The organism is Streptomyces sp. TLI_55 (assembly GCF_900206255.1).
In the GTDB taxonomy this organism is placed as follows: domain Bacteria; phylum Actinomycetota; class Actinomycetes; order Streptomycetales; family Streptomycetaceae; genus Streptomyces; species Streptomyces aquilus.
In genome coordinates this window covers 7816658-7872869 of the sequence record NZ_OAOJ01000001.1, presented here as the reverse complement: position 1 = coordinate 7872869, position 56212 = coordinate 7816658, and the positions used below count along the sequence as shown (strand labels likewise).

Annotated in this window: 53 protein-coding genes and 1 tRNA gene (2 of these 54 cut by a window edge); 28 read left to right on the top strand and 26 right to left on the bottom strand. The window is 72.1% G+C overall.

The features are described 5' to 3' along the window. The 6 genes from CRP56_RS35985 to galE all read left to right on the top strand — a co-directional run. On the top strand, positions 1–165 hold the final stretch of the coding sequence (locus tag CRP56_RS35985; RefSeq protein ID WP_097271224.1) for a hypothetical protein. 165 nt of this gene lie to the left of the window's left edge; the window shows 165 of its 330 coding nt (coding positions 166–330); its start codon lies beyond the left edge, outside the window; its stop codon occupies positions 163–165. A gap of 141 nt (positions 166–306) precedes the next feature. Further along, positions 307–1113: an SAM-dependent methyltransferase gene (locus CRP56_RS35980; RefSeq protein ID WP_257041457.1), complete on the top strand. Its 807-nt coding sequence runs from the start codon at positions 307–309 to the stop codon at positions 1111–1113. A 38-nt stretch (positions 1114–1151) separates the two neighbouring features. After that, the gene (locus tag CRP56_RS35975; protein ID WP_097271221.1) at positions 1152–2555 is read left to right on the top strand and encodes a glutamine synthetase family protein; all 1404 of its coding nucleotides are present in this window, start codon (positions 1152–1154) and stop codon (positions 2553–2555) included. Position 2556: 1 nt separating this feature from the next. After that, positions 2557–3663, top strand: a complete 1107-nt coding sequence (locus CRP56_RS35970; protein ID WP_097271219.1) for an amidohydrolase family protein — start codon at positions 2557–2559, stop codon at positions 3661–3663. 24 nt (positions 3664–3687) lie between these two features. Further along, entirely contained in the window at positions 3688–4215 is a 528-nt protein-coding gene (locus CRP56_RS35965) for an NUDIX hydrolase family protein (protein ID WP_079307412.1), read from the top strand. A gap of 96 nt (positions 4216–4311) precedes the next feature. Beyond that, positions 4312–5367 (top strand): UDP-glucose 4-epimerase GalE, encoded by a 1056-nt coding sequence (gene galE / locus CRP56_RS35960; RefSeq protein WP_179851205.1) that lies wholly within the window; start codon positions 4312–4314, stop codon positions 5365–5367. Here the strand turns inward: galE and CRP56_RS35955 are convergent. Both CRP56_RS35955 and CRP56_RS35950 read right to left on the bottom strand, forming a co-directional pair. After that, a complete protein-coding gene (locus CRP56_RS35955) occupies positions 5315–7159 on the bottom strand; it encodes a glycoside hydrolase family 15 protein (protein ID WP_097271215.1) in 1845 nt (614 codons plus the stop codon). The two genes, galE and CRP56_RS35955, sit on opposite strands and share 53 nt — an antisense overlap. Before the next feature lie 196 nt (positions 7160–7355). Next, on the bottom strand, positions 7356–8210 hold the full coding sequence (locus tag CRP56_RS35950) for a hypothetical protein (protein ID WP_097271213.1): 855 nt from the start codon (positions 8208–8210) through the stop codon (positions 7356–7358). A gap of 88 nt (positions 8211–8298) precedes the next feature. Between CRP56_RS35950 and CRP56_RS35945 the strand changes: the two genes are divergently transcribed. Genes CRP56_RS35945 through CRP56_RS35900 form a run of 10 tightly spaced genes read left to right on the top strand, consistent with a single transcriptional unit; the run spans position 8299 to position 19445 of the window. Further along, complete coding sequence (locus CRP56_RS35945) at positions 8299–9654, top strand: hypothetical protein (protein WP_097271211.1); 1356 nt, start codon at positions 8299–8301, stop codon at positions 9652–9654. Then, the gene (locus CRP56_RS35940; RefSeq protein WP_097271209.1) at positions 9654–10679 is read left to right on the top strand and encodes a hypothetical protein; all 1026 of its coding nucleotides are present in this window, start codon (positions 9654–9656) and stop codon (positions 10677–10679) included. The genes CRP56_RS35945 and CRP56_RS35940 overlap by 1 nt, the downstream gene beginning before the upstream one ends. Before the next feature lie 11 nt (positions 10680–10690). After that, the gene (locus tag CRP56_RS35935; protein ID WP_218878004.1) at positions 10691–11797 is read left to right on the top strand and encodes a glycosyltransferase; all 1107 of its coding nucleotides are present in this window, start codon (positions 10691–10693) and stop codon (positions 11795–11797) included. A 17-nt stretch (positions 11798–11814) separates the two neighbouring features. Next, on the top strand, positions 11815–13254 hold the full coding sequence (locus CRP56_RS35930; RefSeq protein WP_179851204.1) for an RtcB family protein: 1440 nt from the start codon (positions 11815–11817) through the stop codon (positions 13252–13254). Next, positions 13251–14495, top strand: a complete 1245-nt coding sequence (locus CRP56_RS35925; RefSeq protein WP_097271204.1) for a phosphotransferase family protein — start codon at positions 13251–13253, stop codon at positions 14493–14495. Before CRP56_RS35930 ends, CRP56_RS35925 begins: the two co-directional genes overlap by 4 nt. Next, on the top strand, positions 14492–15796 hold the full coding sequence (locus tag CRP56_RS35920) for an O-antigen ligase family protein (protein ID WP_097271202.1): 1305 nt from the start codon (positions 14492–14494) through the stop codon (positions 15794–15796). The genes CRP56_RS35925 and CRP56_RS35920 overlap by 4 nt, the downstream gene beginning before the upstream one ends. Beyond that, a complete protein-coding gene (locus CRP56_RS35915; protein WP_097271200.1) occupies positions 15793–17229 on the top strand; it encodes a lipopolysaccharide biosynthesis protein in 1437 nt (478 codons plus the stop codon). The genes CRP56_RS35920 and CRP56_RS35915 overlap by 4 nt, the downstream gene beginning before the upstream one ends. Then, entirely contained in the window at positions 17213–18124 is a 912-nt protein-coding gene (locus CRP56_RS35910) for a methionyl-tRNA formyltransferase (protein ID WP_179851203.1), read from the top strand. The genes CRP56_RS35915 and CRP56_RS35910 overlap by 17 nt, the downstream gene beginning before the upstream one ends. Further along, positions 18121–18783 (top strand): PIG-L deacetylase family protein, encoded by a 663-nt coding sequence (locus CRP56_RS35905; protein WP_097271196.1) that lies wholly within the window; start codon positions 18121–18123, stop codon positions 18781–18783. Before CRP56_RS35910 ends, CRP56_RS35905 begins: the two co-directional genes overlap by 4 nt. A 2-nt stretch (positions 18784–18785) precedes the next feature. Continuing rightward, positions 18786–19445, top strand: a complete 660-nt coding sequence (locus CRP56_RS35900) for a sugar transferase (protein WP_097271194.1) — start codon at positions 18786–18788, stop codon at positions 19443–19445. On the opposite strand, the gene CRP56_RS35895 is transcribed toward CRP56_RS35900, so the two are convergent. Together CRP56_RS35895 and CRP56_RS35890 are read right to left on the bottom strand one after the other, a co-directional pair. Then, positions 19387–20424 carry an LCP family protein gene (locus tag CRP56_RS35895; protein ID WP_257041456.1) on the bottom strand — a complete coding sequence of 346 codons (1038 nt, stop codon included), beginning with the start codon at positions 20422–20424 and terminating at the stop codon, positions 19387–19389. The genes CRP56_RS35900 and CRP56_RS35895 overlap by 59 nt on opposite strands. Continuing rightward, complete coding sequence (locus CRP56_RS35890) at positions 20424–23162, bottom strand: DegT/DnrJ/EryC1/StrS family aminotransferase (RefSeq protein WP_097271192.1); 2739 nt, start codon at positions 23160–23162, stop codon at positions 20424–20426. Before CRP56_RS35890 ends, CRP56_RS35895 begins: the two co-directional genes overlap by 1 nt. Before the next feature lie 149 nt (positions 23163–23311). Between CRP56_RS35890 and CRP56_RS35885 the strand changes: the two genes are divergently transcribed. Then, the gene (locus CRP56_RS35885) at positions 23312–24043 is read left to right on the top strand and encodes a TetR/AcrR family transcriptional regulator (protein ID WP_097271190.1); all 732 of its coding nucleotides are present in this window, start codon (positions 23312–23314) and stop codon (positions 24041–24043) included. Between the two features lie 165 nt (positions 24044–24208). Then, complete coding sequence (locus CRP56_RS35880; RefSeq protein ID WP_097271188.1) at positions 24209–25501, top strand: hypothetical protein; 1293 nt, start codon at positions 24209–24211, stop codon at positions 25499–25501. Between the two features lie 30 nt (positions 25502–25531). Here CRP56_RS35880 and CRP56_RS35875 read toward each other — a convergent pair whose 3' ends face one another. Then, positions 25532–26422: an EamA family transporter gene (locus tag CRP56_RS35875; RefSeq protein ID WP_097271186.1), complete on the bottom strand. Its 891-nt coding sequence runs from the start codon at positions 26420–26422 to the stop codon at positions 25532–25534. 69 nt (positions 26423–26491) lie between these two features. Between CRP56_RS35875 and CRP56_RS35870 the strand changes: the two genes are divergently transcribed. Genes CRP56_RS35870 through CRP56_RS35860 form a run of 3 tightly spaced genes read left to right on the top strand, consistent with a single transcriptional unit; the run spans position 26492 to position 28873 of the window. After that, positions 26492–27355, top strand: coding sequence for a LysR family transcriptional regulator (locus CRP56_RS35870; RefSeq protein WP_097271184.1), 864 nt, complete (start codon positions 26492–26494; stop codon positions 27353–27355). A gap of 40 nt (positions 27356–27395) precedes the next feature. Continuing rightward, positions 27396–28397, top strand: a complete 1002-nt coding sequence (locus CRP56_RS35865; RefSeq protein ID WP_097274775.1) for a glycoside hydrolase family 43 protein — start codon at positions 27396–27398, stop codon at positions 28395–28397. A 17-nt stretch (positions 28398–28414) separates the two neighbouring features. Further along, the gene (locus CRP56_RS35860; RefSeq protein ID WP_097271182.1) at positions 28415–28873 is read left to right on the top strand and encodes a MarR family winged helix-turn-helix transcriptional regulator; all 459 of its coding nucleotides are present in this window, start codon (positions 28415–28417) and stop codon (positions 28871–28873) included. On the opposite strand, the gene CRP56_RS35855 is transcribed toward CRP56_RS35860, so the two are convergent. Further along, entirely contained in the window at positions 28870–29862 is a 993-nt protein-coding gene (locus tag CRP56_RS35855; RefSeq protein ID WP_097271180.1) for a LacI family DNA-binding transcriptional regulator, read from the bottom strand. The genes CRP56_RS35860 and CRP56_RS35855 overlap by 4 nt on opposite strands. Positions 29863–30002: 140 nt before the next feature. On the opposite strand from CRP56_RS35855, the gene CRP56_RS35850 reads away from it, so the two are divergent. Together CRP56_RS35850 and CRP56_RS35845 are read left to right on the top strand one after the other, a co-directional pair. Next, the gene (locus CRP56_RS35850) at positions 30003–31157 is read left to right on the top strand and encodes a Gfo/Idh/MocA family protein (protein ID WP_097274771.1); all 1155 of its coding nucleotides are present in this window, start codon (positions 30003–30005) and stop codon (positions 31155–31157) included. A 155-nt stretch (positions 31158–31312) separates the two neighbouring features. Beyond that, positions 31313–32224, top strand: a complete 912-nt coding sequence (locus CRP56_RS35845) for a TIGR01777 family oxidoreductase (RefSeq protein ID WP_097271178.1) — start codon at positions 31313–31315, stop codon at positions 32222–32224. 54 nt (positions 32225–32278) lie between these two features. Here CRP56_RS35845 and CRP56_RS35840 read toward each other — a convergent pair. The 8 genes from CRP56_RS35840 to tdh form a co-directional block, all read right to left on the bottom strand. Beyond that, positions 32279–32352 (bottom strand) — tRNA-Pro (locus CRP56_RS35840). Between the two features lie 81 nt (positions 32353–32433). Next, positions 32434–33738: an MFS transporter gene (locus tag CRP56_RS35835; RefSeq protein WP_097271176.1), complete on the bottom strand. Its 1305-nt coding sequence runs from the start codon at positions 33736–33738 to the stop codon at positions 32434–32436. Between the two features lie 101 nt (positions 33739–33839). Beyond that, positions 33840–34199: an MmcQ/YjbR family DNA-binding protein gene (locus CRP56_RS35830; protein WP_179851202.1), complete on the bottom strand. Its 360-nt coding sequence runs from the start codon at positions 34197–34199 to the stop codon at positions 33840–33842. A gap of 30 nt (positions 34200–34229) precedes the next feature. Next, on the bottom strand, positions 34230–34763 hold the full coding sequence (locus CRP56_RS35825; RefSeq protein ID WP_097271172.1) for a GNAT family N-acetyltransferase: 534 nt from the start codon (positions 34761–34763) through the stop codon (positions 34230–34232). After that, the gene (locus CRP56_RS35820; RefSeq protein WP_097271170.1) at positions 34760–35344 is read right to left on the bottom strand and encodes a helix-turn-helix domain-containing protein; all 585 of its coding nucleotides are present in this window, start codon (positions 35342–35344) and stop codon (positions 34760–34762) included. Before CRP56_RS35820 ends, CRP56_RS35825 begins: the two co-directional genes overlap by 4 nt. Positions 35345–35380: 36 nt before the next feature. Next, positions 35381–36289 carry a LysR family transcriptional regulator gene (locus CRP56_RS35815; protein WP_097271168.1) on the bottom strand — a complete coding sequence of 303 codons (909 nt, stop codon included), beginning with the start codon at positions 36287–36289 and terminating at the stop codon, positions 35381–35383. Positions 36290–36326: 37 nt separating this feature from the next. Next, positions 36327–37532, bottom strand: a complete 1206-nt coding sequence (locus CRP56_RS35810; RefSeq protein ID WP_097271166.1) for a glycine C-acetyltransferase — start codon at positions 37530–37532, stop codon at positions 36327–36329. 34 nt (positions 37533–37566) lie between these two features. After that, a complete protein-coding gene (tdh, locus tag CRP56_RS35805; RefSeq protein WP_097271164.1) occupies positions 37567–38595 on the bottom strand; it encodes an L-threonine 3-dehydrogenase in 1029 nt (342 codons plus the stop codon). A 232-nt stretch (positions 38596–38827) separates the two neighbouring features. Here tdh and CRP56_RS35800 point away from each other — a divergent pair, with 232 nt between their 5' ends. Then, positions 38828–39436, top strand: coding sequence for a GPP34 family phosphoprotein (locus CRP56_RS35800; protein ID WP_097271162.1), 609 nt, complete (start codon positions 38828–38830; stop codon positions 39434–39436). A gap of 40 nt (positions 39437–39476) precedes the next feature. Here CRP56_RS35800 and CRP56_RS35795 read toward each other — a convergent pair whose 3' ends face one another. The 5 genes from CRP56_RS35795 to CRP56_RS35775 form a co-directional block, all read right to left on the bottom strand. Next, on the bottom strand, positions 39477–40055 hold the full coding sequence (locus CRP56_RS35795) for a GAF domain-containing protein (RefSeq protein ID WP_097271160.1): 579 nt from the start codon (positions 40053–40055) through the stop codon (positions 39477–39479). 75 nt (positions 40056–40130) lie between these two features. Further along, a complete protein-coding gene (locus tag CRP56_RS35790) occupies positions 40131–40730 on the bottom strand; it encodes a GTP-binding protein (RefSeq protein WP_097271158.1) in 600 nt (199 codons plus the stop codon). After that, positions 40708–41079 (bottom strand): DUF742 domain-containing protein, encoded by a 372-nt coding sequence (locus CRP56_RS35785; RefSeq protein WP_059194968.1) that lies wholly within the window; start codon positions 41077–41079, stop codon positions 40708–40710. The genes CRP56_RS35790 and CRP56_RS35785 overlap by 23 nt, the downstream gene beginning before the upstream one ends. 2 nt (positions 41080–41081) lie before the next feature. After that, a complete protein-coding gene (locus tag CRP56_RS35780) occupies positions 41082–41525 on the bottom strand; it encodes a roadblock/LC7 domain-containing protein (protein WP_097271156.1) in 444 nt (147 codons plus the stop codon). A gap of 98 nt (positions 41526–41623) precedes the next feature. Then, positions 41624–43741: an ATP-binding protein gene (locus tag CRP56_RS35775; RefSeq protein ID WP_097271154.1), complete on the bottom strand. Its 2118-nt coding sequence runs from the start codon at positions 43739–43741 to the stop codon at positions 41624–41626. 776 nt (positions 43742–44517) lie between these two features. Between CRP56_RS35775 and CRP56_RS35770 the strand changes: the two genes are divergently transcribed. Continuing rightward, positions 44518–44820, top strand: coding sequence for a histidine phosphatase family protein (locus CRP56_RS35770; RefSeq protein ID WP_179851201.1), 303 nt, complete (start codon positions 44518–44520; stop codon positions 44818–44820). Between the two features lie 19 nt (positions 44821–44839). Here the strand turns inward: CRP56_RS35770 and CRP56_RS35765 are convergent, their stop codons facing one another. Beyond that, positions 44840–46093 (bottom strand): MBL fold metallo-hydrolase, encoded by a 1254-nt coding sequence (locus CRP56_RS35765; protein WP_097271150.1) that lies wholly within the window; start codon positions 46091–46093, stop codon positions 44840–44842. Between the two features lie 86 nt (positions 46094–46179). Then, positions 46180–47022, bottom strand: coding sequence for an MOSC domain-containing protein (locus CRP56_RS35760; protein WP_097271148.1), 843 nt, complete (start codon positions 47020–47022; stop codon positions 46180–46182). 172 nt (positions 47023–47194) lie between these two features. On the opposite strand from CRP56_RS35760, the gene CRP56_RS35755 reads away from it, so the two are divergent. The 3 genes from CRP56_RS35755 to CRP56_RS35735 all read left to right on the top strand — a co-directional run bounded on the left by CRP56_RS35755 (position 47195) and on the right by CRP56_RS35735 (position 50633). After that, a complete protein-coding gene (locus CRP56_RS35755) occupies positions 47195–48373 on the top strand; it encodes a Glu/Leu/Phe/Val dehydrogenase dimerization domain-containing protein (RefSeq protein WP_097271146.1) in 1179 nt (392 codons plus the stop codon). 279 nt (positions 48374–48652) lie between these two features. Further along, the gene (locus tag CRP56_RS35745; RefSeq protein ID WP_097271142.1) at positions 48653–49837 is read left to right on the top strand and encodes an IS701 family transposase; all 1185 of its coding nucleotides are present in this window, start codon (positions 48653–48655) and stop codon (positions 49835–49837) included. A gap of 175 nt (positions 49838–50012) precedes the next feature. Then, positions 50013–50633, top strand: a complete 621-nt coding sequence (locus CRP56_RS35735) for a TetR family transcriptional regulator C-terminal domain-containing protein (protein ID WP_179851200.1) — start codon at positions 50013–50015, stop codon at positions 50631–50633. Positions 50634–50662: 29 nt separating this feature from the next. Here CRP56_RS35735 and CRP56_RS35730 read toward each other — a convergent pair whose 3' ends face one another. The 5 genes from CRP56_RS35730 to CRP56_RS35710 all read right to left on the bottom strand — a co-directional run. Continuing rightward, positions 50663–51421 (bottom strand): SIMPL domain-containing protein, encoded by a 759-nt coding sequence (locus CRP56_RS35730; protein ID WP_097271136.1) that lies wholly within the window; start codon positions 51419–51421, stop codon positions 50663–50665. A gap of 114 nt (positions 51422–51535) precedes the next feature. After that, a complete protein-coding gene (locus tag CRP56_RS35725; RefSeq protein WP_097271134.1) occupies positions 51536–52321 on the bottom strand; it encodes an SGNH/GDSL hydrolase family protein in 786 nt (261 codons plus the stop codon). Between the two features lie 145 nt (positions 52322–52466). Continuing rightward, entirely contained in the window at positions 52467–53183 is a 717-nt protein-coding gene (locus tag CRP56_RS35720) for a DUF6250 domain-containing protein (protein ID WP_097271132.1), read from the bottom strand. Continuing rightward, positions 53167–54216 carry a GDSL-type esterase/lipase family protein gene (locus CRP56_RS35715; protein WP_097271130.1) on the bottom strand — a complete coding sequence of 350 codons (1050 nt, stop codon included), beginning with the start codon at positions 54214–54216 and terminating at the stop codon, positions 53167–53169. The genes CRP56_RS35720 and CRP56_RS35715 overlap by 17 nt, the downstream gene beginning before the upstream one ends. Continuing rightward, positions 54213–56212: the 3' portion of an exo-rhamnogalacturonan lyase family protein gene (locus CRP56_RS35710; protein WP_097271128.1), read on the bottom strand. The gene runs 724 nt beyond the window's last position; only the last 2000 of its 2724 coding nucleotides appear in the window; its start codon lies off the right edge, out of view; it ends in the stop codon at positions 54213–54215. The genes CRP56_RS35715 and CRP56_RS35710 overlap by 4 nt, the downstream gene beginning before the upstream one ends.

Genomic DNA, 56212 nt, shown 5'->3' with positions numbered 1-56212 from the left:
TCGCCGCTCGCCGAGGCGGTCTGCCCGCGGTGCGGCAGCCGGAAGGTGCACGTCCTGGAGGCGGGCCTCGCCGAGCGGGCCCGGAAGGCGGAACAGGAACGCGCCGCGCACCCGCCACGCCACCGCCCCCATTTCCCCCACCGCTCGCCCGAACGGCCGGACTGAGCCGCGGGCGGCCACGCTCACCCTCTCCTCTGCCGGATTCCCGGGACATCGTGATCATCGGGCGGCACAATGGCACCGGCGGTCGGCGGTGCCTCGATCGCGGGATCGCGGGATCACAGGGGCGAGGAGAGGACGGACGACGTGAGTGACACCCCCTCCAGCGGGACGTCGAGGCTCAACACCGCCGTCGCGCACAACGCGCGCGTGTGGAACTACTGGATCGGCGGCAAGGACAACTACGAGGTCGACCAGCAGGTCGGCGAGCACGTCGCCACGATGTTCCCGATCATCCGGGACATCGCCCGCGCCGACCGCGAGTTCCTCGGCCGCGCGGTGACCCATCTGGCCGGCGACCGCGGGGTGCGGCAGTTCCTGGACATCGGCACCGGTCTGCCCTCCGTCGACAACACCCACGAGATCGCCCAGCGCATCGCGCCGGACGCGCGGATCGTCTACGTCGACAACGACCCGATCGTCCTCGCCCACGCCCGCACCCTGCTGACCAGCACCCCCGAGGGCGTCACCGACTACATCGACGCCGACGTCCACGACCCGGCCGCGATCCTCGAACGGGCCGGAGGCACCCTGGACTTCAGCCGTCCCGTCGCCGTGATGATGCTGGGCATCCTCAACTTCGTCCTCGACTACGACAAGGCCCGGGACATCGTCCGCCAGGTCCTGGCGGCGGTCCCGTCCGGCAGCTGTCTCGTGCTGACCCACCCCACCTTCGACCACGAGCTCGGTGGCGCGGGCCAGATCCCGGCGATGAAGTTCTGGAACGAGAACGCCACCCCGCCGATCACGGCCCGCAGCGGCACGGACATCGCCGCGTTCTTCGAGGGCCTCGACTTCCTCGACCCGGGCCTGGTGTCGTGCTCGCAGTGGCGGGCCGACGTGAACTCGCCTGTCGTGGTGCCGCAGTTCGGCGCGGTGGCCGTGAAACCCTGACACGGGACCCGTACCGGCAGACCCGTCGTGGAGGACGTATGACCACCCTTGCCGACCCCGTACCCGGCGGACGTCCCGGTGACGTCGAGCGCGCCACCGCGCTGAGCGGCGAGCTGTCCGGGAGAGGCGTGCACGGGGTGGTGCTGGCGTACGTCGACACCGCGGGCGTCGGCCGGGTGAAGACGGTGCCCACGGCGAAGCTCGCCTCGGCGGCGGCCTGGGGCGTCGGCATGTCCCCGGTGTTCGACACCTTCCTCGCCAACGACTCCATCGTGACGACCGACGTCCTGGGCTCGCCCGACGGCGACCTGCGGCTCTACCCCGACCTCGACCAGCTGGTGGTCCTCGCCGGGCAGCCCGGCTGGGCGTGGGCGCCGGTCGACCGGATCACCCAGGAGGGCGAGCGGCACCCCGGCTGCACCCGCACGCTGCTGCGCCGGCTCGTCGCGGACGCCGAGCTGCGGCACGGTCTGGCCTTCAAGGCGGCCGTCGAGGTCGAGTGGGCGGTGGGCCAAGGCCCGGCGGCCCAGGGCGACTTCACGCCCGCGCTGTCGGGTCCGGCCTACGGAGCCGTCCGCCAGGTCGAGCTGAGTGAGTACACGGCCGACCTGCTGGCGGCGTTCGCGGCGCAGGGCGTCGAGGTCGACCAGCTCCATCCCGAGTACGCGGCAGGGCAGTTCGAGGTGTCGGTCGGCGCCCTGGACCCGGTGGCGGCGGCCGACCGGAGCGTGCTCGTACGCCAGACGATCCGGGCGGTCGCCCAACGACACGGTCTGGTCGTGTCGTTCGCCCCGGCCGTCTTCGCCGAGGGTGTCGGCAACGGCGGCCACCTCCATCTCTCCGCCTGGCGCGAGGGCGCCAACCTGCATACGGGCGGCGGGGGTCAGTACGGCATGACGGCCGACGCGGAGGCGTTCGCGGCCGGTGTCCTGTCCCACCTCCCCGCGCTCACGGCCGTCACCGCCCCGAGCCCGGCGAGCTACCTGCGCCTCAAACCCTCCCAGTGGGCGGGGGTGTTCACCGCGTGGGGCCGCGAGACCCGCGAGGCCGCGGTCCGTGTCGTCACCGGCACGCTGGGCCTGCGCGACCAGGCCGCCAACCTGGAGGTCAAGCCGGTCGACCTGGCGGCGAACCCGTATCTGGCCCTCGGCTCCGTCATCGCGGCGGGCCTCGACGGCATCGCCTCGGCCGCCGTGCTCCCCGAGGAGATCACCGGCGACCCGGCCCTGCTCGACGCCGACCGGGCGGCGGCCCAGGGGGTACGCCGGCTGCCGACCTCGCTCGCCGAGGCGGTCGCCGAGTTCCGCAAGGACGAGTGTCTGCGGGGCGCCCTCGGCCCGGTCCTCGCCGACGCGGTGATCGCCGTAAGGGAAGGCGAGGCCGCGTCCGTGGCCGGCCTTGACGACGCCGGGATCGCGGCGGCGTACCGCTGGAAGTACTGACATGACCGCGGTCCACGAGGCGCTCGCGCGCCTGAGCCTGGTCGACCACCACTGCCACGGCGTGGTCACCGAGGACCTCGACCGGGACGGCTTCGAGGCCCTCCTCACCGAGGGCGGCCGCTGGCCGGGCAGCGGCATCTCCCCCTTCGACACCCCGGTCGGCGTCTCGGTCCGCCGCCACTGCGCGCCCCTGCTGGACCTGGACCGGCACGCCCCGCCGGAGGAGTATCTGGCGCGCCGGGCGGAACTGGGCGCGCGGGAGGTGAACCGGCGCTTCCTGGCCTCCGCGGGCACCGGCAGCTACTTCCTGGACACCGGCTTCGGCCCGACCGAGCTGGCCGCGGACGACGTGTACGAGGTCGTACGGCTGGAGAGCGTGGAGGAAGCGCTGGTGGCGAAGGGCGTCGAGCCCGACGACTACGCCGACGCCTTCCGCACGGCCGCTCTCCGGGCCGTCCGGCGCCCGCGGGTGGTGGCGGTGAAGTCGGTGGCGGCCTACCGCACGGGCTTCGACCTGGACCCGGCCCGGCCGTCGGCCGCGGAGGTGGAGCGTGCGGCCCGGGAGCGCCTGGCGGCGGGCGGGCGGCTGACAGACCCGGTCCTGGTACGGCACCTCCTGTGGACGGCCGTCGACCTCGGCCTCCCCCTCCAGCTCCACACGGGCTTCGGCGACAACGACATCCGCCTGCACCAAGTCGACCCCGCCCACCTCACGGACTGGCTGCACCTGACCGCCGGTACCATCCCCGTCCTGCTGCTGCACTGCTGGCCGTACCAGCGGCAGGCCGGCTATCTGGCCGCGGTCTTCGAGCAGGTGTACCTGGACGTCGGCCTCACCCTGCACCATGTGGGCCCGGCGCGGGCCCGGGCCGTCCTGGAGGAGGCACTGGAGATCACACCGTTCCGCAAACTGCTGTACAGCTCCGACGCCTACGGTCTCGCCGAGTTCTACCGGCTCGGCGCGCTGGCGTTCCGCCGGGGACTGGGCGAACTGCTCCAGGACCGGGTGGACGCCGACGAGCTGAGCCGCCCCGACGCGCTGCGGCTCGCGGAGTGGGCGGGAGCACACAATGCGCGTCGGCTCTACCGCCTTTCCGGCCCCTCCTGAAAGTATGATCAAGCAATGTCTGACATGACCGAAACCACGCCCGGCTGGCTGACGACCGACGACCTCGAGCAGGCGCGTGCCCGGATGCCGATCCTGTACGTCGAGGCGGTGCCCGTGCGCGTCGACGACAGCGGCGAAGTCACCAGCGTCGGCCTGCTGCTGCGCATCGGCCCCGACGGAACGGTCAGCCGGACGCTGGTCTCCGGCCGCGTGCTGCACCACGAGCGCGTCCGCGACGCCCTCATGCGCAACCTGGAGAAGGACCTCGGCCCGGTGGCGCTGCCCCGCATCCCGACCGCCCCGCAGCCCTTCACGGTCGCCGAGTACTTCCCGACGCAGGGCATCACGCCGTACCACGACCCCCGTCAGCACGCGGTGTCGCTGGCCTACGTCGTCCCGGTGACGGGCGACTGCCGCCCCCGGCAGGACGCTCTCGACCTGGTCTGGTTCAGCCCCCAGGAAGCGCTGTCGGAGGCGGTGCAGAGCGAGATGCCGGGCGGGCACGGGGTGCTGCTGAAGCAGGCGCTGGCGCATGTGGGGTGCGTGATCTGACCGCGTCGGCAGACGCTTGACGCTCGCGGACAATGAGGGGACAGTTGGGCATATACGTCGTAAACATACGGCGTCTGGAGCGAAGGATCCGGGCCCATGAGCCCACCCTCGACCGTGCTCGTGACCGGCGGAGCCGGTTTCATCGGCAGTCACGCCTGCGTCGTCCTGCTCGACCACGGCTACGAGGTGATCGTGGTCGACGACTACTCCAACAGCACCCCGCAGGTCCTGACCCGCGTGGAGCGGATCGCCGGCCGGTTCGTGGGCGCCGTCTACCAACTGGACGTCCGTGACCGTCGCGCTCTGTCGGCCGTGTTCGACCGGCATGCGGTGGACGCCGTCATGCACTTCGCCGCGTACAAGGCCGTGGGCACCTCCACGCGCATGCCCGTCGAGTACTACGACGCCAACGTCGGCGGCACCACGGCCCTGCTCATGACCATGCACGAGCACGGGGTGTACCAGCTCGTGTTCTCGTCGTCCTGCGCGATCTACGGCGAGGCGGGGCCCGGCCCTCTGCCCGAGACCACCCCGGCCCGGCCCACCAACCCATACGCGGCCTCCAAGTGGCTCTGCGAGCAGATCCTCGCCGACGTCTGCCGACGGTGCCCCGAGTACACCGTGCTGAACCTGCGGCACTGCAACCCGGCCGGCGCCCACCCCAGCGGGCTGCTCGGCGAGGATCCCCGCGGCACTCCCGAGAACCTGATGCGGTGCGTGGCCCAAGTCGCCGACGGCCGACAGCACCGCCTTCGGGTGTACGGGAACGACTATCCGACGCCCGACGGAACCGCGATCCGTGACTATCTCCACGTCATGGACACCGTCGAGGCCCATCGCGTCGCCCTCGACCATCTCGCCGACGGGCCGGGCATGCATGTGTACAACCTGGGTGTCGGCCGGGGCAGTTCGGTCCTGGACGTCGTCGCCGCGTTCTCCGCCGTGTCCGGCAGGCCTGTCCCCTACGAGCTCGCACCCCGCCGCCCGGGCGACGTGGCCGCGCTGGTCGCCGACACGAGTGCCGTGGCACGCGACTGGGGCTGGCGACCCACCCGGGGCCTCACCGACAGCTGCCGGGACACCTGGCGCTTCCAGCAGCTCAACCCGAACGGGTACGCCGGGTCGGCGCGGCGGCCGGGCTCGAAGAGGTGACCCGGGCGGGCCGCCCCGCGAGGGCGAACGCCGTCTCCACGAGAGCGATGTGACTGAACGCCTGCGGCGCGTTGCCCAGTTGGCGGCCCACGTCCGGGTCCCACTGCTCGGAGAGCAGACCGACGTCGTTGCGGATCGCGAGCACACGCTCGAAGGCCTCGCGCGCCTCTTCCGGACGACTGGTCGCGGCGAGGGCGTCGGCGTACCACAGGGAACACGACACGAACGCGCCCTCGCTGCCCGGCATGCCGTCCACCTCGTGCACACCGGGCCCGGACTGCGCGTACCGCCGTACGAACCCGCCGTGCCGCAGCCGCTGCATGGCCCGCACGGTCCCGAGCACGCGCTCGTCCCTGGCCGGCAGGAAGCCGAGCCGGGGAATCAGCAGAGCGGAGGCGTCGAGGGCCGAGGAGCCGTAGGACTGGACGAAGGACCCCAGGGCCGGGTTCCAGCCCTCCTGGCAGACCTGCCGGTGCATCTCGTCCCGCATGGCCCGCCAATCGGCCGAGGCACCGTTCCTGCCGAGCAGCTGCCCCATCCGCAGCGCGCGGTCGGCGGCCACCCACACCATGACCTTGGAGTGCGTGAACTGCCGGGCCGGCCCGCGGACCTGCCACAGCCCTTGGTCGGGTTCGCGCCAGTGCCGCTGGAGGTGCGCCATGAGCGCCTCCACCAGATCCCAGAGGTGGGCCGGCAGCGGGATGCCGGCGCGCAGCGAGAGGTACAGCGTGTCCAGGACCTCGCCGTACACGTCCAGTTGGAACTGTTGCACGGCCGCGGTGCCGAAGCGGACCGGCCGGGAGCCCTCGTATCCGGGCAGCCAGGGCGCCTCGGTCTCGGGCAGCAGACGCTGGCCGCCGACGCCGTACACGGTCTGGAGATCGGCCGGGTCTCCGGCGAGGGCCCGCACCAGCCAGTCCAGCCAGGCCGTCGCCTCCTCCCGGTAGCCACTGCGCAGCAGACAGGACAGGGTCAGGGTGGAGTCACGCAACCAGCAGTAGCGGTGGTCCCAGTTGCGTTCGCCGCCGAGTCGCCCGGGCAGCGAGGTCGTGGGAGCCGCGACGATGCCGCCGGTGGGAGCGTAGGTGAGGGCCTTGAGGGTGATCAGCGAGCGCAGCACCGCCTCGCGGTACGGGCCCTCGTAGCGGCACCGGGCGCTCCAGCGGCGCCAGAAGTCGCACGTCTCCTTCAGGACCGTCTCGGCGGGCACGAACAGCGGCGCGGGCGGTTCCGGCAGGTGTGAGGGGGCCCAGACCAGAGTGAACGCCAGCCGTCGTCCGGCCGAGACGGTGAACTCGTGCACCGTACGGTCCTCACGCGCGGACTCCCGCACCCGGCCGTCGGTGTGCAGCCAGACGGCGTCCGGTCCGGCGACCGCCACCGCGCACTGGTCGACGGCCCGGATCCAGGGTGTGACCCGCCCCTGGTGGAAACGCAGCCGCAGCTCGCTGCGCAACCGCACGGTGCCCGTAAGTCCCTCCACCACCCGCACCAGACACGGCAGTTGATCCCGGGGCGGCATGAAGTCCGTGACCCGGACGGCGCCGGTGGGGGTGTCCCAGCGCGAGTCGAGGACCAGGGTGTCCCGCCGGTATACCCGGTGCGCGCAGGTGCCGCCGCCGACGGGGGCCACCCGCCAGTGGCCGTTGTCCCGCGTCCCCAGCAGGGCGGCCAGACAGGCGGGCGAGTCGAAGCGGGGCAGGCACAGCCAGTCGACGGAACCGTCCCTGCCGATCATGGCGGCGGTCTCCAGGTCGCTGAGGAGGGCGTAGTCCTCAATGGGTGCATTCATGGTCGGGTCCGCTCGCGGTCATGCCGCTCTCCATCCCGGTGCCCTTCATCCGCCACCCTTTCAAAAAGGCGTATATTTACGGTGTATACGTACATATTGCGCCTCAGTCGCGACGCGGGTCAAGCCGCCCTCGCACCTCTTGACGAGATACCCAAGTCGCCCGAAAGTGTATATATACGTCGTAAACGTACATGGGCTAGGAAGGTCCGCCCGAGGGAAGTGGAAACAGCTCGTGCGGTGCGTCATTGAGTCTCTTCAGCACACGGAGCAGCTCCGGATGGTCGGTCAGCTCGCCCCCCTTGTACTCCCAGGAGAACGTCAGCTGGCCGAGCCAGTCGGAGCGCTGCCACTGCGCGATCATCCCGGTCAGCTCGTCGGCCGTGGGCCAGCGCCACTGCTCGAAGGAGAATGCCTGGAGCATGCCCACGTACCGGGTGACCCCGGCCTCGCGGAGGCGATCGAGCGTGCGCGGGATCTTCGACCAGTCACACGGCTCACCAGCCAGGCACGGATAGACGTCGACACTCATCACATCCGTCGTGCCGCGGAACGCCGCGAAGTGGTCAGGCCGGTCGACGTTGACCATGGTGAAGCGGCTGGTGTTCGGGTCGAGCGAGCGCACCAGTGCTGCCCGCGCGCGGACATCGGCGGCGGCGCCCGGGCAGTTGAGGTCGGTGTTGGGCTCGTCCGCGATGAAATAGCCAGAAACCCGGGCGTCGTCGACCAGGTCGTAGCGCGCGAAGCGCCGACCGACCTCCGCGTCGGTCCAGTTCCAGCGACAACGCTTCTTGTCGTATCCGCCGAGCCACACCAGGGCGCGCTGCCCCGTGGTGACGCTCGCGACTTCGTCGGGCGTGACGTCGACCAGCGAGTAGCCGTAACGCTCGGTCGCCGGATCCGTGGTGTTGAGTGCTACGGAGAGGAACTCCCCCGGGACCGGCGCGTAGCCGACCCGCGCGGGCGGTTCGGCCGTGGGCCCGCAAGACCCCATGAGCAGGAGTCCGGCCGCCACCAGCGCGACGGTCCCGCGCCTGGCATGGAGGTAGGCCATCGGCATGTCTCCCCTGCGCCGTGGGCCATGTCAGCCAATCCGGCAAATCTGGTGAAACACCTCTTTTTGATCCTACTGAGGACCCGCAATGGAATTCAACGAAGCCCTGCGCCGCACCCTCGGTGGACACTGGCGCCTCCTCGTGCTGCTCGTCGTGCTGCCGATGGTCGTGGTGACCGCCGTCGGACTCTCTGGATCCTCGACCTACGTCTCCAAAGCCCGAGTCCAGGCCTCCGCGACACTCCCCACGACCGATGTACAGGCCAACGCCATGCTGAGCCGCGTCAGGGCTGTCGTCACCAGCGGCTCCGTCGTGAACGCGGCCCTGCGGAAGGCCGACATCACCGGACGCAGCGCCTCCGCCGTCGCCCACCGGACCAAGGTCTCCCGGCTCGGAGGGTCTGCGGTGTTCACCGTCAAGGTCACCGACCGTGATCCCCGTACCGCGGAGAAGCTCGCGGGCGCCCTGTCCGAGGAGCTCGTGGCGTTCTTCAACGGCTCGGGCAACCTGTTGACGACGGAGCTGCTGGACCGCCAGGCCGCGCTCCAGGACAAGCGGGTGCGTGTCGCCGGGCAGCTCCCGGACGCCGACAGCGCGGCCGAGTCCGGGCGGCTCACCGCCCAGCTCGGCGCCTTGGACCAGCAGCTCCTCGACGTGCAGGCGGCTCTGCGCGGGGCGCAGGCCGACGGCCTGGCCGACCGTACGGCCTCGCTGCTCTCGTCAGCGGGCGACGCGGTGGCCGTGCCACCTCTCACCGGCGTCGACCTGGCCCTCGCCGGGGCGATCGGACTGGTCACCGGGTTGCTGGCGGTGACCCTGCTGGAAGTGTTCCGACCGCATGTCGCGGGTCGTTATGCCTTCGGCCGGGAACTCGAGGCCCCCGTGCTGGGCCGGCTTCCCGCAGCACCTCGTGGCGCCCACGGCTCCGTGGACCGGCCTGCGGTGGACGACGGGACGATCGTCGCCCTGCGCCGGGCCGCCGCACGAGCCCAGTCGGAGACCATAGTGCTGACCGGGCCGGGCCCCCAGAGCCAGCTGGCCGTCCTCGCCGAGGTGCTCCAGGGCCGCATGGGCGCGGTTACGGCCGACCCACCCGCCCAGGTCCCGGCCACGGACGTGCACAACGGCCGGTACGCCGACGGCAACGGCGCCGGCGGTCGGGTACGGACACTGACGCGGGAACAGGTCCGGCAGGCCGTTGCCGCACCCAGCGCCTTCGTCGCCCCCGGCCCGGCATCCACGGTCCGGGTCCGTGCGCTGCACCAGGTCGACGACTCGGACTGCACACGGCACGCTCTCGTCGCGGTGGAGCCGGAGCTCCCGCCCTACGCCGAACTGCGCCGAGTACAGAACCTGATGGCCACGACCGGCTGGCCGCTGATCGGCATTCTGGGCGACGGCAGCCGTGGCTTCCGGGCGCGCACGCGGCCGGAGCGTGCCTGATGCGCGGCGTCCTGATCCAGGCGGGGCAACGGCTGCTGGTCGACTGCCGGTGGCCTCCCCTCTCGCCGCTGCTGATCGAGGCGGGCGCCGACGCGTGGCGGCCCGCGGGGAAGGGCGCGGCAGATGTGTACCTGGAGGCGCAGGCGGGGCACACGCCCTTCGACGTACGAGGCTGGGAGACCCTCGCCCGGGACGCCTTCGTCCGGGACGGAGCAGTGGTGCTGCGCAACGCCTGCGGCAGCGGGTTCGACCTGCTGCTGGCCACGGACGTCGACCGGCTGCGGGTCGTGGCACGCTGGCGGCCACCGGTAAAGGAACGAGCAGCCGCGCATCTGCTCCGGTCCCGCTTCCATCTGCTGGCCCGGGCCACGCTGTTGCAGTATCCGGCCCTGTGGTGGGCCGGATGCCGGGATTTCACGCCGTTGCACGCCTCGGCCCTCACGATCGGACCGGCGGGAGCAAGCAGGGCGCGGGCCCGATGCCCGACGGTGTTGCTGGTCGGCCCCGGCGGAACGGGCCGGTCCACCCTGCTGCTGGGCGCCGTGACAGGAGGAGGCCGGTCCTGCTCGGACAACCTCGGTGTGACGGACGGCCGGGTTGTGCACGGCCTGGTCGAACCCATGCGGGTGCGGGGAGGCGGCGGTCGGCGGATGGCCCACGGGCGAACCGAGCAACCGTTGCCGGGGCGGGTGGACTCGCTCTGCCCGGACCGGCTCGTCGTCCTGCGCCGAATCTCCCGGGGCCGCCCCGAGGTGCGCGCCCTCGATGCCGCGCAGGCGGCGCGGGCGCTGGTCGCAGCCACCTACGCGGCCGGGGAACTGCGCCGCTACTGGCCCTTCGCGGCTGTGATGGCGCTGGGCACCGGCCTGGGACCACCCCACCCTCCGATCACAAAAACCGCGTCACGGATCACAGAACGACTGCCCGCGTACGAGATCGTGCTCGGCGACCGGCCAGAGGAGGGGCTCGCCGCCCTGTACGACGTGGCGGCCCGGGGCCCGGAACAGATGGAGGCGCTGCCATGAGGAGACTGCACGTGGCCACCCTTGTCACCCGTTTCGAGGCCGGGGCCGGCATCGTCGCACTGCGCGGGGCCCAGGCCCTGGACCCTGCCCGGTACCGGACGACCGTCATCACCGGCCGGGGCGACCGGCTCCTCGGCCTCGCCGCCGACTCCGGGATCGAGGTACTCGTCGAGCCGTCGCTGCGTTCCCCGGTCTCGCCTGGGGACGACCTGCTCGTCCTGCGCCGGCTGACCGGGCTCTTCCGCCGTTCGAAGTTCGACGTCGTGCACACCCACAGCGCCAAGGCCGGCACGCTGGGGAGGCTGGCCGCGCACCGGACCGGGGTGCCTCGCATCGTGCACACCTTCCACGGCCTGCCCTACCACGAGTTCCAGTCCGCGCCGCGACGTGGCACGTACATCGCGATCGAACGGCGGGTGGGCCGGTACACCGACGTGGCGCTGTGCGTGGGCACGGCTGTCGCGGTCGAGGTGGTCCGGCGAGGGCTGGTGCCGCCCGAGCGGGTCCGCACCATCGGCGTTCCGGTCGACCTCGAGGTACCGGTCCGCACACCCGCTACCCGGGCCCAGGCGCGCGCGGAACTCGGTCTGCACCGCCCCGGTCCCGTGGTGGGAGCAGTTGGCCGGCTCGCCTACCAGAAGAACCCCGAAACCTTCGTACGTGCCCTGGCGGCACTCGGCCGCGCCGACGTGACCGGAGTGTGGGTCGGCGGTGGTGAACTGGCGGCGCGGGTGCGCGAGTCGGCGGCGCGAGGGCGGGTCCCCCTGATCCTCGCCGGGGAACGGGCGAACGTACCCGCTCTGCTGCCCGCGTTCGACGTGTTCGCACTGCCGAGCCGCTACGAGGGCCTCCCTGTCGCCGTCGTCGAGGCGATGGTCGGGGAGGTCCCGGTCGTGGCCACCGCCGTCAACTCGGTGCCGGACGTGGTGGTACCGGGCCGGACGGGGTTGCTCGTGCCCCCGCAACGCCCGGATCTGCTCGCCCGCGCGATCGGCTGGCTACTGGACCACCCGCGGGAGGCAGCCCGAATGGCCGCCGAGGCCCACGCACGGATCGGTGACGCCTTCAGCGCCAAGGCACTGGGGGAAGAACTGACAGCCGCATACGCAACCCCCTGAGTCCGAGGAGCTCTCCCGTGCATGTCGACATCATCACCAGCCCGGACAGCGGATCACGGACCGGCCTCACCGTGTTCGACAGCGCTGCCACCCCGGCCGACCCGGTACTGCTGGCCCGGGTCCGGCGCGGTACCGAGACTGCCGATCTGGCCGCGCCGCCGGTGGTCTTGCCGGACTTCTGCCACAAGGGCAAGTCGGAGCTGCCGTCGAGCATCGCGGTGGCCACCAGGGGTGCGATCCGGCCCACCCTCACCGACGCCGCACTCAACTGCGGGATGGCGCTGGCCGTGCTGGACGTGCCCCGGCCGTCGCGGGCCGCCGTTGAGGACTTCTACCGACGGGTGCGGCAGCGCTATCCCGACCCGCCGAGCTGGGCCTTCGAGCTGACCCGCGACGAGGTGCTCCGCGCGGCCGTCGAGGGTGCCCGGTTCGCCGCCGAGCGGTTCGGCGTGGATGCCGCGGACCTCGACCGCGTCGAGGAGTTCGGGCATCTGCCGGTCGACGAGTACGGCGGTGCCCGGCGCGCCCGCCGAGAACTGCCCTGGATCTGTGTGCAGTTGGCACGGCTGAGGTTCGGCGGTATCGGACCCAGCACGCATTTCCTGGAGCTGCAGGAGGTCGAGGAGGTACTGGAACCGGAGACGGCCCGACGGCTGGGGCTGCACCAAGGGCAAGTGACCGTGCAGTTCCACAACGGCGGCGGTGTACTGACCGGCCAGATCGGCGCGCTCTACGCCCGCCGCCAGGCCGCGTCCCGGCTGCTGCGCGCGGAAATGGCCGTGCAGAGACCGGTGACGCATCTGCTGCGAGGGGGTCGGCCGACCGAGCTGCGACGGCGGTACGAGACCTACTTCCACAGCGGATGCCCCTCTGTGCCGATCGAGGGCGACGAGGGACGACGGGTGCTGCTGGCACAGCGGCTCGCCATGAACTATGGGTTCGCCTACCGGCTGGCCACCTTCGCCACGCTACGGGCCTTCGTCCGCGTGGCCTTCGGCGCGTCGCTGCGGTTGGTGGTGGACTCCCCGCACAACTCCGTCTACGAGGAACTCGTGGAAGGCGAGCCGGCGTTCGTGCATCGCCACAACGCGGCCCGTGCCTGGCCCCCGGAACTGATGACGGGCCACCCTGTGTTCTCCCACACCGGCCAGCCGCTGCTGGTCCCTGGCACCAATCGCACCTCGTCGTTCCTGTGCGTACCGGCGTCCGCAGCGAGCCGCAGCCTCTACACGGCCTGTCACGGCACGGGCAGCATCATCAGCGCGTTCGAGCGCAGTGGCCGCAGCGGGCCCGACCCCCGGCACCGGCACACCCTTCGCTTCACCTACGACCGGGCCACACCCCGCTCCGTCCCCCAGCTGGACGACGCCGGGGTTGACGCGGCGCTCGCCATTCTGTCGGACAACGGCCTGGTGCGGCCGGTCGTCCGACTCCGGCCGTTCGCGGTGCTGTCATGAAGGCCACAGCACTGTCATCGGCGGTCGGTCAGGATGAGCTGCTCCCTCCCGGGCGTCGCTACCTGGCCCTGCCGTCACGTCGGCATCCGATCGTGGTGGCCGAGGACCGCCCTCAGGTGCTGGCCTATCTGCGCCGGTCGCTGCTCGCCGTGCCGCCCGCGCTCCCGGGATGGCTGTATCCGGCCGCCCGCACGGCACTGTCGGTACCCGCGGTGCGTCGGTGCGTGCCGGGACTCACCATCGACCGACAGCGGATCACCGTCGCGCCGAGCCCGGTCGCCGACCTGCTCGCCGGGGCCGGGCCGTTGCTCCTGCTCCGTCACAGCCACGACCCGGACGCCTGCCTCGTCGTGCTCGTGTTCCCCCCGAACGGCGCGCTGCCCGCGCTGGCCCTGAAGGTCCCGACCGGGCCGGGCGCCGTTCCGGGCATCGTCCGCGAGGCAGACCAGCTGGCGGCCGTGGCCGCGCTGCCCCTGGGCCCCCTGCGGCCGACCGTGCCCGAGATCCTGGATCTGCCCCGGCACACGGGTTTCCCCACGCTGCTCACCACTGCCCTCCCCGGGACGTCGATGCTGGCCGCCTACCACCGGCCGGGCCATCACGCGCGGCCCGCGCCCGTGCACCGGGACTTCGCGGCGGCCGCCCATTGGCTCGCCTCCCTGCAGTCGGCCACTTCCACAGGGACCGCGCCACTCGACCTGGCGCCGAAGACCTTCGACGCTCTGGAGGAGAGACTGGCCGGCGAACGCGTCCGCGCGGAACTGCGGTTCCTGCGCCGGCGGTTGCGCCGGTGCACGGCACCCCTGACCGCCGCCCACGGCGACTTCTGGCCGGGCAACATCCTGCTGCAAGGAGACCGTGTCACCGGCGTCGTCGACTGGGAGAACGCCCGCACGGCGGGAAACCCGCTCGCCGATCCCGCCAGATTCGTGGTGGCCTACTGCGAGTATCTGGACCGCCGTACCCGTCCTGGACACCGGGTGCCCGGGCACCCGGGCCTCGTCGCCGGACGACCGGGCGCCGCTCTGGCGCTGGCGCTGGACGGCACCGGCTGGTATTCGCGGCTGGTCCGCCGTTTCCTGGCAGGGACGCTGCGCAGGCTGGGCCTGCCCGCGCAGTGCGGCCGAGACGCCGTACTGGCGGAAGTGGCCGCGATCGCGGCCGAGGCGACGGATCCGGAGTTCGCCGACGCGCAGGTCCGGGCGTTCACCCGCCTGGTGTCTTCCCGGGAGCCGTCATGACCACCCTGACCACGACCGGCCGCCCCGCCACCGTGCCGTACGAGGCCTTGGGACGGACCACGGCCGCCGCCGCTTGCGCCGCGATGGTGTTCCAGCCGGTGCTGCGCCCTGCGGGCCCCGGTAACAGCGCGCCGGTGGACGTGTTCACGATGGCCACCGTGGTGTTGAGCGTGCTGTGGGCGGCGACCTGCGGTCGGCGGCTCGGCGTGCCGTACGGCCTCGCCTGGGCCCTGTTGCTGCTGAGCGGCGCCATCGCGGGCCTGGCCGGACCGCTGCCTGGCCTGTCACTCATGAATCTCGCCAGGGAGGTACTGCTGCTGGCCTGGTGCGTCGCCCTGTTCAACATCGCGCGCCGGCCCGGAGTCCTGCGGCTGCTCACCGCCGCCCTCGCCTACGCGGCCGTGTTCTGGGCGTCGGTGTTGGTCGCCGCCACCCTGCTGGGCCTCACCGGCATCGAGGGCGTCTCCCCCACCGAGGGCGACCGCAAGCTGTTCACGCTCGGCGACCCGAACTACGCGGCCACGTACTGGGTGGTGTCGCTGTTCATGGTGTACGCGGCCCGGCGTCCGCGCACCCCGCTGTTGCGCTGGTACGGCTATGTGATGCTGCTCTGGGCGCTGCTGCTCAGCCAGTCCAACGGCGGCGTCCTGGAACTCTGCGTCGGCTTGCTCTTCCTGGCCGCGTACAAGGCGTATCAGGCCTCCAGGGCGCACCCCGGCAGCGGTCCGATCGCGGCGGGCGCGCTGGTGCTCGCGGTAGTGATCACGGTTGGAGCCTCGGCCGCCGCCGCACCCTTGGCCCAGGTTCAGGAGTGGGCTCGGTTGTCGGACCGCACGGAACTGGTGAACACCCTCGGCCGTAGCGGTACGAGCACCGACCAACGCAGCACGCTGGTGCGGGAGAGCCTGGAGCTGTACCAGCCGCACTGGCTGACCGGATCAGGCCCCGGTACCACGAAACAGCTGCTGCAGGACCAGCAGTTCGCGTACGCCAAGGAAGCCCACGACGACTATGTGGCGGCTCTGGTCGAGCGTGGACCACTGGGGGTAGTGGCCCTGCTGGCACTGATGTCGGGTGCGGCCTTGCGGTGTTCCCGAGCATTGCGGGCGCCGCCCGAGAGCGGCTTCGCCGCTCAGCTGCCCCGGCCGGCCGGGCTCGTCGCGGCACTGGCCGGGCTGGCCGTGGCAGGTGCGTACTACGAGGTGCTGCACTTCCGGTTCCTGTGGGTCCTGCTGGCGCTGGTGGCCGTCCTGGCCTCTCCCGTCGACGAACCGGCGACCGACCGCGAAGGCCCGCCATGACCGGCCCCGGACCATGCCGTCCCGCCTCGGTCGGCACCGACGGCCTGGGGCGCCGCAGCATGCTCGGCAACCTCGCGGCGCAGGCCACCGCCGTCGGTGTCGTCTTCCTTGCGAGTCTGCTGGTCGCACGGCTGTCCGGGGCCGAGGTGCTCGGCGAATACGCGCTGCTGCGGATGCTGCCCTGGCTGACTGGTGTGGTGGTCAGCTGTGGGCTGCCCGTCGCCAGTGCCTACTTCCTCGCGGGCGAGCGGCGGGACGATCCCGCGCTGCGGCCCACGCTGACCCTGTTGGCCGTCGCCGGAGCAGTGCTCGGGGCGCTGCTCTGGGTGCTCTCCGTACCCGCGCTGGACGTGCTCTTCCCTACAGTGCCGGGGACGCAGCTCGTGCTGGTGGCGGTCACCGTGATCACCCAGCTGCTCACGGTGTGGGGCAAGGCGTGCTGCCAGGGCCGGGCAGACATGCGTGGCGCCGGCCTTGTCATCGTCGCCGAGGAGCTGCTCTTCCTGCCCGCCTACGGGCTGTCCTTGGCGGCCGGGTTGCACGGTTCCGACGCGGTGATCGGCGGACTGCTCGGCGGCGGGGCCGCTGCCGCCGCCGTCTCGCTGGGCCGACTGGCACACACCGGATTCGCACGGGGCTGGGGACGCCCGTCGGCCTCGCTCGGCGGCGAGGTGCTGCGCTACGGGGCGCGCGGTCAGCTCGGGAACCTGTTGATGCTGGTCAATCTGCGGTTGGACTTCCTTCTGGTGAGCGTGCTGTCTGGCCCCGCGGTGCTCGGCGTGTATGCCGTCGCGTCGAAGTTCGCCGAGGTGATGAGACTGCCCGCCGTGGCGATGCAATATGTGCTCTATCCGCGGCTCGCCCGCGGCAGCCCCCGTCTCGCGGGCGAGGAACTCCACCGGCTGCTGCCCCGGGCCCTGGCCCTGACGGCGGCGCTGGCGCCCCCGATGGCCGCCGCGTCGGCGTTCGTGCTGCCGCTGCTGTACGGCAGGGACTTCACGGACGCGGTCGTTCCGGCCTGCATTCTGCTGGGCGGGCTGGCCGTCGAGGGCGCGACGGCCGTGTCCACCGCCTACCTCTTCGGCGTCGGCCGTCCCGGGACGAACTCCTGGGGGATGGCATGCGGTGTCGCCGTGACCGTGGTCCTGGACTTGCTGCTGATCCCGCCGTTCGAAGCAGTCGGGGCAGCGGTGGCGTCCGGCTCCGCATATCTGGTCACCGCAGTGGTGCTGGTGGCCCTGGCCCGTGTCGTGGCCGCGCGCGGCACCCGATCCGGAAGGAACCGCTATGTGCAGCGCACCCGTTCGCTCCGCCACCCCCTCCCGGCCAGGCCGCGTCGTCCTGGTCGGCGCCGTGCACGAGGCCCGGGCGGCCCTGGCCACCTTGCTCGGCTGCCCGCTCGTTCGGCTGACGGCCGTGATCACTCCGCCTGACGAGGACCGGCGAGGGCTGTCGGGCGCCGCCGACCTGACCGGCGCCGCACGTGCCGCCGGGGTCCCGGTGCTCTACGAGAGCAACCTCAACGCGCCCGCGGCGACTGAGATGGTGCATGCCCTGGATCCGGACCTGATGGTGGTCGTGGGCTGGACCAGGCTGCTCGGCCCGGGAATCCTGTCCGTCCCCCGCAACGGCTGTGTCGGCTTCCACGCTTCCCTGTTGCCCCGCCACCGCGGCCGCGCACCGGTCAACTGGGCGATCCTGCGCGGCGAGCCGGTCACCGGCAACACCATGCTGCTGCTGGACCCCGGTGCGGACACCGGCGACATCGTCGACCAGGTCCGCATCCCCATCGCTCCGGACGACACCTGCGGCACGGTGTACGACCGTGTGGCCCGGGCGGGCGCCGCGATGTTGCGCACCCATCTCCCGGCCCTGCTCGTCGGCACCGCACCGCGCCGCGCCCAGAACCCCTCCGAAGGAGACGTGCTGCCCCGTCGCACGCCCGGCATGGGAGTGATCGACTGGGATCGTCCGGCGTGTGCGGTGCACAACTGGGTGCGCGCGCTCACCACTCCGTATCCGGGCGCGTTCGGGCTGCTGGGGGGCGAGCGAGTGATGGTCTGGCGCACCCGTCCGCCGACAGGCGACGAGCCCGGAGGGCCGCCCGGTGCCGTGCTCGCCGTCGGGCCCGAAGGCGTCCGTGTGGCGACGCGTGAGGGCAGCGTCCTGGTCACCGCCATGGGCGGCCCGGACGAGCCCCCGCAGCCCGCGGCAGACTGGTCCTGCCGGACCGGGGTGCGGCCGGGCACCCGGTTCGCGGCGGTGCCGCCCGCGGTGTCCCGGTGGGTGCTGGGTGAGGGGCCACGTCCCGAAGGAGTGGCGCGATGAGCACCGTTCTCGTTCTGGCGGCGCATCCCGACGACGAACTGCTCGGCGTGGGCGGCACTCTGGCCCGACACGTCCGCAGCGGCGACGCGGTGCACGCCGTCGTACTTGCCGAGGGCGCATCGAGCCGGTACCGGTCGGGGCTCGCCGAAGACCTCGCCAAGTCGGCGCAGCGGGCCGCCGAGGTGCTTCGACTGTCTTCGCTGGAGCTGTGGGACCTGCCCGACCAGCGGCTGGACACTCTTCCCCTGATCGACGTGGTACAGCGCATGGAAGCCGTCGTGAACGGCATGCGCCCCGACCTTGTCTACACCCACTTCCCCTGCGACGTGAACGCCGACCACGGGGTCGTGGCGCGTGCCGCCTGGACGGCCTGCCGACCCTATGTCCTGCCGCGGCTGCGCCGGTTCGCGGTGTTCGAGACACCGTCGTCCACGGAGTGGGCGTGGGCGGCGGGCTCTCCCTTCACGCCGTCGCTCTACGTCGACGTCAGCGACACCCTGGACACCAAACTGGAGGCGATGGCCTGCTACAAGACGGAACTGCGTCCGCCTCCGCACCCGCGATCGCTCGGCGCCCTACGTGAACGGGCAGCCTACTGGGGGAGTCAGGTCGGGCGGCAGGCGGTGGAGCCCTTCCAGATCCTGCGAGAGGTGTGCTGACCATGTCGACCGTCCGGCAGGACAGCGCACGGCGACGCTCGGCCGACATCGCCGTCGCGCTGCTGCTTCTCACGCTGTTGCTGGTGCCCTTGATCCTGCTCGCCGTCCTGGTGCGGTGCACCAGCCGGGGACCCGCCGTCTACCGGCAGTGGCGGGTGGGCCGTGGCATGCGTCCGTTCTCCATCATCAAGTTCCGTTCGATGACGCTCGACGCCGACCGGACCGGGCCCGCGGTCAGCGGTTGCGAGGACCCGCGGGTCACGCGGGTTGGCCGCTGGCTGCGGCGCACTCGGCTCGACGAACTCCCGCAGCTGGTCAACCTTCTTCGGGGTGACATGACACTCGTCGGTCCCCGTCCGGAGGTCGAACGGTTCCTTCCGTACTACACGCGGACCGAGCTGCGGCTGCTGGATGTGCGACCCGGAATCATCGGTCCCGGTGCCCTCTACGTGGCCGGGCGGGGCGGCGAGCTGGCCGATCCGGCCGAGGCCGAGAAGCGGTACGTGGAACTGCAGTTGCACCCCAAACTCGCGCTGGATCTTGACTATCTCCACGACCGGCACCTCGGCCTCGACCTGCGGTTGGTGGCCTCCGCGGTGTCCGTCAGCTGGCTCCACCCGTCTCGACCGCGTGCCAGCGCCGCCGCAGTTCGGCCTCGTTGAGGATCAGGGCGTACTGACCCCGGATGATCTGCGAGCGGACGATCGGCGCGGTGCTGAAGGAAGCGTCCGAGGCGTCCAGGTGCCGCAGGTCCAGGACCAGGTTGCGCAGATCGCTGTTGGACATGTGGTCGTCGACGCTCACCGTGCGCGTGACGGCGTCGAGCATCCTCGCGGTGCCGAGCGGGTCGGTGATGCTGACCTCGTCCCGAATCTCGGTGACCAAGCTGCGCAGGAACTGCTGTTGGTGCTTGATGCGGTCCAGCTCGCCACCCGGTACGCCGTGGCGCTGCCGGACGTACGCCAGGGCCTCCTCGCCGTCCATGACGTGGGTGCCGGCGTTGAAGTGCTGTTCCAGCACCGGGTCGTAAGAGTCCTGAGAGACCGTGATGGGGACGCCGCCGACGGCGTCGGTGAGGGCTTTGAAGCCGTGCCAGTCGATGACGCCGAAGTGGTCGACCCTGGTCATGGTGAGCCGTTCCACCGTCTCGATCATGAGAGGCGGGCCGCCCCAGGAGAATGCGGCGTTGACCTTCGCCGTCCCGTGGCCCGGGATGGCCACCCAGCTGTCCCTCGGGATGGACATGACGTCGACGCGGTGTCTGTCGGCGTTCAAGTGCACGAGCATCAGGGTGTCGCTGCGCTGTGCGCCGTACCTCCACAGCCGGGCCGTGGCGTCGCTGCCGGTGGTGGGCTTGGTGGAGCGGCTGTCGACACCGGCCAGCAGGAAGGTCGTGCCGCCGTCGTCGGCGGTGGGTTCGGCCGGCCGCGGTCCGGTGGGGAACGCGTCGGGGATACGGGTGATCTGGTCGCCGTAGTGGCTGGTGCCCCACCAGACGGCGCCCGCCGCGAGGGAGACGAGGGCCAGAACGGTCGCGAGACCGATCAGCAGCAGGGTGCGGAAGATGTGGCGGCGTTGGTGGACGCGGGGTCTGAGCGGCCACGTCGGCCATGCGGGCGGCCTCGGTGCGCGCGCGTCCATCAGAAGTCGTCAGGGTAGGGGTCCGCCAAGGCTGTGTGCGCGCGCTGGGCGGGTTCGTGCGCGGGGAACCCCGGCAGCAGTTTGGCGAGGACGCGGCGCACCTCTGCGGAGTCGTTGCGATCGGCCGCGGTGTAGAGGTCGGGGAGCAGCTCGGGCAATGGGGTTTCGTCGGCCGTGGAGAGCGCGGAGAGAATGCGCGGATGGGCGGTGCGCTCGTGCTGTTCGTGTGCCGCGAAGAGCGTCTCGTTGAGTTTCTCTCCGGGCCTGAGACCGGTGAAGCGGATGTCGACGTCCGGTACATGGACGGAGTGGGCGAACTTGCGGACGAGATCGACGATCCGAACCGGACTGCTCATGTCCAGGACGAAGACCTCACCGCCCTCGGCCATGCGGGCCGCCTCCAGGACGAGACCGACAGCCTCTTCCACGGTCATGAAGAACCGGGTCACGTCGGGGTGAGTGACGGTCACCGGGGACCCGCTGCTGATCTGCTGAGCGAGGACCGACAGCAGTGAGCCACGGCTGCCGAGGACGTTGCCGAAGCGGACGGCGGTGAACACGCTGCCCGGCGGAGCGCCGTCCTGGGCCTGCCGGACCAGGAGTTCGGCCAGATGCTTGGTGGCGCCGAGAACCGATACCGGGTCGGCGGCCTTGTCCGTGGAGATCAGGACGAAGCGTTCCGTCCCCGCCCGCGACGCGGCTTGCAGCAGGTTCTCGGTGCCGCGCACGTTGGACTTCACGCCCTCGCACGGATGGAGCTCCAGCAGGGGCAGGTGCTTGTGGGCGGCGGCGTGGAAAACCACGTCGGGACGGAGTTCGCGGAACACCTGGTCGATGCGAGGACGGTCACGAATGTCGGAGATGACGATGTCGTCGCTGCACAGGGCGTCACCATAGAGCTCGAGTTGCAGGCTGTGCAGGTTGGACTCGTCGTGGTCCAGCAGGAAGAGCCGACCGGGGCCGAACGCGCGTACCTGGTGGCAGAGTTCGCTGCCGATGGAGCCTCCGGCGCCGGTGACGAGCACGCGACGCCCGGCGACGACGGCCCGTGCGTCGGGGCTGACGATGTGCATTTCGGCGCGACCGATCAGCTCGCTCACGTCCAGTTCCCGCATGTCACTGCCGACGACGTCACGGCGGAGGGCGGCGATGAACGACGGCAGGTAGCGCACGCTCGCCCCGGCGGCCTCAGCCGCGCGGGCGACCCGGCGGAAGTGGTCCGGGGCGAGTCCGGGGATGGCCACGACGACCGCTTCGATCCCTTGGTCGAGGACGGTGGTCCGGGTGGCGGCCAGTTCCCCCAGTACCGGCAGTTCGGCGACGGCACCGCCGAGCTGTTTGGCGGGGTCGTCGTCGAGGAACCCGACGGGCTCCAGCCCGAACTCCGGAGTCCTCGACAGATCCCGGGCCAGTGCCCGGCCGGCCTCCCCCGCGCCGATCACCAAAGTGCGCAGGGCCGTCGGCCGGAGGGCCGCCGCGGTCCGCTGACCGCCGCCGAGCCGGGCCAGTCCGGCGCAGACGCGGTCCACGGCCTGTTCGCCGAGGCCGGGGTGGAGCGGGAGCGACAGCAGTTGGGGAAAGAGTTCGTCGGCGCCGGGCAGTCCGCCGGGCGGCACGAGTGCCCTGCTACGGAGGTGCGGCAGATGGTGCAGCGGGACGAAGTGCACGGAGGTACCGATGCCGTCGGCGGCGAGCCGCTCGACGAGTTCGTCCCGGGCGGTTCCGTACCTCTCCAGTATTCGGACCACGTAAAGGTGCCGGGCGTGCCGCCCCGGGGCGGCGGACCGCAGCGGCTCGATGCCGGGCACCGCCCGCAGCGCGGCGTCGTAGCGGTCGGCGACCGCGTGGCGGCGCTCCTGCCAGGTCCCGAGGTGGCGCAGCTGGGCGCGTCCGATGGCGGCCTGGACATCGGTCATGTTGGCCTTGAGCCCCGCTTCCTCCACGGTGTAGTGCCAGCTGCCACCCGGCAGATGGCGTCGCCAGGCATCGGTGGACATGCCGTGCAGCCGGGCCCGCCGAATCCATTCGGCGAGGTCGGGATCGTCGGTGGTGACCATGCCGCCCTCGCCGATGGGCAGGTTCTTGGTGGCGTAGAAGCTGAAGCAGGTTGCTCGCGACAGGGCGCCCACCGGGCGGTCGCCCAACGTCGCGCCCAGGGCGTGCGCGGCGTCCTCAACGACGTGAGTCAGCGGCAACCGCGCGGCCTCGGCGAGTTCGGCGACGGGGGCGGGCGCTCCCGCGTAGTGCAGGACCATCATCGCGTGGGGGCAGCCGCAGGCCCGTGCCGCGTGGGCGACGGTGGTCGGAGTCGGCATGGCGGTACGCGGGTCGACGTCGACGAGCACGGGACGCAGCCCGGCGTGCAGCACGGCTTGGGCCGCGCCGCAGAAGGTGATCGCAGGCACCAGGACGTCGGCACCGGGTGGTAGCCGCAGTGCGCGCAACGCCAGTTCCAGCGCTGCGGTGCACGAACTCACCGCGACGGCGTGGGCGGCCCGGACATGCGCGGCGAACTCCCGCTCAAAAAGCTCCGTCTCCGGCCCCATGGTCAACCATCCGGACATGAGGACTCGCTGGGCGGCCCGTCGCGCCTCGGCGGTGATCCGAGGAGCGGCGAAGGGCACCGCGGGTTCCTCCCGGCGGTGCGCCACGCGGGCGTCGACCGGGGTCGCGCCGTTGAGAGCAGGCTGCGCGTGATCGTTCCGTTCCTGCCGGGGCCGCAGCCGATGGACTGTCATTTCTCGCTCCGCGGTTCTGACGCGTCGTGGGGATGACGGTGACCGCCATACGCACCAAAAGCGTATATTTACGCCGTATACATACACCTTGCCCTCGGACGTGCGTAGAGTCAACAGAAGGGGTGCGACCGATTAGCCCAAGGAGAGTCATGGCCAGGAATCAGGCAAAGGCCCAGAACAGGGCCGAGCCCCCCGCACCGGCCCGCCGCGCCAGCGACCGCGGCCGCTACGGCCGCCTCAACCGCGAACGCGTCCTCGCCAGCGCCCTCGACCTCGTCGACCGCGAGGGCCTCACCGCGCTGAGCATGCGCCGCCTCGGCGCGGAGCTCGGTGTCGAGGCGATGGCCCTCTACCGGTACGCGGCCGGCAAGGACGCCCTCCTGGACGGCCTGGTCGAGGCGCTCCACCTGGAGCTGGAGGAACGGCTCGCGGCCGACAAGGCCGCCTCCACCTGGCAGGCCGAGCTCGGGCGCATCGCCCGCGCGACCTACGACGTCTGCCTCGCCCACCCCCAGGTCGTGCCGCTGCTCTCCACCCGCATGCTCGCCGTACCCCTGGCCCGGCGGCCGCTCGCGACCCTGCGGCACCACGAGCGAGTGATCGCCCTGCTGGAGGAGGCCGGGCTCGGGACGGACCGTGCCGCCGCCGTGTTCCGTGCCTTCACCGCCTGGGTGCTGGGCTATGTCTCCGTCGAGCTCCAGGCCATGGTCGACAACCCCGAGGAGCCCGATCCCGCGTTCCGCCTCGGCCTGCACCACATGCCGCCCCAGGAGCTGCCCCGGCTGCGCGCGGCCGCTCCCGCCCTCGCGGAACGGGGCGGCCCGGAGGGGCTGGTGGCGGGACTGGACGCGCTGCTCGACCGTTTCACCGGGGAGGCGTGAACCGCCGGTTCGTCCCAGGGACGGGCCGGTTGGGCCCACCCCTGTGAAAGGCGGGACAGGCACGCCGTACAACCGTTCGGCGCCGACGGTCGTCTGATCTTCGGGAACGCGTTCCCCGAGGTTCATCCGCCCGTCACCACCCCCCACCGCCGCGAAGGACCCTTCATGCGCCACGCCGCACCCGGCACCCGTACGCTCCGACAGGCCACCGGCGCCGTCGGCGCCCTCGCGCTGATGGCACTCGGCGCCGCACCCGCCGTCGCCGCCGACCCCGCCCCCACGCCCCACCTGGTGCTGGGCGAGATGGCGCCGAAGGTCGACGGCCTGAAGCCGGGCGGCACCTATGACGTCGGCCCGGTCACCTTCACCAACACCGGCACCGCGGCGCTCGACAAGGTCTACCTCCAGTACGCGGTCACCCGCGGCCTGAGCCATACGGAACTGCCCTCCAACTGCGTCCGCTACGACGTCGGTTCCTACGACGAGCTCCCGGAGAAGTCCTACGCCATCTGCGAGTTCGACCAGACGGTGGAGCCGGGCGTCGTCTACGCCCCCGAGAAGGCGCTGACGCTCGACGTCCTCGACTACGCGCTGCACGACGAACTCCGCGTGGTGGTGGACGTCGACGGCTCGCTCCCCGGCGACGAGACCGGCCGGCCGGTGCCCGGCACCGGTCCCGCGGTGAAGCTCGTCGAGAAGCCCGACGCGACCCCGGCCGAGCAGGGCAGCGGCGAGCACGAGGGCTGGGACGACGCCAACGTCTCGGTGAACGCGGCGAACACCGCCGACCTCCAGCTGACCGGCAACACCCTCAGCGGCAAGGTCGGCGACACGGTGGCGCTGGAGGTGAAGCTCACCAACGCCGGCCCCGGCTGGGTCCTCGGCGAGCTGGACAACTCCGTGACGAAGGTCCGCGTCACCATCCCGGCGGGCACCACCGTCACCAAGGAGGCGCCCTGCACCAAGGTCGGCGCCGGGGTCTACGAGTGCGGCACCGCCCAGCGCTGGCTCAAGGAGAACGCCGTCGAGCGGCGCACCTTCAAGCTGCGCATCGACAAGGCCGTCACCGGCGCCAAGGCCTCGGCGAAGCTGACGGGGCAGGCCCGGCCGTACGACAAGAACCCGGAGAACGACAGCATCACCCTCCCGCTCGACGTCACGGGCGGCTCGTCCGGCAACGGCGGGGGGTCGGGCGGCACCGACGGCGGCTCGTCGTCCACGGGCGGTGACTCCGGGACCTCCACCTCCGGCGGCTCCGGCTCCGGCGGCGGCTCGACCACGTCCGGCGGCTCCTCGGCCACCGGCACCTCCGGGTCCACGACCGTCGACGGCGACCTGGCCAGCACCGGTTCCGGCGCGACGCTGCCCCTCGCGGGCGCGGCCGCGGCGGCGGTCGCCGTGGGCGCGGGCGCGGTTCTGGTCGTACGACGACGCAGGGCGGCCCAGGCCCAGCAGTAACGCCCCCATCTCAAGGGAGGGAGCCCGCACCTAGTGCCCCCTCCCTTGACCCCGCACCGCCCCCGCACTCGCCACCACCACCATCCCGATCGCCCCGCACTGCGCCGCCGACAACCCCTGCCCCAGCACCAGCCACCCCGCCGTCGCCGCCAAGGCCGGTGCCAGACTCATGAGGACCGCGAACGTCGCCGCGGGCAGCCGGCGCAGGGCGAGCAGTTCGAGGGTGTACGGCACCCCGGAGCTGAGCACCGCGATGGCGAGGCCCAGCCCGAGCACGCCCGGCGCCAGCAGCGCCGCCCCCGACGCCCCGATGCCCAGCGGCAGGCTCACGAGCGCGGCGACGCCCATCGCGATCGCGAGACCGTCCAGGCGCGGAAAGCGGGCGCCCGCACGGGCGTTGAGCAGGATGTACGCCGCCCACATCGCCCCGGCGCCCAGCGCGAACGCCACTCCGCCCGCGTCGAGGCTCCCGAAGTCGCCGCCGCTCAGCAGACACACCCCGGCGAGGGCGAGACCGGCCCAGAGGAAGCTCGCCGCACGCCGCGAGAGCAGCACCGACAGCAGGAGCGGGCCGAGGACCTCCAGGGTGACGGCCGCGCCCAGCGGGATGCGGGCGATGGACTGGTAGAAGAGGAGGTTCATGCCGCCGAGGGCCAGGCCGAAGCCGGTGACCACCGCCCAGTCGGTGCGCGCGTGGCCGCGCAGCCGGGGCCGGGTGACGGTCAGGAGCAGCATCGCGGCGAAGGCGATCCGCAGGGCCACCGTGCCGAGCGCCCCGGCGCGCGGGAACAGGAGCGCGGCGCAGGCCGATCCGAACTGCACCGACACCGAACCCGCCAGCACGAGGCCGACGCCGGCCAGGCTGCCGCGCCCCGCGGGATGCCGTACGAGAGGGAGTGAGCGGGTCGCCGTGGTGGTCATGGCGTTCACGCTAAGCAGTCGGCGGCTCGCCGTGAAATGCCGATTTCCCTGCGGTTATGCTCTGGAAGCATGACCGTGGAACTGCGGCACCTGCGGGCTTTCCTCGTCATCGCCGAGGAGGGCAACATCACCCGGGCCGCCGCCCGCCTCCATGTGAGCCAGCCCGCGCTGTCGCGCACACTGCGCCGGCTGGAGGACCATCTGGGTGCCCGTCTCGTCGACCGCTCGACCCATCATCTGGAGCTGACCGCGGAGGGCCGCGTCTTCCGGGACAAGGCCGCCGCGGCGCTGTCCGCCGTGGACACCGCCCTGGATCCGGGCGGGCTGCGGAGCTGGCCCCTGCGTCTGGGCCATCCCTGGGCGGCGCTCGGCGACCACACCGTCGCGCTGCTGCGCCGCTGGGACGAGGCCCACCCCGGCACCCGTCTCGAACTGCTCCGCGTCGACGACCGCACGGCGGGCCTCACCCAGGGCAAGGTCGACGTGGCCCTGTTGCGCGGGGCCGTCACCGCGCCCGGGCTCCGCGCCGAGCTGCTGACCTGGGAGGAGCGAGTGGTCGTCCTCCCGTCGGACAGCCCGCTGACAGGCCTCCCCCGGGTCACCCTGGCCGATCTGGTGGACAGTCCGATCGCCGTCAACGTCGTGTCGGGTACGACGACGATGGACCTGTGGCCGCCGACGGCCCGCCCGTCCGCGACCATCGAGGTGACCAACACCGACGAGTGGCTCATGGCCATCGCGGCGGGCCGCGCGGTCGGCATCTCGACGACGGCCACCCCCAGCAACCACGCCCACCCCTCGCTGGTCCACCGCCCGCTCACGGACGCCCCGCCCGTCCCCGTCGTCCTCGCCTGGCGGGAGGGCGCGGGCCATCCGGCCCTGCCCGACCTGGTCACCCTCGCCCACGAGGTCCTGGCCGGCCCACGGCCCTGATGCCGGCCGTATTGTTCGGCGCGTGGTCGACAACACACTGATGCGGCTGCCCGACATGCCGCTGCACGATCCGTTCGTCGTCGCCGACGAAGACACCCGCACCTACCACCTCTACACCTCCAACGACCCGTCCGTGTCCGGCGTCGAGGGCACCGGCACGATGGTCTACCGCAGCACCGACCTGCGGGACTGGACGCCTCCCGTGCCGGTCTTCCTGACCGCCGACCAGAAGAACCTGTGGGCGACGGACGGCGGTTGGGCACCGGAGGTGCACAAGTGGGCGGGCAGGTACTACCTGTTCACCACCCTCCACGACGAGGACCGGCCGCTGCCCGTACCGCCGCCCAACCAGTGGGGCACCCCGTTCCAGCTGAGGAACCATCTGCGCGGCACCGTCACCGCCGTGTCCGACTCCCTGCTCGGCCCGTTCACCGTCGTCGACCCCGAACGCCCCACCCCTCCCCCGCACTTGATGACCCTCGACGGCACGCTGCACGTCGACCGGGACGGGCAGCCCTGGATGGTCTACGCGCACGAATGGCTGCAGACGATCGACGGCACCATGGAGGCGATCCGGCTGGCCCCGGACCTGACGGAGACCATCGGCGACCCGGTGTTCCTCTTCAAGGCCTCCGACGCGCCCTGGCTCGGCGAGCAGATCCCCGCCGGCGTCCCGGGACAGCTGCCTCCGTACATCACCGACGGCCCCCAGCTGTACCCCACCCCGGACGGCTCGTTGCTCATGCTGTGGTCGACCTACGAGAAGAACCTCGTCGGCCCGGACGGCAACATCAGTGGCGGTTACGTCCAGACGTACGCCGTCTCGGAGTCCGGTCACCTCCGGGGCCCGTGGCTCCAGCGGCGGCCGCTGGTCCGTGCCGACAGCGGCCACGGCATGCTGTTCCGCACCTTCGAGGGCCGGCTGACGATGATCCTGCACCGGCCGTTCGAGAACGCCCGGGGGAAGCTGTACGAGATGGAGCTCGACGGTCATGAGCTGCGGGTCGTCCGCCAGCGCACCGACCTCGACGGCGGCGGCTGACCGTCTACGGTGAGGGCATGACCGCACCGCGCTGGCTGGACGAGGAGGAGCGCCGCGCCTGGTACGCCTTCGTGGCCGCCGGGGCGCTCATCGACCGGCGCCTCGACCAGCAGCTCAAGGACGACGTGGGGATCACGCATCTCCAGTACGAGATCCTCGTCCGTCTGGAGGCCGCGCCGGACCGCGAGATGCGCATGAGCGCGCTCGCCGACGCGCTGTTCCACACCAAGAGCGGACTGACGTACCAGATCGGCCAGTTGGAGAAGGCGGGCCTGGTGAACCGTCGTTCCTGCCCGAGCGACACCCGCGCGGTCTACGCCGTCCTGACCGCCGCCGGCCGCCGCATGCTGGAGCGGGCGGCGCCGGGCCATGTGGCACTCGTCCGCGAGCTGCTCATCGACGTGCTGACCCCGGAGCAGCTGACGTCCCTCGCCGACGGGCTGGGCGAGGTCAACCGCCGTATGGGGGCGGACTAGCGGGGCGGTGCCGTGGTGCCGCGTACCTCCAGGGCGGGCGTGGCGAGTTCGACCTCGCGCGGCCGGTCCGGGTCCTCGATCCGGTCGAGGAGCCGCTGGGCCGCCCGCCGGCCCACGTCGTGGCTCGCGTTGTCCACGGTCGTCAGCCACAGATGGCGCAGCCGGGACAGATAGGTGTTGTCGTAGCCGACGAGGGACAGGTCCCGCGGCACCCGCAGGCCGCTCTCCTCGGCGGCGGACAGCGCGCCGACGCAGGTCATGTCGTTGGCGGCGAAGATCGCGGTGGGCCGCCGCGGGCGGCTGAGCAGTCGTACGGTGGCCCGGTAGCCGCCCTCTTCGGTGAGGTCACCCTGCTCAGTGACCCCGGTCAGCCCCTGCTCCCCCATCACCGCCTCGAAGCTCCGCCGCCGCAGCTCGCCCACGGCTCCCTGCGCCGCGATGTGCGCGATGTGCCGGTGGCCGAGCCCGATGAGGTGCTCGGTGGCGAGGCGGGCGCCCAGTTCGTCGTCGTTGGCGACGACGTCCACGCCGGGCAGCTCCGGCTCGCGGGCGCCGGCCACGACGGTCGGGACCTGTCCGGCGGCGGTGCGCAGCGCCTCGGGGTCCTGGAGGGTGCCGACCGCGATCAGTCCGTCGACGCGCAGTTCGGTGAAGGTGCGGGTGAGGTCCTCGCCGAGCCGGCGGTTGAGGTGCCCGTCGGCGAGCAGGGTGTGCAGTCCGCTGTCGTAGAGCCGGGAGTTGAGGCCGTCGAGGAGTTCCACGAACCAGGGGTTGCGCAGATCGTTCAGGAGCACGCCGACCGTGCGGGTGCGGCGCTCGCTGAGGCTGCGGGCGGCGGCGTTGGGCCGGTAGCCGAGTTCCTCGACGGCGGCGAGGACGGCCGCGCGCTTCTCGGGACGTACGCCCTCGGAGCCGCGCAGCACCAGCGAGACCAGCGACTTGGACACGCCGGCGCGTTCGGCGACGTCACGGATGGTCGGGGTCCTCATGGATGGACCGTTCCACATCTGCCGTTCGCCTCGCAATCCCTTGACACGCACGATGAACGGCTCCATCGTGAGCCACCGGGCCTTTGGAACGGTCCAAAGCTTGGTCCAAAGCTCCAGGGCAGGTACGAGGAAGGGCGGTCATCGTGGACAGGCTCGGCATCGCCGTGGTGGGTTTCGGCTGGATGGGGCGGGTGCACACCCAGGCCTACGCCCGGCTGCCGCACCATTTCCCGCAGCTGCCGCTGCGGCCCGAGCTCGTGACCGTCGCCGACGAGGTGCCCGGCCGCGCCGAGCAGGCCGCGGGGCAGTACGGCTTCGCGTCCGCGGTCCGCGACTGGCGCGAGGTGGCCGCCGACCCGCGGGTGCAGGCCGTGAGCATCACCGCCCCGAACTTCCTGCACCGCGAGATCGGCGTCGCGATGGCCGAGGCGGGCAAGCACATCTGGATCGAGAAGCCGGTCGGTCTGACCGCCCAGGACGCCGGCGCGGTGGCCGACGCGGTCGCCAAGGCCGGCGTCCAGGGCACGGTCGGCTTCAACTACCGCAACGCGCCCGCCGTCCAGGCCGCCCGGGAGCTGATCGCCGCCGGCGAGATCGGCACCGTCACGCACATCCGCGTCCGCCTCTTCAGCGACTACGCCGCCCATCCCGAGGGCGCCCTGACCTGGCGGTACGAGCTGGAGCGCGGCGGCAGCGGAGTGCTGGGCGACCTCGCCTCGCACGGTGTGGACCTCGCCCGCCACCTCCTCGGCGACATCGAGTCGCTGACCGCCGACACCGCGATCTTCGTCCCCGAGCGGGCCCGCCCCACCGGCGCCACCGCGGGCCACACCCGCGCGACGGGCGGCGAGCTGGGCCCGGTCGAGAACGACGACTACGTCAACTGCCTCCTCCGCTTCTCCTCCGGCGCCCGAGGCGTCCTGGAGGCCTGCCGGGTCTCGGTGGGCGAACAGAACAACTACGGCTTCGAGATCCACGGCACCACCGGCGCGGTCTTCTGGGACTACCGCCGCATGGGCGAGCTCGGCGTCAGCCGCGGCACGGCCTACCAGGACCAGCCCGTCAGCACGGTCTACGTCGGCCCGGGCGCGGGCGAGTTCGGCGCCTTCCAGCCGGGCTCCGCCAACACCATGGGCTACGACGACCTGAAGGTGATCGAGGCGTACGGGTTCCTCCGGTCGATCGCCGAGGGCACCCCGTACGGCGCGACACTCCAGGACGCGGTGGCGAGCGCGGCGGCACTGGACGCGATGACACGGTCCGCGGAGCGGCGGACTTGGGTGGATCTCGCGTGAGCGCCGGACGGTCCGCATCCGTCTTCCATCCACCGGGGGAAGCCGCGCGATGAGCCATGTCACAGGCTCCTCGGCGGCGGTCGGGGGACGACACGGAGTAGGTTGGGTTCAAATTTGAACGACTAAGACGCACGACCCCAGCCTGGGAGGACGCCATGCGCGTCGCGATCACCGGATCCACCGGACTCATCGGTTCCGCCCTCACCCGCTCGCTCCTCGCCGACGGCCACGGCGTCGTCCGCCTCGTCCGCGGCCGATCGGCCGTCGCCTCCGAGGACGGTGCCGAGTCGGCGTGGTGGGACCCGGTCGGCGGCGAGGTCCAGCCCGGCGCGCTGGACGGCGTCGACGCGGTCGTGCATCTGGCGGGCGCCGGGATCGGGGACCGGCGCTGGAGCGCCGCGTACAAGGCGGAGATCCGCCGCAGCCGGACCGCCGGGACGGAGACCATCGCGCGGGCCTGCGCCGAGGCGGCCGCTCCCCCGCGCGTGCTCGTCTCCGCGTCCGCGACCGGCTACTACGGCGACACCGGTGACCTGGTCATCGAGGAGAGCGCGCACGCGGGGGACGACTTCCTGGCGGACGTGTGCGCCGCCTGGGAGGCCGCCGCCGACCCGGCCCGGGAGGCCGGCGTCCGGGTCGTGCATCCGCGCACCGGCCTCGTGGTCTCGGCGCAGGGCGGCGCCTTCGGCAGGCTGCTGCCGCTGTTCCGCTTCGGGCTGGGGGGCCGACTGGGCTCGGGCAAGCAGTACTGGCCGTTCATCTCGCTCACCGACCACATCGCGGCGCTGCGTTTCGCGATCGCCGCCGAGGAGCTCTCGGGGCCGGTCAACTTCACCGCCCCCGAACCGGTGACCAACCGCGCCGCCACCGAGGCGCTGGGCCGGGCGCTGCACCGGCCGACGCTCGCCGCCGTGCCCGCGTTCGCGCTCCGGGCAGCGATCGGGGAGTTCTCGACGGGCATCACGTGCAGTTGCCGTGCCGTGCCGTCTGCCCTGCTCAAGGCCGGCTTCGAGTTCGCGCATCCGACCGTCGACGAGGCGCTGGGGTCCGTGCTCGGGACGAACTGACGGCACGAAGAAGGGCCTTCACAGACTGTCGCCTGTGAAGGCCCTCTCACACCGTCGGGACGACAGGATTTGAACCTGCGACCCCTTGACCCCCAGTCAAGTGCGCTACCAAGCTGCGCCACGTCCCGGTGTCCGTCTGACCTGGGGTTTCCCCCGGCCGAACGTGCAGTGAAACAATACCGCACTCGGGTCGGTGGTCGCGCACCCGTTTATCGGGGCGAAGCCACGGCGTCGGCGCGCACCAGGTTGCGTATCGCCGGCACCGAGAGCAGGGCACCGCAGACGACCAGGCTCATCACCCCGGCGACGAGCAGCACGTGGTCGGCGCCGAGGGTCGCGGCGGACGGGCCCGCGAGCGCCTGGCCGACCGGCATCAGGGCGAGGGAGCCCGCGACGTCGTAGGCGTGGATGCGGTTGAGAGCGTCCGGCGGGACCTGGGTCTGGATGCTGGTCGACCACATCACGCTCCAGAACGCCATGCCCGTCCCGGCGACGGCGGCTCCGGCCATCATGGCGGGCACACCGAGGCCCGCGCCGACGGCAGCCGGGAAGGCTCCGAAGCCGACCAGGGCGATCGATCCGGCGCGCAGCATCCGGCGCGGGCGCAGCCGCAGGGCGAGGAGTCCGCCGACGACGGTGCCGGCGCCGAGCGCGGAGTTCACCAGGCCGTAGGCGCGCGGGCCGTGGTCCTGGACGACCTCGGTGGCGACCAGCGGGACGGTCGGGCCGGACACGGAGATCATGTACAGGCCCCAGACGGCTATCACTCCCCACAGCCAGGTGCGGGCTCTGAACTCCCGCCAGCCGGTGACCAGATCGGCCCGGAAGGTACGGGCCGCCCGCGGCGCCGGTCCGTCGTCCGGGGCACGCGGCGGCAGCCGGAGCGCCAGCAGGCACAGGGCGCTGACCGCGTACATGGCGGCGTCCAGGGCGAAGACGCCGCCGGCCGAGGCGAAGGCGACGAGCAGTCCGGCGAGGGCGGGGCCGGCGAGCTGGGCGCCGGCCTCCGCGATGCGTATCGCGCCGTTCGCGCCCTGCACATCGCCGGCCAGCCGCGGAACCGTGCTGGCGACGCCGGGTTGGAACAGGGCGCCCGCCACGCCGTTGACGAAGCCGAGGGCGCAGATCTGCCACAGCACCACATGCCCGGAGAAGAAGAGCGCGGCGGCGAGGGTCTGGGTGGCAAGGCGCACCAGGTCGGCGCCGATCATCACCTTGCGGGTGTCGAAGCGGTCGGCGATGACACCGCCGAAGACCACGAGCCCGGCGAAGGACGCGGCCGAGGAGGCCATCGCGAGGCCCACCGCGCCCGCCCCGTACCCGTGCTCCAGCAGGCCGGCGGCGAGGGCGACGGGGAGGATGGTGTGACCGAGGGCGGCGACGGCCCGCGCGACGAAGAACAGGGCGAAGTCCCGTGACCAGACGGCGGACACGGCCGCTTCACTCGCCCGGCCAGGGGTGACGTCCTCGGCGCTCGCGCCGTACGCCTCCCCCTTCGACGACACCCTGGTCATCCGCACACCCCTCCCGGCACCATCCGCACCCGCACCCGCAGGCGCCCCACCCGCCACGCCTCCGGATCATGCCACGGGGCACTGACAGCGCCCGGGGAATTTCAATCGCCGACCGGACGCCCCAACTCCGGATAACTGTCGAGGAGTCGGGGCGGGGCGGCCTGGCGCCAGGAGTCGGCCAGGATGTCCCGCAGTTCGTCCTCGTCCTCCAGGGCGGCGAGGCGGGCCCGGACCCAGGCGAACTGCGCCTCGTGGTCGGCGATCCAGAACTTCTCCGGCTCGGCGAGCACCAGTTCGTCCCGCTCCTCCTTGGGGCAGCGGACCGCGAGGGAGGTCTCCTCCTCGGGCAGCGTGGCGAACATCTTCCCCGCGACCCGGAACGTGGGCATGCTCCAGGCGATCTTCTCCGTGGTGTCCGGCAGGGACAGGGCGATACGGCGTACGTCTTCGGCATCCGGCATGACACGCACCGTAGCGGCTGCCACTGACAATCACCTGGTGGGAGCGGTTGTCCCGAGCTTCTTGTAGTAGAGGGTGGTGCCCCGGAGGACCCCGGCCGGATCGGCCGCGTAGTCGGGGATCACGCCGGCCCTGGTCCATCCGGCCGCGGTGTAGAGGCGTTCCGCCGGGCTGTCGGTCTCGGTGTCGAGGTGGAGCAGGGTGATGCCGGCTTCGGCGGCGGCCTGTTCGGCGGTCGTCAGGAGCCTGCGCCCGAGCCCACGCCCGCGCGCGCCCCGGTGGACCATCAGCTTGACCAGTTCGGCGCGGTGGCGGCTGTTGGGCTTGTCGGGGAAGGCGAGGCTGACGGTGCCGAGCGTCCGGTCGTCGGCGCGGGCGATCCAGACGGCGAGCCCGCCGGACGCCACTCCGGCCGCCCGTTCCTTCCACCAGGCGACGGCCGCCGCGCGGTCGAGGGGTGCGAGGAAGCCGATGGAGGCGCCGCCGTCGACGGTGTCGGCCATCAGGTCGGCCAACTCCTCGACGTACCGCTGCGCTTGGTCGGCATCGAGCCGGGTGACGATCACGGCAGGACCACCGCCAGCACGTACCGCACCGGCCCCGGCCCGGCGCACCGGAACCGCGTCGGCCCCCACACCCGCAGCCGCAGACAGTCCCCCGCGTCGAGCCGGTGCCCGACGTCCTGCGCGGTCATGTCAAGCGCGCCCTCCAGCACCCAGATGTGCTGTTCGAGCCCGGGCACGGGCGGCCTGTCGTACGCGATGTCGGCGCCCGGGGCGAGCCGTCCCTCGACGAGTTCGCCGCGCAGCCCGCTGTGGGGCGGTGACACGGAACGCCGTACGAAACCGGAGGCCCGGTCCTCCCACACGGGCTGCTCGGCGGCCCGGACCAGGAGCGGGGGCTCGGTCTCGACCTCGCTGAGCAGCTGGGACATGGTCCGTCCGTGGACCGCGCACAGGCGGTTCAACAGGGAGGCGGTGGGGCTGATCTCGGCGCGCTCGGCCCGCGACAGCGTCGACTTGCTCACGCCGGCGCGCTCGGCCAACTCCCCGAGGGACCAGCCGCGTTCGGCGCGCAGTTCGGCCAGGCGGGCACCCAGTCGGGCGTCGACGGGGTCCGGGGCGGTCTCGACTTCCGCTTGTCTCATATCCGGGACGCTATCCCGGATATGAGACAGCCCAGGTTACGTCCCGCTCTCCGCCGCCCCCGCCAGCGCCTCGATCACCGGCCGGATCAGCGGATGCCCCTCCGCGCCCCGGCGTACCGCCGCGAACACCCGCCGAGTGGGCGCGACGCCGTCCACCGGCCGTACGACGACACCCGTGAGGTCCATGCCGATCAGCGCCGAACGCGGTACGAGCGCCACGCCCGCGCCGGCCGAGGCGAGGGCGACGACCGCACGGAAGTCGTCCGAGGAGTGTTCGAGACTGGGCTGGAAGCCCGCGTTCTCGCAGGCCAGGACGACGACCTCATGGCAGGGGTTGCCCGGGTAGGGCCCGATCCACGGGTCCTTGGCCAGCTCCGCCAGCGGCACCTCGCCGGCCTCCGCCAGCCGGTGGCTCACCGGGACGACCGCGTCGAAGGGCTCGGCGTACAGGGAGACGTGGGTCAGACGGGGGTCGTCGGCCGGGGGTGCCCCGCGGTACTCGACGGCGACCGCGACATCGACCTGCCGGTCCAGGACCATCGGCAGACTGGCGTCGCCCTCGGCGTCCTGGACGCGGATGCGGATGCCCGGCGAGGTCACGGCGAGCCTCGCCACCGCGGGCGCGACGACCAGGGCGATGCCGGTCGCGAAGGAGGCGACCGTGACCGTGCCGGCCTCGCCCGAGCCGTACGCGGCCAGTTCGGCCTCCGCGCGCTCCAGCTGGGCGAGGACGGCGTTGGTGTGGTTCAGCAGGATCTCGCCGGCCGCGGTGAGCCGTACGCCCTTCGCGCCGCGTTCCACCAGGCGGTGCCCGGTCTCCTGCTCCAGGGCCGTGAGCTGCTGGGACACCGCCGAGGGCGTGAGATACAGCGCGGCGGCAGCCGCCGTCACCGTACGGTGGTCGGCCACCGCCCGGAGGATGTGCAGCCGCCGCGCTTCGATCATGGGATCGATTGTCTCAAATGTCGCCGTGTGCTCGGGCTCAGCCCGCCGCCTCCGCCTCCAGCTCGTCCCGGGCCGCGACGAAGGCGTCCACCGCGCGGTTCACGTCCTCGGTGGAGTGGGCCGCGGAGAGCTGGACGCGGATACGGGCGGCGCCCTGCGGCACCACCGGGTAGGAGAAGCCGATCACGTACACACCGCGCTCCAGGAGCAGCTCCGCGAGGCGGCCCGCCTTGGCCGCGTCGCCGATCATCACGGGGGCGATGGCGTGATCGCCGGGGAGGATCTCGAAGCCCTCCTCGGTCATCCGGCGGCGGAACAGGGCCGTGTTCTCGTTCAGCCGGACCCGCAGGTCGTCGGCCGACTCCAGCAGGTCGAGGACCTTGAGGGAGGCGGCGGCGATCACCGGGGCGAGGGTGTTGGAGAACAGGTACGGGCGCGAACGCTGGCGCAGCAGGGCGACGATCTCCGCGCGGGCGGCCACATAGCCGCCGGACGCGCCGCCGAGCGCCTTGCCGAGGGTGCCGGTGATGATGTCTACGCGGTCCATGACGCCGTGCAGCTCGGGGGTGCCGCGACCGCCGGGGCCGACGAAGCCGACGGCGTGCGAGTCGTCGACCATGACCATGGCGTCGTAGCGGTCGGCGAGGTCGCAGATCTCGCGCAGCGGGGCCACATAGCCGTCCATGGAGAACACGCCGTCAGTGACGATCAGGCGGCGGCGCGCGTCGGAGGCGTCCTTCAACTGCCGTTCCAGGTCGGCCATGTCGCGGTTGGCGTAGCGCAGGCGGCGGGCCTTGGACAGGCGGATGCCGTCGATGATCGACGCGTGGTTGAGGGCGTCGGAGATGACCGCGTCCTCGGGGCCGAGGAGGGTCTCGAAGACACCGCCGTTGGCGTCGAAGCAGGAGGAGTAGAGGATCGTGTCCTCCTGGCCGAGGAAGGCCGAGAGGCGGGCCTCCAGCTCCTTGTGCACCTCCTGCGTGCCGCAGATGAAGCGCACGGACGCCATGCCGTAGCCCCAGCGGTCGAGCGCTTCGTGGGCGGCGGCGACGACCTCGGGGTGGTCGGCGAGACCGAGGTAGTTGTTGGCGCAGAAGTTGAGGACCTCACCGGGACGGCCGCCCGCGGTGACGTTCACGGTCGCGGACTGCGGGGTGCCGATGACGCGCTCGGGCTTGTGCAGACCGGCGGCGCGGATCTCGTCGAGGGTGGCGCGGAGATCGTCACGGACAGAGTCGAACATGGGAGGGGCTCCTAAAGAGTTACGCGGTCCGGAGTTACTCGGTCCAGTCGAGGATGACCTTGCCGCCGCGGCCGCTGGCGGCGTCCGCGAACGCCGCCTCGTAGTCGCGGTAGCCGTAGCGGCCGGTGATCACGGGGGCGAGGTCGAGGCCGCCCTCCAGGAGGACCGACATCGCGTACCAGGTCTCGAACATCTCACGGCCGTAGATGCCCTTGATGGTGATCATCGAGGTGACGACGCGGGCCCAGTCGACCGGGAACTCCTGCGCGGGCAGGCCGAGCATGGCGATCCGGCCGCCGTGCGTCATGTTGGCGATCATGTCGCGCATCGCGGTCGGGTTGCCGGACATCTCCAGGCCGATGTCGAAGCCCTCGCGCAGCCCGAGGGAGCGCTGGCCGTCGGCGATCGAGGACTCGGCAACGTTCAGGGCGAGGCTGACGCCGATCTTGCGGGCGAGGTCGAGGCGCTCCTCGCTGACGTCGGTGACGACGACGTTGCGGGCCCCGGCGTGCTTGGCCACGGCCGCCGCCATCAGGCCGATCGGCCCGGCGCCGGTGATCAGCACGTCCTCGCCGACCAGCGGGAAGGACAGCGCGGTGTGCACGGCGTTGCCGAACGGGTCGAAGATCGCGGCCACGTCGAGGTCCACGGGGACGCGGTGCACCCACACGTTAGAGGCGGGCAGGGCGACGTACTCCGCGAAGGCCCCGTCGCGCCCGACGCCGAGCCCGACCGTGGCCCGGCACAGGTGGCGGCGGCCGGCGAGGCAGTTGCGGCACTTGCCGCAGACGAGGTGCCCCTCGCCGCTGACCCGGTCGCCCACGGCGATGTCGACGACGTCACGGCCGGTCTCGACGACCTCGCCGACGAACTCGTGCCCGAGTACCAGCGGCGTACGGATCGTCTGCTGCGCCCAGCCGTCCCAGGACCGGATGTGCAGATCGGTGCCGCAGATGCCGGTGCGCAGCACCTTGATCAGTACGTCGCCGGGTCCCACGGCGGGCTCGGGGACGTCCGCGAGCCACAGTCCGGGCTCCGCCTTCTCCTTGACCAGCGCCTTCACCGCTACGGCTCCTGAGGGTGAGTTCCCGCGCGCGGGCACGCCGAAGGGGCCCGCAGCCGGGAAGAGGGGTGGAATCGCGTAGCAATCTGCCGTACGACGCCCCCTCAGGTCCATCGAGGTTTTCTTAAGCGCCGCCGCAGATCTTCTTCACGCCACCCTTGGGTGGGGAACACCGCCGCCGACCGGCCCGTTGGGAGGGGCGAGGATGCCTGCGACCGATGTGGAGCCGCCGATGAACACCGCACGTGATCTCGCGATCGTCGCTCTGGCGGCGGGCCAGGACAGACCCGTGGAACAGGGCGATCTGTCGCTCGCGCTCGCGGCCTCGGAGCTGCTCGACCTCGTGGAGACGGGCGCGCTCGCGCTGGACGGCGACCATGTCGTGCCCGGCGCTCAGTCGGCGCCGGTCGACCGCCTGCTGACGGAGGCCGCCGCCACCGTCGTACGGCAGGAGCCGTACGAGTCGGTCGAGGACTGGCTGTGGCGCCGGGGCCGCGGGCTCTCCGCGGCGTACGACTCCGCGCTGGAGCAGGAGGGGCTGACCGCCCGCCCGCGCGGGCTGCGCATCGCCCGGCAGGCCGGACACGCCGAGCTGGTGGACTCGCCGGAGCGGCACCGCGCCGAGGCGCGCCGGGCCTCGGGCGAGCCGGTGTTCGCCGCCCTGGCCGCCGCGGCCGGCATCCAGGAGGAACCGGCCGGTGACGCGGCGGACCTCACCGACGACACCGTGACGACCGTGCTGGCGGCCGTCGGGGACGCGGTGATGGAGCTGGAGGCGGTGCGCCAGCGGCGGGCCATCGAGAGCGCCGCGTTCGACAACGTCTGGCGGGGCGGGGTGTGAGGGCCGACGGGGCGTCAGGGCGTACGAAGCCGGCACACGTTCACAGGGGCAGGCCGTCCGCCTCCATCTGCTCCACGCGCGCGACGAGTTCGGCCGCCGCCGACTTGATGGTCTCCAGACCGCTCTTCCCCCAGGGCCGCGGCTCCACATCGGCGACGCACACCGTGCCGAGGACCATTCCCCCCCGGTCGATGAGCGGTGCGCCCAGATAGGAGCGGATGCCGAACTCGTCGACGACGGGATTGCCGGCGAACCGCGGATAGTCGCTGACGTCCTCCAGGACCAGTGCCTTGCGCCGCACCACCACATGCGGGCAGAAACCCTGGTCACGCGCCAGCCGGCGGCCGAGCTCCGGCTTGGTCCCGTCCGCGTCGACGAGGACCGGCCGGACGGCCGGGAGGTGCAGCCCGGCGAAGAACTGCCCGTGCTCGTCGAGGAAGTTGACCATGGCGTACGGCGCCCCGGTCACCTCGGCGAGCCGGTCGGCGAACGCGTCGAGCGCGGGCTCCGGGCGCTCCCCCAGGCCCAGCCCGTGCAGTCGGCGGGCCCGGGCGGGGGCCTCCTTGTCCTCGGGGGTGAGCAGCAGGCGACCGGCGGGACGCACGGGGTCGTAGCTCATCGGCGGGTTCCGGCGCGGTGGGCGAAGGTCATATGCGGCTCCGTGGAGTTGTGGGCGACAAGGTGTGCACGGCGGTCACCGGTGGGCGCCGTGGCTCGGCGCGGGCGCCGGGGCGTGGGCGATGAGGTGGCGTACGAGGGTCAGCAGGGTCTGGACACCCGAACTGGAGATCCGGGCGTCGCAGCGGATGACGGGGATCTCCGGGGCGAGGTCGATGGCGGCGCGGACCTCCTCGGGGTCGTAGCGGTACGAGCCGTCGAACTCGTTGATCGCGACGATGAATCCGAGGCCGCGCTGCTCGAAGAAGTCGACGGCCGCGAAGCAGTCCTCCAGGCGCCGGGTGTCGGCGAGGATGACCGCGCCGAGCGCGCCCTCCGAGAGCTCGTCCCACATGAACCAGAACCGCTCCTGCCCGGGCGTGCCGAACAGGTACAGCACATGTTCCGGGTCGAGGGTGATGCGGCCGAAGTCCATGGCGACGGTCGTCTCGACCTTGTTCTCGATGCCGTCGAGGTTGTCGGTCGCGGCGCTGACCGTGGTGAGCAGTTCCTCCGTGCTGAGCGGGGCGATCTCACTGACCGCGCCCACGAAGGTCGTCTTGCCTACTCCGAAGCCTCCGGCCACCAGGATCTTGAGTGCGGTGGGGAAGGGGTCAGAGCTGTCGTCGTAGTCCATCGAGCACTGCCTCCAGAAGAGCCCGGTCAGTGGGGTTGTGGTGGAACTCCGGGGGTTTGGTGGTGAGCGCCCCGCAGTCGACGAGGTCCGACAGCAGCACCTTGGTGACCGCGGCCGGCAGCTTCAGATGTGCGGCGACCTCGGCCACCGAGACGGGCGCGCGGCACAGGTCGAGCGCCTGCGTGTGCTCCGGGCCGAGGTAGCCGAGCGGGGTGGCGCCGGTGGCCATCACCTGCGACAGGAGGTCGAGCGCGACGGTGGGCCGGGTACGTCCGTTGCTGACCGTGAAAGGGCGCACCAGGCGTCCGGCCGCGTCGTCGAGCCAGGGCCCGTCGCCGGCCGCCGCCACGCTCAAGGCCTCATCACCGGGGACGCCGGGGACTCGACGGTGTGCTGCCGGGGTGCGGTCACCAGATAGGGGCGAACGCTCTTGACCAGCATGGCCATCTCGTAGCCGAGGACGGCTGCGTCGGCCTCGCGGCCGGCGAGCACGGCGAGACAGGTGCCGGAGCCGGCGGTCGTCACGAACAGCAGGGTGGAATCGAGCTCGACGACCACCTGGCGGACGTCTCCGCCGTCACCGAAGCGGACGCCCGCGCTGCGTCCGAGGGAGTACAGGCCGGAGGCCAGGGCGGCCATGTGGTCGGCGCTGTCGGTGTCGAGCCCGTGGACCGACTTCACGAGCCCGTCGCAGGACAGCAGAACCGCGCTGGTGGTGTGCGGTACGCGCTGCACGAGGCCGCTCATCAGCCAGTCGAGATCGGATACATGGCCGGTCGGCGCTTCGCTCGCCATGGTGGATCGACTCCTTGAGGTACGAAGGTCTGCGGGAGCGCTGGGGGTTGGCATGGGGGTGGGGGTGGAGAGGGGGGCGTGGGCGGTGGCAGGGCTGGTCATCCGGCTGATGCGCTCCCGTCGTGCCGGGTGGTGGGGGTGTGGTCGGGGCGGGCGTGAGCCGGGCTTGGGTGACCGGGATTCAGGTGACTCGGGCCCGTGTCCGTCAGGCTGAGACGGCTCCGATCGGTGTCGGTGATCGGGTCCGTGTTCATGTGCAGCGGATCCATGTGGGGCGCGCCCAGCTGCGGCGTCTCAACGTGGGCCGCGCCCATGTCCGTTGCCCCCCTCACGTACGCGCTGAGGTCCGTGCCCCCGGTGGTCTCCGCCTCCATGTGCTGCTGGGCCTCGGCGAGGCCGATGCCGCGTTGGAAGGCCGCCATGAGCCCCGGGTCGTGCCCGGCGAGGTACTCGGCGTCCGGACGCGGCGCCGCCGGGCCGTCGCGGAGCTGGGGTGCGATGTGCTCCTGGGCGCGGCGCCTGGGCAGTTGGGGCTTGCCCATGGTGCCGCGGACGGTGCCCGTACGCGGGGTGGGCGGCATCGCGGCGCTCTGCTCGACGAGCCGACGGTCGTCGGGCCGGATGCCCGGCACGGCCTCCGCCGGGTTGGGCCGCTCCTGCTGACTGCCGCGCACAGGCAGCGGTACGACGGGCTCACCGCCGGTCGCCGCCGGTCCCGAGTCGCGCGGAGCGTCCGGCTGCCGAGCGGACCGTACGACGGGACCGGCACCGGGAACGACCCGCTGCGGCCCGGTCTCCCCCAGGGCCCCCGGCCCGGCCGCCTCCTGCGGATACTGCCGCGGCGGCACGGAGGCGCCCGGCACCGGCATGGACGGCCGTACGTGTCCCGCCGGACCGCGAGCCGATCGCGGCGCCCCGGCGGGCGCCGGGGGCACGCCCGCTCCCCCGCCACCGGGCCCCGCGACCCCTGTCCCGTCCGAGGCCCCGGGTACGACTCCGGACGCATCCGGCTCCGCGCCCAACAGCCCCTGCGGTACGACGAGTACGGCCTGGACACCGCCGTAGATGTTGGTCTGCAGTCGGACGTTGATGCCGTGCCGCCGGGCCAGCTGTGAGACCACGAACAGTCCGATGCGGCCGTCCGCCAGCAGGCTCCCCACGTTGACCTGGTCGGGGTCGGTGAGCAGGGCGTTCATCTTGTTCTGCTCGGCGACGGGCATGCCGAGGCCGCGGTCCTCGACCTCGACGGCGAGCCCGGAGGTGACGAGGTTGGCGCGCAGCAGCACTTGGGTGTGCGGGGCGGAGAACACCGTGGCGTTCTCGACGAGTTCGGCGAGCAGGTGGATGACGTCGGCGACGGCGTGCCCGCGCAGGGTGCCGTCGATGGGCGGCACGAGTTTGACGCGGGAGTACTGCTCGACCTCGGCGATGGCCGAGCGCAGCACCTCGGTCATGGAGACGGGGTGGCTCCACTGCCGGCGCGAGACGGCGCCGCCGAGCACGGCGAGGTTCTCGGCGTGGCGGCGGATGCGGGTGGCGAGGTGGTCGACGTGGAAGAGGCCCTTGAGGAGGTCGGGGTCCTCGATCTCGTTCTCCAGCTCGTCGAGGATGGAGATCTCCCGGTGCACCAGCGACTGCAGGCGCCGGGCGAGGTTGAGGAAGACCTCCAGCTTCTGCTCGCTGCCCGCCTGGCTGGACAGTTGGGTGGCTTGGACGACGGCGGTGACGGCGCCGTCGTGGGCGCGGGCCAGGTCGGCGGCGAGCAGGTCGAAGTCGTCGGCGCCGTCGGGCGGGCCGCCGCGCGGGGTGCGCTGGGGCGGCCCGTCGCCGCGCCGCAAGGCCTCGACGAGGGCCCGGAGATCGGCCTCGCCCCGTGCGGTGGTGCGGCGCAGGGCGCCGATGCGGTCGCTGACCGACTTGGCGGCGCGGTCGGCGGCGACGGCGGCGATGAGGATGGCGGCGAGCGCCACCGAGACCGCGCCGGCGAGGACGCCCCAGAGGGTGAGGCTCGACCGGGCGCCGGTGGAGCGGACGGCGAAGAGGACGGCCGCGGAGGCGGCGAGGGCGACCGCGATGGGCGGCAGCACGGCGAGCCGCAGCAGCTGGGGCCGTATGTGGGTCTCGGGCAGCGTGGTCGCGGGCCGGGCGGCCGGCTTGCCGTGCCGGCCGCCTTCGCGGCGGTCCGCGCGGGCCGCCGGTGCGCGGAGCTGAGACATCGGTGTCCTCGTACTGGCACGGTGGGCGGCCTGGTCGCCGGGCTGGCTCGCCTGACCCCGTCCGGGTTGGCTCGTCCGCCCACGGCCGGGCTGCCCCGCGGCCCCACGGCTGGACGGGTTCGCGGCCCCGCCGCCGGACTGGTTCATGGCCCCGCGGCCGGACTGGCTCGCGGGCCCACGGCCGGGCTCCCGGGGCCCGGTGCGCGTTCCCGCCGGTTCCCGGGTGCGCTCGCCACGGGTGGCACGCACTCCGACGCGGTCGTCGGTCACCGGCTTCCCCCGGCTCCCGGTCGCGGTCGAGCTGGGGGGATTCCCATCGCGTCGACTCCCTCCTCCGGTCTGGTCCTCACGACACGGTGTCGGTCGAGAGCGCCGGGAATTCGGCCCTGCGTCGCCCGACGACCACTCACAGTAGTCGGCAACGCATCATGTGCGGCGGGCAGTTGACAAACTCGTACGGAGAGCGTCCCGCTCTGGTATGAGGCCTCGCACGGCAGCCCGATAAACCCACCGACGGGCCGCACAGTTCACTTCAGCGATTGATCAACGCTGGTCAGAGGCGGTCAGAATCGAAGCACCGGAATCTGCGCCGGCCGGTCCCCGGCGGCGATCTCCACCCACTCGGGGCGCCGCTCCCCAGCACCTCGCCGCCCGAACGAGCACTCCCACATGCTTCACTCTCCGTAGCGAATCACGAGGCCCCATGAGCGAGGCGAAATCGATCCTCGGACGCCGCGGCCGGCCGCAGTTCCCAGGACGTCCTTCGTCAGTGGATCGTGGACGGCGACCTGGACGCGAAACTCCCGCTGGGCGAGACGGGCGGATCGGTCGTCGCACGCTTTCGAACCTCGATGGAACGCATCGTCGAAGCGCACGCCGGGGGAACCGTCATGGTCGTCACCCATGTCGGCACAGTGACGGTCGGCTTGGTTTCCCTGTGTGCCGACCTCTCCGCGGAGCGGGTGTGGGGTCGTCCCCTGCCCCATGGGACCGCGGTCGAGGTCAGCGTGACGGCGGGGGAATGGTCATGTCCCGTCTGGCCGACCGAGAACCGGAGTGCGTCGAGTCGGCCCGCTTGAGGCGGGGTTCCTCGGGGGATCAGCCCGCCGACACCGCCTCCGGCTCCCCGCTCCCCTCGCCCTCCGAACCCGCCGCGTCCTCCTGAGCCCGCGCCGCCCCCGCGGACGTCGTCTTGATCGCGGCCTCCGTGACGAGCTCAGCCGCCGGCCACCCCCCGGAGGGCTCCGCGGCGACCCCGCGCCACCACGGCGCCACGGGCACGCCCTCGCCCGTCGGCTCGAACGGCTCGCCCGGACGCGGCAGGGCGATGCGCGTGCCCTCCGCGCGGGCCGCCGCGATGGTGCCCTCGCCCGGATCCGCCCACGCGTGCGTGGCCAGGTTGAAGGTGGCCCAGTGGATCGGCAGCATGAGGCCGGCCGACGGGCCGCCCTGGAGGTCGAGGTGGGCGCGCATGCCCTCCGTCGGCGTCATGTGGATGTCCGGCCAGAAGTCGCTGTACGCGCCGATCTGGATCATCGTGGCGTCGAACGGCCCGTGCGCGGCGCCGATCTCCTTGAAGCCGTCGAAGTAGCCGGTGTCGCCACTGTGGTAGACCCGGTGGGCCTCCCCCTCGACGACCCAGGACGCCCAGAGGGTGTGCTGAGTGTTGCGCAGACCGCGGCCGCAGAAGTGGCGGGCCGGAGTGGCGGTGAGGGTGAGGCCGCCGACCTTGGTCGCCTCGTGCCAGTCCAGCTCGCGCAGCCGGTCGGCGGAGACGCCCCAGTGTTCGAGGTGGGCGCCGACGCCGAGCGGCACGGCGAACAGCGTGTCCGTGTCGGCCAGGGCCTTGATGGTGGGCATGTCGAGGTGGTCGTAGTGGTCGTGGGAGATGACGACCACGTCGACCGGGCCCAGCGCGGCCAGCGGCAGCGGCACCGGGTGGAGCCGCTTCGGGCCCGCGAAGGGGAACGGGGAACAGCGCTCGCCCCAGACCGGGTCGAAGAGCACCCGGTGTCCGTCGATCTCGGCGAGCACGCTGGAGTGGCCCATCCAGGTCAGCCGCAGCCCCGTGGCGGGCGGCTTGGCGATGTCGGCCAAGGTGGTCGGGTGCACCGGGATCGTGCCCTTGGGCGAGCGGCGCGGACGCTCCTCCTTGTCGAAGAAGACCTTCGCGAACTCCAGCGTCGAGCCGGAGGGCCGGGTCCTGGCCTCGCCACCGGGGTTCTGGAAGACCCCGTCCTTGAAGTGGGGCGACCTGCGGATGCGGGCGAGACGCTCACCGCTCGGGTCCACACCGAAGGCCTCGGGCTGCAGGCTGCGGAGCCCGGAGCTCAGGGAACCGAAAACGGACACGGTACCTCCAGGTGGAGTCGGTGAGGTCTTCCATTATGGTCGGCCTCTCCGACAAACCCGGATCGCCGTCGTCACGGCCGTATGAACTACCTCTCCGCGGTGTACGACACCTCGGCCTCGCCCCACGCCGTGACGTCCACCTCGTCGCCGACCGCCACCTTCCCCGGCCGCAGCACGGAGAACTTCACGCCGAACACCGTGCCGGCGGCTCCGCGCCGGTATCCGGCCAGGGTGCGGATGGGTTCGGGGCCGTCCTTGGCGCCCCGCTCCTGGTCCACCAGGGTGACGGCGCAGCGGACGGCGAGCTTCGCGTAGGCCAGTTCGGTGGCGCCGATCCGTAGGCGGTGGGCGCGGTCCTCGGTGTGCGGGACGTCCCAGCCGCCGATCACGATGTTGGGGCGGAAGCGGTTCATGGCCAGGGGTTCCGCGCCGCGTTCGGCGATCTTTTCGTTGAGCAGGTCGAGGCTGGACCGCGACAGGACGTGCAGGGCGCCGCTGTCCGCCCAGCCCGCGGTTCCGGGTGTCCGGCCGTCGGTCACCCGGTCGTGCTCCGGCGGTACCCGCACGAGCCTGCTCGGGGCGCCGAGCACCTCGGAGAGCCATCGCGCGACGATGTCGCCCTGGTCGATGCCCCGGTACGGCGTCCCGAACAGCTCGACCGGTCGCCGTACGCCGGTGGTGTCGACGTCCACGGCCACCTCGCCGTTGTCCGGCGTCCGGAGCGTGAGCCGCTCGCCGGCGCTGTCGACGCCGGGCAGGATCAGCGCGAGCCGTGGGTCACGCCGCTGCGTCCGGAACACGCCCTCCTCGTCGACGACCATGAAGGAGCGGTCGTGCGCGAGCCCGGCCGGCGTCACCTCCGCCTCGCTCGCCGAGATCCCCGCGCATCCCTTGACCGGGTAGTACGTCAGCTCGACGACCTTGGCCATCCCCGTCCCCCTTCGCGATCAGTACGTTCCCAAAGGGAACCTATCGAGGGCGTGCGGCGCACTGTCAATCGCTTTTCGGTTCGGACCATCGCGTTTCGGTTCGGATTGACAGCACACCGGACATGTCAAGAAGATACTGACTCGCTATTCAGTAATAGTCCCAGGAGCCCCCATGACCACCCCCCTGCTGTCGCTCACCTGGACCGACCACGTCACCGGTCGCCAGGGCTTCCTGGTCGTCGACCGGCTGGTGCGCGGAGTCTCCAGCGGCGGGCTGCGGATGCGCGAGGGCTGCACCCTGGAGGAGGTCACCGGGCTCGCCCGCGGGATGACCATGAAGGAGGCGCTGCACTACAACCCCCAGGGCCGTTACGTCCCGTTGGGCGGCGCCAAGGGCGGCATCGACTGCGATCCCCGGGACCCGGCGGCGTACGCCCTGCTCGTGCGCTTCCTGCGCGCGATGCGACCGTACGTCGAGAGCTTCTGGACCACGGGTGAGGACCTCGGCCTGACCCAGGACCTGGTGGACCGGGCGGCGGCCGAGGCGGGGCTCGTCTCGTCGGTCCAGGCCGTCTATCCCCTGCTGGACGACGAGAAGGCGGCCCGCAAGCGGCTCGCGGACGCGTTCGCCGTCGAGGTGGACGGCATCGGGCTCGACGAACTGGTCGGCGGCTGCGGGGTCGCCGAGTCGGTGCTCACGGCCCTGGACCGGGCCGGGGTGCCGTACGCCGGGACGCGGGTCGCCGTGCAGGGGCTCGGCACGATGGGCGGGGCCACGGCGAGGTTCCTCGCGCGCGCGGGCCTGACGATCGTCGCCGTCGCCGACATCAAGGGCACGATCGCCAACCCCGGGGGCCTGGACGTCGAGGCGCTGCTCGCCGCGCGGGACGCCTACGGCACCGTCGACCGTGCCGCGCTCCGGTCCGGTGACCGCGAACTGCCGGGCGACGCCTGGCTGTCCGCCGACGCGGAGGTGCTGGTGCCGGCCGCCGTGTCGTACGCGATCGACGTCGCGAACCAGGAGCGTGTCACCGCCCGCTGGATCGTCGAGGCGGCCAACATGCCCGTCCTGCCCGCGGCCGAGGCGCTGCTGGCCGCGCGGGCCGTCACCGTGCTGCCGGACGTGGTCGTGAACTCCGGTACGAACGCCTGGTGGTGGTGGACCCTGTTCGGCGACATCGGCGCCGACGCGGACGAGGCGTTCACCCACACCCGCCGCTCCATGCGGGCCCTGGTCGAGCAGATGCTGGCCCGCGCGGAGGCCGACGGGACGTCCCCGCGGGCCGCCGCCCACGCGATCGTGGCGGACCGGCTGCCGGTGATCGCCGAGCGGTTCGGGTGGTACCGGTAGAGCCGATGATCGCGTCTCGCCGGCCGTCGGCACGGATTGGGGCCTGTCCGGCGGATCAGGTCGCGGGAAAGCGGCGGCGCCTTTTAGCGCCGGTGAGCGGGGTTTGGTGCGTCGAGCTGCAAGGCGGAGGAGGGCGGCGACGCGGAGCGTCGGCAACCGACGACAACGCCGCAGATCGGCATACCAAACCCCGCGTCCGCGGCATGATCCGCCGGACAGGCCCTAGTACTGCAACGGTGCTTGCCGTGACTGCTGGCCAGCTCAGTCGTTGGTGTGGTCATGGGTGGGGACCTTGCTGATGTGAGGCTGTGGGCCGGTGAACTGGACGCTCTGCATGACCGGTTCGTGCACCGGTTCAACCGGGAAGAGCCGCGCCAGTCGGCGCTCGCTTACATGCGAGGCTTGGTCGCACCGCTGGAGCGGAAGAACGGCTGGACGCTGGCGGAGGAGGCCGGGCACGAGGGTCCCGATCGCATCCACCGGTTGCTGAACCGGATCGAGTGGGACGCCGACGAGGTCCTGGACGACGTACGCGACTACGTCGTGGAACACCTCGGCGACCGAGACGCCGTGCTGATCGTCGACGACACCGGCTTCCTGAAGAAGGGCCTGCGGTCGGCCGGGGTGCAAAGGCAGTACTCCGGAACCGCCGGCCGGACCGAGAACTGCCAGATCGGTGTGTTCCTCGCCTACGCCACCGGCCGCGGCCGCACGCTGATCGACCGGCGGCTGTATCTGCCCACGTCGTGGACGGACGACCGGGAACGCTGTCGTCGGGCCGGCATCGGCGACGAGGTCGCCTTCGAGACGAAGGTGGCCATGGCCAAGGCGATGGTCCGCAAGGCCATCGCGGACCGGATCCCGTTCGCCTGGGTGACGGCGGATGCCGCCTACGGCTTCAGCAAGGGCTGGCGCTTCGAGCTCGAGCAGGCCGATGTCTTCCATGTCATGGCCACCACCCGGCACGACACCGTCGTCACCCGCTGGGCGCTCGACCACCCCGTCCACGACCTGTTCCCCGGCCTGCCGCGGCAGAAGTGGAAGCGTCGTTCCTGCGGCGAAGGGGCACACGGTCGGCGGATCTACGACTGGGCCCGCGTCGAGGTCAGGCCCTGGCACCGCGAAGACCGCCGGCACTGGGTCCTCGCACGCCGCAGCGTCAGCCGACCCGAGGAGATCTCCTACTACATCGCCTACTGCCCGGCCGGCACCACACTGGACGAACTCATACGCATCGCGGGCAGCCGCTGGGCTGTCGAGGAATGCTTCCAGACCGCCAAGCAGGAGTGCGGCCTGGACGACTACCAGGTCCGCCGCTATCCCGGCTGGCACCGCCACATGACCTTGGCGATGGCCGCCCACGGATGCCTCACCGTCCTGCGGGCCCGCCAGCTGGACACGGAGAAAGCAGAAACGGATCCTCCCAGCTCATCCACCTCAGCCTCGCCGAGATCCGACGGCTGATCACCCGCCTCACCGACCGCCGTCCCACCCCGATCGGCCACGTCCTGCACTGGTCGACCTGGCGCCGCCGACGCCAACACCAAGCCCGCATCAGCCACTACAAACGACGCGGACACAGCCCCTGAAAACTGCCCAGCAATCAGAACAAGCACCGTTGCAGTACTAGGGTGGCCGCGTGGCGAGAGTGCGGTTGAGCGTGGCGGAGCGGCGTGAGGAGTTGCTGCGGGCCGCCATCGGGCAGATCGAGGAGCGGGGCGTGGCGGCGGTCAGGATCGCCGACGTGGCCTCCTCGCTCGGGGTGAGCAACGCGCTGGTGCTGTACCACTTCTCGACCAAGGAGAAGCTGGTCGCCGCCGCGTTCGCGTACGCCGCCGAGGACGACCTCGCCCAGCTGCGCAAGCTTCTCGGCCGCCGGACCACGGCGCTGCGGCGGCTGCGGTCGGCCGTGCGCTGGTACGCGCCCACGGGTCAGGCCAAGGGCTGGCGGCTGTGGATCGAGGGCTGGGCGGCCTCGTTGCGCGAGCCCGCCCTCCAGGAGGTCACCCGCGAGCTCGACAAGCAGTGGAAGGCGGCGCTCGCCGAGGTCATCGCGGAGGGCGTGGCCGCGGGCGAGTTCCGGTGCCCGGACCCGGCCGCCTCGGCCCTGCGGCTGACGGCCCTGCTCGACGGACTCGCCGTCCAGCTGACGTCGTACCCGGGTGCCGTGTCCCGGGCGCGCGCCCAGGGGTGGGCGGACGAGGCACTGGCCCGGGAACTCGGGCTGGGAGCCGACACGTTGAGCGCCCGGGAGCGCTGAAGGCGGCGGCCCGCCGCGGCGGGCCTCGCTCAGGTCAGTTCGTACACCGCCGTGACCGTCGCCGTGGCCTTGATCTCCCCCGGCGCCAGCGGTACGGCACCGAAGCCGGCCGGCGCGTCCGCGGAGACCGGCGGGGACGGGGCGAAGTAGCCGGTGCCGCCCTCGCTCAGGGAGACGAGGCGGCCGAGGTGGAGGCCGCTGAGGCGGGCGTACTGGGCGGCCTTGGCGTGGGCGTCGGCGTGCGCGGCCTCGCGGGCGCGGGCCTGGAGCGGGCGGCGGTCGTCGAGGTCGAACACGACGGAGGTGATGCGGCCCGCGTCGCCGGTGGCGTCGGTGACGGCCTGGAGGAGCGCGCCCGTGGCGGACGGATCGCGGACCTTGATCGAGAAGGACTGGGCGGCCTGGTAGCCCTTCAGCGTGGACGCGCCGTCCGTGTAGTCGTAGACGGGGCTGAGGGAGACGTTCTCGGTCCGGATGTCCCGGTCGGCGACGCCTTGGGCGCGGACCGCCTTCAACAGCGCGGCGGACGCCGTGTTCTGCGCCTCCAGCGCCGCCTGTGTCCTCTTGGCGAAGGCCTCCACCCCGGCGCCGACCAGCGCGATGTCGGGCTCGCCGACCGCGCTGCCCTCGCCGGTCACGGTGACGGTGGCGGGAGCCGCGGCGACGGCGATCGCGGGCGCGTGGCCGCCGGAGCCGGCCGCGAGGGCCGCCGGGGCCGCGACGGTGGGCAGGCCCAGGGCCAGCAGGATCACGGCGAACGCCGTGACCGGCGTACGGGGAACGGGCATGCGCGTCCGGTCCTTCCGGGGTGGGGTGACAGTGCGGTCATCCCAACACCACGTCATGGACCGGACCGCGCACCACTCCCGCGCGGTCACCTCACTGGTGGAGCACGCCCCCGGTCAGGCCACCTTGCCGATCCGCATCTTGATGTCGTCCGGCGACAGCGCGCCCTTGGCCGTCACATGGTCGCCCGAGGACTCGCCGCGCAACCGCCGCCCGATCCACGGCACCAAGTACTCCCGCGCCCAGTGGACGTCGTCCCGCCGCACCTCGAGCGTGCCGCGGGGCGGCAGCGGGGGCCACGCCTGGTCGGGGTCGGCCGGGACCTCCAGGCCGAGCACCTGGCCGGCACGGAGCGCTACGCGCGTGTGCCCCTCGGGAGAGAGGTGGAGCCGGTCGCCGTCCCAGGCCCGGCGGTCCTGGACGGTCTTGAGCGACCACAGGTCGAGCACGGGACAGCCGTACCGGTCGGCGATGGCCCGCACATGTCCGTTGTACGTCGCGATCTTGCCGCGCAGGTGCTTGAGGACCGGCACGCCGCGGGTGTCGAAGCCGGTCGTCACCATGACGGTGCCGGCGACGGCGGTGAGCCGCTCGATCGCCCGCTCGAAGCGCTCGGCGACCTCGTCGGGGTCGGTGCCGGGACGGATGATGTCGTTGCCGCCCGCGCAGAAGGAGACCAGGTCGGGGGCGAGCTCCAGGGCCTTCGGAAGCTGGTCCTCGACGATCTGGTCGAGGAGCTTCCCGCGTACGGCGAGGTTGGTGTACCGGAAGTCGCCCTCGGGCAGCCGGTCCGCGAGAAGCACCGCGAACCGGTCGGCCCAGCCGACGAACGCCCCGTCGGGGCCGGGATCGCCCACGCCCTCGGTGAAGCTGTCCCCCACCGCAACGTACGACCCGATCACTGCTCTGCTGTCACTCTTCGAATCGTCTGCCACATCGGCCCATGATTCCCCTTCGAATGTGACCTACGCGACCGTAAGGAAGGGTTGACGTGCGGTGATTTAAGCCACTCCTAAAGTGTTGGCCAAACCTGGAATACCTCTCCGATCAGGGATGTTGTGGGCTCAACCGCCACACCCGGAAGTCACCGAAGCGGAAGTGGCTCCATGTGGTGCGGAAGGCGAAGTGCCCACCGGTGTACGGCTCGGGGTCGCTGTAGTCGAAGACGAGCTGCCCGTTGACCCACCAGCGCTGGGTGGAGCCGTCGGAGACGATCCGCACCCGGTGCGGCTGGTTGGCCACGAGCAGCGGCCGCGTGTAGTCGTAGACCAGCGGCCGCACCCCGGCCTCGCCGACGTACCGGCGCAGCCGGGTGGTGGTGTTGGTGTTGGCGCCGTAGCCGACGTAGTAGGTCTTGAGGTAGTCGTACTCGGCCAGGGCGCCGCCGCGCTGGGTGGCGAAGAGGTCGTCGGGGGACCGGACGTCGGTGGCGTTCCAGAAGTTGTTGAGGTCGGAGACCCGGTCGTTGACGCCGCCCGCGGAGACGGGGGTCGCCGTGTACTCGATGACGTACGGGCCTTCGAGGCGCCTGCGGAACCAGATCGTCGCACCGGCGGGGACGTCGGCCTCCAGGACGCCTCGGGAGGCGGTGACGGTGCCGCCCTTCTCCAACTCGACGGCCCACTGGCCGAGGCCATGGCGGAAGTCGTCGTGGGCGAGGAGACGGCGGTGGCGGGGCGAAGCGCTCGCGTCGGCAGCGGGCGCGAGGGCCGCGACGGCGGCGCCTGCGACGAGGGCTCCGAAAGCTCTACGCGTGGTGGTCATGGGAGACGGCTCCTTCCAGAAGGGCGATCAGTCGGTCGGCCACCTTGCGATGGCCTTGGGCGCTGGGGTGGACGTCCCCGTGGAAGTCGCCCTCCGCCGGGGAGAGCCAGCCGCTGGTGTCGACGAACTCGATACGCCGGTCCGCGAGTTCGGCGACGGCGGCCGCGATGTCGTCGGCGTGTGCCCCGGTGAAGGGCCGCAGCGCGAGGATGCGCGCGTGCGGTACGGCGGCCCGCAGCGTGTCCAGGTAGGCGCGGTAGGCGGCACGGAACTCCTCCGGGCCCCACGCGGTGTCGTTGGTGCCCTGGTTCACCACGATCACCTCGGCGTGCCGGTCCGCGTCCGCCCTGGAGCCCGCGTAGTTCCAGCCGTAGGCGTCGGACGCCGTCGGCACTCCCCCGTTGCCCGTCCGGAGCACGCCCTGCCGTCCGAAGCCGACCTGGGTCAAGGAGGCGTGCAGGGCGTCGGCGACCAGCGTGGGGTAGGCGGCGGTGCCGTCGGCGCAGTCCGAGGAGTTGACCTCGCACAGGGCCATGACGCCCTGCGTGACGGAGTCGCCGTAGAAGGCCAACCGCGGCTTGTGCGCGGGCCGTTGCGGCAGCAGCCGTCCGCGCACACCGGTCAGCACGACGCCGGTCTCCAGGGGCGGGGTCCATCGGTTCGCGCGGGAGAACACGTCCTTCACCGACAGTTCGACCCGGTGCGGGCCGCGCCCGGCGGCGGTGATCTCGATGTCGTCGCGGTCGACGGCGTACAGCCGCTTCGGGCCGCCGTCGACCGACACGTAGATCTGCGCGGGCACGGTGACCGACGAGACGTCGAACAGGGCGTGGACGCTGTTCCCGGTGAAGCGGAAGCCGAGCCGGGAACCGGAGTTGACGGTGACCGCCGCCTCCGCGGTGTGCCCCCAGTGGCCCTCGTAGGCGAGGCGCCGGTCGTCCGGCCGTACGAGGTCCTCGGAGGCCGCCACGGGCTGCACCGCCCCCATGACCAGGCCCGCGGCCACCGCCGCGATCAGTGCGGCACGTCTCATGTCGGGATCCGATCGCCGATCAGGGCGAGGTTCTGGATCGCCGCGAGCGCCCACTGGGCCGAGGAGTTGGTGGAGATCCAGGGGATCTCCTCGGTCGTCCGCAGCACGGCCGGCGTCGTGATCGTCACCGGGTTCCAGTCGTTGGACGGGAAGTAGGTGTCGCTGCCGGTGTAGAACTCCTTCCACGCGCGCGTGGCGAGCGTCGGGTCGTTCCTGTGCCGGGCCGCGTAGGCGGTGATCCGCGAGTGCGCGGCGGGCAGCGCCGACTTCCAGGTGGAGCCGGTGAGTTGCTTCTTCTGGGCGTCGGTGGCGTTGTAGTACTGCGCGTAGTTCAGCCAGGCGGTGCGGAACTCGGGCTCCTCGTCGCCGAACAGCGACACGAGTTCGCTGTTGGTCTCGACGAGGCCGAAGACGGCACTCAGGTGGGACACGCTCACGGCCGTGCTCGTGGTGATCGCGAACTCGCCGGTGTCCGCGTCGAGCAGACCCGTGCCGGTGAAGAAGCCAGCCGGCTGCGCGGCGATCGTCCGCAGCGAGTTGACCAGCTTGCCCTTCGCCCTCTCGGCGTTCGGGCCCCGCCGCTCCCACTCGGTGAGCCAGGCCGCCGAGATGCCGCCCCAGTCGGTGCCGAAGCCGACCGACAGCGCGTGCCGGTCGCCGGGCGTGTAGCCGTCGGTGCGGACCTTGCGCTGCGGGTCGACCGCCAGGAACGTCCGCTCCACGTCGACGAGTTCGGACAGCAGGTCACCGGTGCGTTCGTCACCGGTGAGGAAGTAGAGGAAGCGGCGGTTGGCGGCCGTGGAGATACGGACCTGCTTGGCGCTGTCCGCCCAGTGCTGCACGCCGTGCCGGGTGCCGAGGCCCGCCCACTTGCCGAGGTGGTAGACGTCGACCTCGCCGGTGTGCCGGGTCATCGCCTCCGCGAACCGGAACACCTCGGCGGACCCGGTGCGCAGGAAGTGGTACCAGAGCCAGAGGTCGGTCCCCAACTCCGAGTTGTCCCAGGCGTATCCGCCGACGTCGTACCGCCAGACGTGCCGGTCGTTGTCGTAGGTGTGCTGGACGTCGCCGTAGTCGAGGAAGCCGTACCAGCGGTGCTGTTCACGCTGGTCGCGGTAGTAGGCGAACAGGTCGTCGAGGTGGTCCTCGATCGCCGCACGCGCCGCGTTGGAACGGTCGACGGGCGCCCAGTCGCCGAACACCCCCGCAGCGTGCAGTCGTTGGGGTGTCGCGGTGAGGAACGGCGGGGTCGCGACGGCGGCGGCCTGCGCGGCGAGAACAGCGGCGGAGGGGGTCTTCTCGACGGCCCAGAAGGTCAGTTCACTCGTCCGCGCGATGCCGTAGGGAGTGCCGAAGCCGGGCTCGTAGTCCTCGTACGTGATCTCCAGACCGCCGTCGGACTGCTCCTCGTACGTGTCCTGCCCCAACCCGTCGTGGTAGAAGCGCAGGTCGAGCGGCTGGGCCTCCGGCGAGTACAGCCATACGGTGGCCTCGGCGGCGTCTCCCGCCGCTCCGCGCACGTCCAGTTGGGCCGGGTGGCGCTGCCAGAAGTCCCGCAGACCGAAGGAGAGTCCGCCGCTCGCGCCGCCGACGTAACCGAGGCCTCCGGCCCGGCGGCCGGCCGCGGCGTGGATCCAGCCGTAGCCCGCCTTGGTGCGCTTGCGGACGGTGTAGCCGTCGGCATTGGGCTGGGTCAGGGTGTGGTCGCCCCAGGTCGGGATGTAGGCGAGGCGGTCGGCGACTCGGGGGTCCCAGGTCGAGATGTCGGGCAGCCGCTCACCGGCGATCTGGGCCGCGCGGACCGCCGCCCCGGGGTCGCGGCGCAGTCCGGTGATGCCCTGGACGGCCTCGCTGAACAGACCGCCCCCGGAGTCGGCGAACCGCACATGGCGGTCGTAGGGCCGGTCGCTCAGCGGCACGGTGAAGCGGACGCCCAGACCGCGCAGGAAGTCCCCCTGGTCCGAGCCCGGCGTCTGCTCGCCGTCCCAGACGAAGG

Coding starts and splice junctions, on each gene's coding strand:
- CRP56_RS35855 (WP_097271180.1), bottom strand. CDS start 29,862: ATGAGGACCCCGACCATCCGTGACGTCGCCGAACGCGCCGGCGTGTCC.
- CRP56_RS35860 (WP_097271182.1), top strand. CDS start 28,415: ATGACCGCACCGCGCTGGCTGGACGAGGAGGAGCGCCGCGCCTGGTAC.
- CRP56_RS35810 (WP_097271166.1), bottom strand. CDS start 37,532: ATGTTCGACTCTGTCCGTGACGATCTCCGCGCCACCCTCGACGAGATC.
- CRP56_RS35925 (WP_097271204.1), top strand. CDS start 13,251: ATGAAGGCCACAGCACTGTCATCGGCGGTCGGTCAGGATGAGCTGCTC.
- CRP56_RS35815 (WP_097271168.1), bottom strand. CDS start 36,289: ATGATCGAAGCGCGGCGGCTGCACATCCTCCGGGCGGTGGCCGACCAC.
- CRP56_RS35755 (WP_097271146.1), top strand. CDS start 47,195: ATGACCACCCCCCTGCTGTCGCTCACCTGGACCGACCACGTCACCGGT.
- CRP56_RS35745 (WP_097271142.1), top strand. CDS start 48,653: ATGGGTGGGGACCTTGCTGATGTGAGGCTGTGGGCCGGTGAACTGGAC.
- CRP56_RS35835 (WP_097271176.1), bottom strand. CDS start 33,738: ATGACCAGGGTGTCGTCGAAGGGGGAGGCGTACGGCGCGAGCGCCGAG.
- CRP56_RS35890 (WP_097271192.1), bottom strand. CDS start 23,162: ATGACAGTCCATCGGCTGCGGCCCCGGCAGGAACGGAACGATCACGCG.
- CRP56_RS35865 (WP_097274775.1), top strand. CDS start 27,396: ATGCGGCTGCCCGACATGCCGCTGCACGATCCGTTCGTCGTCGCCGAC.
- CRP56_RS35780 (WP_097271156.1), bottom strand. CDS start 41,525: ATGGCGAGCGAAGCGCCGACCGGCCATGTATCCGATCTCGACTGGCTG.
- CRP56_RS35800 (WP_097271162.1), top strand. CDS start 38,828: ATGAACACCGCACGTGATCTCGCGATCGTCGCTCTGGCGGCGGGCCAG.
- CRP56_RS35965 (WP_079307412.1), top strand. CDS start 3,688: ATGACCGAAACCACGCCCGGCTGGCTGACGACCGACGACCTCGAGCAG.
- CRP56_RS35790 (WP_097271158.1), bottom strand. CDS start 40,730: ATGGACTACGACGACAGCTCTGACCCCTTCCCCACCGCACTCAAGATC.
- CRP56_RS35895 (WP_257041456.1), bottom strand. CDS start 20,424: ATGGACGCGCGCGCACCGAGGCCGCCCGCATGGCCGACGTGGCCGCTC.
- CRP56_RS35945 (WP_097271211.1), top strand. CDS start 8,299: ATGGAATTCAACGAAGCCCTGCGCCGCACCCTCGGTGGACACTGGCGC.
- CRP56_RS35870 (WP_097271184.1), top strand. CDS start 26,492: ATGACCGTGGAACTGCGGCACCTGCGGGCTTTCCTCGTCATCGCCGAG.
- CRP56_RS35970 (WP_097271219.1), top strand. CDS start 2,557: ATGACCGCGGTCCACGAGGCGCTCGCGCGCCTGAGCCTGGTCGACCAC.
- CRP56_RS35795 (WP_097271160.1), bottom strand. CDS start 40,055: ATGAGCTACGACCCCGTGCGTCCCGCCGGTCGCCTGCTGCTCACCCCC.
- CRP56_RS35760 (WP_097271148.1), bottom strand. CDS start 47,022: ATGGCCAAGGTCGTCGAGCTGACGTACTACCCGGTCAAGGGATGCGCG.
- CRP56_RS35920 (WP_097271202.1), top strand. CDS start 14,492: ATGACCACCCTGACCACGACCGGCCGCCCCGCCACCGTGCCGTACGAG.
- CRP56_RS35975 (WP_097271221.1), top strand. CDS start 1,152: ATGACCACCCTTGCCGACCCCGTACCCGGCGGACGTCCCGGTGACGTC.
- CRP56_RS35830 (WP_179851202.1), bottom strand. CDS start 34,199: ATGCCGGATGCCGAAGACGTACGCCGTATCGCCCTGTCCCTGCCGGAC.
- CRP56_RS35820 (WP_097271170.1), bottom strand. CDS start 35,344: ATGAGACAAGCGGAAGTCGAGACCGCCCCGGACCCCGTCGACGCCCGA.
- CRP56_RS35915 (WP_097271200.1), top strand. CDS start 15,793: ATGACCGGCCCCGGACCATGCCGTCCCGCCTCGGTCGGCACCGACGGC.
- CRP56_RS35880 (WP_097271188.1), top strand. CDS start 24,209: ATGCGCCACGCCGCACCCGGCACCCGTACGCTCCGACAGGCCACCGGC.
- CRP56_RS35950 (WP_097271213.1), bottom strand. CDS start 8,210: ATGGCCTACCTCCATGCCAGGCGCGGGACCGTCGCGCTGGTGGCGGCC.
- CRP56_RS35730 (WP_097271136.1), bottom strand. CDS start 51,421: ATGCCCGTTCCCCGTACGCCGGTCACGGCGTTCGCCGTGATCCTGCTG.
- CRP56_RS35875 (WP_097271186.1), bottom strand. CDS start 26,422: ATGACCACCACGGCGACCCGCTCACTCCCTCTCGTACGGCATCCCGCG.
- CRP56_RS35905 (WP_097271196.1), top strand. CDS start 18,121: ATGAGCACCGTTCTCGTTCTGGCGGCGCATCCCGACGACGAACTGCTC.
- CRP56_RS35885 (WP_097271190.1), top strand. CDS start 23,312: ATGGCCAGGAATCAGGCAAAGGCCCAGAACAGGGCCGAGCCCCCCGCA.
- CRP56_RS35845 (WP_097271178.1), top strand. CDS start 31,313: ATGCGCGTCGCGATCACCGGATCCACCGGACTCATCGGTTCCGCCCTC.
- CRP56_RS35775 (WP_097271154.1), bottom strand. CDS start 43,741: ATGTCTCAGCTCCGCGCACCGGCGGCCCGCGCGGACCGCCGCGAAGGC.
- CRP56_RS35940 (WP_097271209.1), top strand. CDS start 9,654: ATGCGCGGCGTCCTGATCCAGGCGGGGCAACGGCTGCTGGTCGACTGC.
- CRP56_RS35720 (WP_097271132.1), bottom strand. CDS start 53,183: ATGACCACCACGCGTAGAGCTTTCGGAGCCCTCGTCGCAGGCGCCGCC.
- galE (WP_179851205.1), top strand. CDS start 4,312: ATGAGCCCACCCTCGACCGTGCTCGTGACCGGCGGAGCCGGTTTCATC.
- CRP56_RS35955 (WP_097271215.1), bottom strand. CDS start 7,159: ATGAATGCACCCATTGAGGACTACGCCCTCCTCAGCGACCTGGAGACC.
- CRP56_RS35715 (WP_097271130.1), bottom strand. CDS start 54,216: ATGAGACGTGCCGCACTGATCGCGGCGGTGGCCGCGGGCCTGGTCATG.
- CRP56_RS35900 (WP_097271194.1), top strand. CDS start 18,786: ATGTCGACCGTCCGGCAGGACAGCGCACGGCGACGCTCGGCCGACATC.